Annotated in this window: 51 protein-coding genes and 1 tRNA gene (1 of these 52 running past the window's edge); 26 read left to right on the top strand and 26 right to left on the bottom strand. The window is 70.8% G+C overall.

Features of this window, described 5'->3' with window-relative positions:
• On the top strand, positions 1 to 71 hold the end of the coding sequence (locus tag QSJ97_RS11625; protein ID WP_285671933.1) for an HD domain-containing protein. It extends 547 nt beyond the left edge of the window; the window shows 71 of its 618 coding nt (coding positions 548-618); its start codon lies beyond the left edge, outside the window; its stop codon occupies positions 69 to 71.
• Positions 72 to 88: 17 nt separating this feature from the next.
• On the opposite strand, the gene QSJ97_RS11620 is transcribed toward QSJ97_RS11625, so the two are convergent.
• Entirely contained in the window at positions 89 to 1,243 is a 1,155-nt protein-coding gene (locus QSJ97_RS11620; protein ID WP_285671932.1) for a putative sulfate/molybdate transporter, read from the bottom strand.
• Between the two features lie 109 nt (positions 1,244 to 1,352).
• Here QSJ97_RS11620 and QSJ97_RS11615 point away from each other — a divergent pair, with 109 nt between their 5' ends.
• The 4 genes from QSJ97_RS11615 to QSJ97_RS11600 are packed head-to-tail and all read left to right on the top strand — an operon-like array spanning position 1,353 to position 4,989.
• A complete protein-coding gene (locus tag QSJ97_RS11615) occupies positions 1,353 to 2,168 on the top strand; it encodes a molybdate ABC transporter substrate-binding protein (protein WP_285671931.1) in 816 nt (271 codons plus the stop codon).
• Positions 2,169 to 2,171: 3 nt separating this feature from the next.
• A complete protein-coding gene (locus QSJ97_RS11610) occupies positions 2,172 to 3,203 on the top strand; it encodes an iron ABC transporter substrate-binding protein (RefSeq protein WP_285671930.1) in 1,032 nt (343 codons plus the stop codon).
• Entirely contained in the window at positions 3,200 to 4,195 is a 996-nt protein-coding gene (locus QSJ97_RS11605) for a FecCD family ABC transporter permease (protein ID WP_285671929.1), read from the top strand. The genes QSJ97_RS11610 and QSJ97_RS11605 overlap by 4 nt, the downstream gene beginning before the upstream one ends.
• Positions 4,192 to 4,989 carry an ABC transporter ATP-binding protein gene (locus QSJ97_RS11600; protein ID WP_285671928.1) on the top strand — a complete coding sequence of 266 codons (798 nt, stop codon included), beginning with the start codon at positions 4,192 to 4,194 and terminating at the stop codon, positions 4,987 to 4,989. The genes QSJ97_RS11605 and QSJ97_RS11600 overlap by 4 nt, the downstream gene beginning before the upstream one ends.
• On the opposite strand, the gene QSJ97_RS11595 is transcribed toward QSJ97_RS11600, so the two are convergent.
• Complete coding sequence (locus tag QSJ97_RS11595) at positions 4,986 to 5,807, bottom strand: amidohydrolase family protein (protein ID WP_285671927.1); 822 nt, start codon at positions 5,805 to 5,807, stop codon at positions 4,986 to 4,988. The two genes, QSJ97_RS11600 and QSJ97_RS11595, sit on opposite strands and share 4 nt — an antisense overlap.
• A gap of 89 nt (positions 5,808 to 5,896) precedes the next feature.
• Between QSJ97_RS11595 and QSJ97_RS11590 the strand changes: the two genes are divergently transcribed.
• Genes QSJ97_RS11590 through QSJ97_RS11575 form a run of 4 tightly spaced genes read left to right on the top strand, consistent with a single transcriptional unit; the run spans position 5,897 to position 9,462 of the window.
• Complete coding sequence (locus tag QSJ97_RS11590) at positions 5,897 to 6,640, top strand: GntR family transcriptional regulator (protein ID WP_285671926.1); 744 nt, start codon at positions 5,897 to 5,899, stop codon at positions 6,638 to 6,640.
• 33 nt (positions 6,641 to 6,673) lie between these two features.
• On the top strand, positions 6,674 to 7,636 hold the full coding sequence (locus tag QSJ97_RS11585; protein ID WP_285671925.1) for a TRAP transporter substrate-binding protein: 963 nt from the start codon (positions 6,674 to 6,676) through the stop codon (positions 7,634 to 7,636).
• Positions 7,636 to 8,199, top strand: coding sequence for a TRAP transporter small permease (locus QSJ97_RS11580; RefSeq protein WP_285671924.1), 564 nt, complete (start codon positions 7,636 to 7,638; stop codon positions 8,197 to 8,199). The genes QSJ97_RS11585 and QSJ97_RS11580 overlap by 1 nt, the downstream gene beginning before the upstream one ends.
• A 3-nt stretch (positions 8,200 to 8,202) precedes the next feature.
• Positions 8,203 to 9,462 (top strand): TRAP transporter large permease, encoded by a 1,260-nt coding sequence (locus QSJ97_RS11575; protein ID WP_285671923.1) that lies wholly within the window; start codon positions 8,203 to 8,205, stop codon positions 9,460 to 9,462.
• Between the two features lie 58 nt (positions 9,463 to 9,520).
• Here the strand turns inward: QSJ97_RS11575 and QSJ97_RS11570 are convergent, their stop codons facing one another.
• The 3 genes from QSJ97_RS11570 to QSJ97_RS11560 are packed head-to-tail and all read right to left on the bottom strand — an operon-like array spanning position 9,521 to position 11,219.
• Positions 9,521 to 9,730 (bottom strand): hypothetical protein, encoded by a 210-nt coding sequence (locus QSJ97_RS11570; RefSeq protein WP_285671922.1) that lies wholly within the window; start codon positions 9,728 to 9,730, stop codon positions 9,521 to 9,523.
• 50 nt (positions 9,731 to 9,780) lie between these two features.
• Positions 9,781 to 10,896 carry a WD40 repeat domain-containing protein gene (locus QSJ97_RS11565; protein ID WP_285671921.1) on the bottom strand — a complete coding sequence of 372 codons (1,116 nt, stop codon included), beginning with the start codon at positions 10,894 to 10,896 and terminating at the stop codon, positions 9,781 to 9,783.
• A 5-nt stretch (positions 10,897 to 10,901) separates the two neighbouring features.
• A complete protein-coding gene (locus tag QSJ97_RS11560; RefSeq protein WP_285671920.1) occupies positions 10,902 to 11,219 on the bottom strand; it encodes a hypothetical protein in 318 nt (105 codons plus the stop codon).
• 84 nt (positions 11,220 to 11,303) lie between these two features.
• On the opposite strand from QSJ97_RS11560, the gene QSJ97_RS11555 reads away from it, so the two are divergent.
• Positions 11,304 to 11,570 (top strand): hypothetical protein, encoded by a 267-nt coding sequence (locus tag QSJ97_RS11555; RefSeq protein WP_285671919.1) that lies wholly within the window; start codon positions 11,304 to 11,306, stop codon positions 11,568 to 11,570.
• A 16-nt stretch (positions 11,571 to 11,586) separates the two neighbouring features.
• Here QSJ97_RS11555 and QSJ97_RS11550 read toward each other — a convergent pair whose 3' ends face one another.
• The gene (locus tag QSJ97_RS11550; RefSeq protein ID WP_285671918.1) at positions 11,587 to 12,051 is read right to left on the bottom strand and encodes a hypothetical protein; all 465 of its coding nucleotides are present in this window, start codon (positions 12,049 to 12,051) and stop codon (positions 11,587 to 11,589) included.
• Positions 12,052 to 12,485: 434 nt separating this feature from the next.
• On the opposite strand from QSJ97_RS11550, the gene QSJ97_RS11545 reads away from it, so the two are divergent.
• The 9 genes from QSJ97_RS11545 to QSJ97_RS11505 all read left to right on the top strand — a co-directional run bounded on the left by QSJ97_RS11545 (position 12,486) and on the right by QSJ97_RS11505 (position 21,769).
• On the top strand, positions 12,486 to 12,719 hold the full coding sequence (locus QSJ97_RS11545) for a hypothetical protein (RefSeq protein WP_285671917.1): 234 nt from the start codon (positions 12,486 to 12,488) through the stop codon (positions 12,717 to 12,719).
• A gap of 1 nt (position 12,720) precedes the next feature.
• Positions 12,721 to 14,388, top strand: a complete 1,668-nt coding sequence (locus QSJ97_RS11540; protein WP_285671916.1) for an aromatic/alkene/methane monooxygenase hydroxylase/oxygenase subunit alpha — start codon at positions 12,721 to 12,723, stop codon at positions 14,386 to 14,388.
• Between the two features lie 96 nt (positions 14,389 to 14,484).
• Positions 14,485 to 15,546 carry a 2Fe-2S iron-sulfur cluster-binding protein gene (locus tag QSJ97_RS11535; protein WP_285671915.1) on the top strand — a complete coding sequence of 354 codons (1,062 nt, stop codon included), beginning with the start codon at positions 14,485 to 14,487 and terminating at the stop codon, positions 15,544 to 15,546.
• Positions 15,547 to 15,604: 58 nt separating this feature from the next.
• A complete protein-coding gene (locus QSJ97_RS11530; RefSeq protein ID WP_285671914.1) occupies positions 15,605 to 16,663 on the top strand; it encodes an aromatic/alkene monooxygenase hydroxylase subunit beta in 1,059 nt (352 codons plus the stop codon).
• Between the two features lie 17 nt (positions 16,664 to 16,680).
• Positions 16,681 to 17,049 (top strand): MmoB/DmpM family protein, encoded by a 369-nt coding sequence (locus QSJ97_RS11525; RefSeq protein ID WP_285671913.1) that lies wholly within the window; start codon positions 16,681 to 16,683, stop codon positions 17,047 to 17,049.
• A 113-nt stretch (positions 17,050 to 17,162) separates the two neighbouring features.
• Complete coding sequence (locus QSJ97_RS11520; protein ID WP_285671912.1) at positions 17,163 to 18,185, top strand: amidohydrolase family protein; 1,023 nt, start codon at positions 17,163 to 17,165, stop codon at positions 18,183 to 18,185.
• A 5-nt stretch (positions 18,186 to 18,190) separates the two neighbouring features.
• Positions 18,191 to 18,988 (top strand): iron-sulfur cluster assembly protein, encoded by a 798-nt coding sequence (locus QSJ97_RS11515; protein WP_285671911.1) that lies wholly within the window; start codon positions 18,191 to 18,193, stop codon positions 18,986 to 18,988.
• 67 nt (positions 18,989 to 19,055) lie between these two features.
• Positions 19,056 to 20,690, top strand: coding sequence for a molecular chaperone GroEL (locus QSJ97_RS11510; RefSeq protein WP_285671910.1), 1,635 nt, complete (start codon positions 19,056 to 19,058; stop codon positions 20,688 to 20,690).
• Between the two features lie 35 nt (positions 20,691 to 20,725).
• Positions 20,726 to 21,769 (top strand): NAD(P)-dependent alcohol dehydrogenase, encoded by a 1,044-nt coding sequence (locus QSJ97_RS11505; protein WP_285671909.1) that lies wholly within the window; start codon positions 20,726 to 20,728, stop codon positions 21,767 to 21,769.
• 42 nt (positions 21,770 to 21,811) lie between these two features.
• Here the strand turns inward: QSJ97_RS11505 and QSJ97_RS11500 are convergent, their stop codons facing one another.
• From QSJ97_RS11500 to QSJ97_RS11440, 13 genes are all read right to left on the bottom strand, one after another.
• Entirely contained in the window at positions 21,812 to 23,893 is a 2,082-nt protein-coding gene (locus tag QSJ97_RS11500; protein ID WP_285671908.1) for a sigma-54-dependent Fis family transcriptional regulator, read from the bottom strand.
• A 72-nt stretch (positions 23,894 to 23,965) separates the two neighbouring features.
• A complete protein-coding gene (locus QSJ97_RS11495; RefSeq protein WP_285671907.1) occupies positions 23,966 to 24,439 on the bottom strand; it encodes a hypothetical protein in 474 nt (157 codons plus the stop codon).
• 550 nt (positions 24,440 to 24,989) lie between these two features.
• Complete coding sequence (locus tag QSJ97_RS11490) at positions 24,990 to 25,694, bottom strand: ABC transporter ATP-binding protein (RefSeq protein ID WP_285671906.1); 705 nt, start codon at positions 25,692 to 25,694, stop codon at positions 24,990 to 24,992.
• 37 nt (positions 25,695 to 25,731) lie between these two features.
• Positions 25,732 to 26,499, bottom strand: a complete 768-nt coding sequence (locus QSJ97_RS11485) for an ABC transporter ATP-binding protein (RefSeq protein ID WP_285671905.1) — start codon at positions 26,497 to 26,499, stop codon at positions 25,732 to 25,734.
• 85 nt (positions 26,500 to 26,584) lie between these two features.
• Positions 26,585 to 27,568, bottom strand: a complete 984-nt coding sequence (locus QSJ97_RS11480; protein WP_285671904.1) for a branched-chain amino acid ABC transporter permease — start codon at positions 27,566 to 27,568, stop codon at positions 26,585 to 26,587.
• The gene (locus QSJ97_RS11475) at positions 27,565 to 28,434 is read right to left on the bottom strand and encodes a branched-chain amino acid ABC transporter permease (RefSeq protein ID WP_285671903.1); all 870 of its coding nucleotides are present in this window, start codon (positions 28,432 to 28,434) and stop codon (positions 27,565 to 27,567) included. The genes QSJ97_RS11480 and QSJ97_RS11475 overlap by 4 nt, the downstream gene beginning before the upstream one ends.
• 108 nt (positions 28,435 to 28,542) lie before the next feature.
• Positions 28,543 to 29,874 carry an ABC transporter substrate-binding protein gene (locus tag QSJ97_RS11470; RefSeq protein ID WP_285671902.1) on the bottom strand — a complete coding sequence of 444 codons (1,332 nt, stop codon included), beginning with the start codon at positions 29,872 to 29,874 and terminating at the stop codon, positions 28,543 to 28,545.
• Between the two features lie 243 nt (positions 29,875 to 30,117).
• Complete coding sequence (locus tag QSJ97_RS11465; protein ID WP_285671901.1) at positions 30,118 to 31,017, bottom strand: EamA family transporter; 900 nt, start codon at positions 31,015 to 31,017, stop codon at positions 30,118 to 30,120.
• The gene (wrbA, locus tag QSJ97_RS11460) at positions 31,014 to 31,658 is read right to left on the bottom strand and encodes an NAD(P)H:quinone oxidoreductase (RefSeq protein WP_285671900.1); all 645 of its coding nucleotides are present in this window, start codon (positions 31,656 to 31,658) and stop codon (positions 31,014 to 31,016) included. Before wrbA ends, QSJ97_RS11465 begins: the two co-directional genes overlap by 4 nt.
• A 93-nt stretch (positions 31,659 to 31,751) precedes the next feature.
• The gene (locus QSJ97_RS11455) at positions 31,752 to 32,651 is read right to left on the bottom strand and encodes a LysR family transcriptional regulator (RefSeq protein WP_285671899.1); all 900 of its coding nucleotides are present in this window, start codon (positions 32,649 to 32,651) and stop codon (positions 31,752 to 31,754) included.
• Between the two features lie 3 nt (positions 32,652 to 32,654).
• Entirely contained in the window at positions 32,655 to 34,499 is a 1,845-nt protein-coding gene (locus QSJ97_RS11450; protein ID WP_285671898.1) for a TRAP transporter permease, read from the bottom strand.
• Positions 34,486 to 35,880, bottom strand: coding sequence for a saccharopine dehydrogenase NADP-binding domain-containing protein (locus QSJ97_RS11445; protein ID WP_285671897.1), 1,395 nt, complete (start codon positions 35,878 to 35,880; stop codon positions 34,486 to 34,488). Before QSJ97_RS11445 ends, QSJ97_RS11450 begins: the two co-directional genes overlap by 14 nt.
• 142 nt (positions 35,881 to 36,022) lie before the next feature.
• Positions 36,023 to 36,982 (bottom strand): TAXI family TRAP transporter solute-binding subunit, encoded by a 960-nt coding sequence (locus QSJ97_RS11440; protein WP_285671896.1) that lies wholly within the window; start codon positions 36,980 to 36,982, stop codon positions 36,023 to 36,025.
• Positions 36,983 to 37,122: 140 nt separating this feature from the next.
• On the opposite strand from QSJ97_RS11440, the gene QSJ97_RS11435 reads away from it, so the two are divergent.
• The 6 genes from QSJ97_RS11435 to QSJ97_RS11410 all read left to right on the top strand — a co-directional run bounded on the left by QSJ97_RS11435 (position 37,123) and on the right by QSJ97_RS11410 (position 45,179).
• The gene (locus QSJ97_RS11435) at positions 37,123 to 37,731 is read left to right on the top strand and encodes a hypothetical protein (protein ID WP_285671895.1); all 609 of its coding nucleotides are present in this window, start codon (positions 37,123 to 37,125) and stop codon (positions 37,729 to 37,731) included.
• Positions 37,732 to 39,555: 1,824 nt separating this feature from the next.
• The gene (locus tag QSJ97_RS11430) at positions 39,556 to 40,002 is read left to right on the top strand and encodes a hypothetical protein (protein ID WP_285671894.1); all 447 of its coding nucleotides are present in this window, start codon (positions 39,556 to 39,558) and stop codon (positions 40,000 to 40,002) included.
• A 1,034-nt stretch (positions 40,003 to 41,036) separates the two neighbouring features.
• Positions 41,037 to 42,380, top strand: a complete 1,344-nt coding sequence (locus QSJ97_RS11425) for a lyase family protein (RefSeq protein WP_285671893.1) — start codon at positions 41,037 to 41,039, stop codon at positions 42,378 to 42,380.
• A gap of 64 nt (positions 42,381 to 42,444) precedes the next feature.
• The gene (locus QSJ97_RS11420) at positions 42,445 to 43,992 is read left to right on the top strand and encodes an ABC transporter substrate-binding protein (protein ID WP_285671892.1); all 1,548 of its coding nucleotides are present in this window, start codon (positions 42,445 to 42,447) and stop codon (positions 43,990 to 43,992) included.
• An 81-nt stretch (positions 43,993 to 44,073) separates the two neighbouring features.
• Positions 44,074 to 44,148, top strand: a tRNA-Gly gene (locus QSJ97_RS11415).
• A gap of 98 nt (positions 44,149 to 44,246) precedes the next feature.
• Entirely contained in the window at positions 44,247 to 45,179 is a 933-nt protein-coding gene (locus QSJ97_RS11410) for a CE1 family esterase (RefSeq protein ID WP_285671891.1), read from the top strand.
• Positions 45,180 to 45,248: 69 nt separating this feature from the next.
• On the opposite strand, the gene QSJ97_RS11405 is transcribed toward QSJ97_RS11410, so the two are convergent.
• The 7 genes from QSJ97_RS11405 to QSJ97_RS11375 all read right to left on the bottom strand — a co-directional run bounded on the left by QSJ97_RS11405 (position 45,249) and on the right by QSJ97_RS11375 (position 53,897).
• Positions 45,249 to 45,998, bottom strand: a complete 750-nt coding sequence (locus QSJ97_RS11405; protein ID WP_285671890.1) for an SDR family oxidoreductase — start codon at positions 45,996 to 45,998, stop codon at positions 45,249 to 45,251.
• Positions 45,999 to 46,040: 42 nt separating this feature from the next.
• On the bottom strand, positions 46,041 to 47,306 hold the full coding sequence (locus QSJ97_RS11400; RefSeq protein ID WP_285671889.1) for an aminotransferase class V-fold PLP-dependent enzyme: 1,266 nt from the start codon (positions 47,304 to 47,306) through the stop codon (positions 46,041 to 46,043).
• Between the two features lie 98 nt (positions 47,307 to 47,404).
• On the bottom strand, positions 47,405 to 48,232 hold the full coding sequence (locus QSJ97_RS11395) for a maleate cis-trans isomerase family protein (protein ID WP_285671888.1): 828 nt from the start codon (positions 48,230 to 48,232) through the stop codon (positions 47,405 to 47,407).
• Positions 48,233 to 48,383: 151 nt separating this feature from the next.
• Positions 48,384 to 49,076, bottom strand: a complete 693-nt coding sequence (locus QSJ97_RS11390) for a hypothetical protein (RefSeq protein WP_285671886.1) — start codon at positions 49,074 to 49,076, stop codon at positions 48,384 to 48,386.
• A gap of 238 nt (positions 49,077 to 49,314) precedes the next feature.
• A complete protein-coding gene (locus tag QSJ97_RS11385; RefSeq protein WP_285671885.1) occupies positions 49,315 to 51,792 on the bottom strand; it encodes an SdrD B-like domain-containing protein in 2,478 nt (825 codons plus the stop codon).
• A gap of 513 nt (positions 51,793 to 52,305) precedes the next feature.
• Entirely contained in the window at positions 52,306 to 53,067 is a 762-nt protein-coding gene (locus QSJ97_RS11380; protein WP_285671884.1) for an SDR family NAD(P)-dependent oxidoreductase, read from the bottom strand.
• Between the two features lie 20 nt (positions 53,068 to 53,087).
• Positions 53,088 to 53,897 (bottom strand): phosphodiesterase, encoded by an 810-nt coding sequence (locus tag QSJ97_RS11375; protein WP_285671883.1) that lies wholly within the window; start codon positions 53,895 to 53,897, stop codon positions 53,088 to 53,090.
• Between the two features lie 125 nt (positions 53,898 to 54,022).
• Between QSJ97_RS11375 and QSJ97_RS11370 the strand changes: the two genes are divergently transcribed.
• A partial coding sequence (locus tag QSJ97_RS11370) for a CocE/NonD family hydrolase (RefSeq protein ID WP_285671882.1) occupies positions 54,023 to 55,880 on the top strand: 1,858 nt, incomplete at its 3' end.

The following is a 55,880-nucleotide window of genomic DNA, read 5'->3' as shown; positions in this document are numbered from 1 at the left end:
TCGCGCGCAAGGCCTACGACCCGGCGGTGATCCGCGCCGGCGAGGTGCTGGGGCTGCCGCCCGCGGCCTGAGGCGCCTCTGCCGGGGCTCAGCCCTCGCGGCGGTGCAGCCGGCGCAGGAGCGCGACCCGTGCCGTCTCCGCCGCGAGCCCGGCGAGCAGCCCGAGGAAGGGGTCCTGCCAGAGCGTGACCAGCGCCGCCAGCGCGATCACCGGCCGGCAGGAGGGGCGGGCATCGGCGAGCCGACGGCCGAGCGCAAGCTGCCCCGCCGCCACCAGCAGCAGCGCGCCGAGCCCCGCCGCCGGCAGCAGGGCCAGCACCCGGGCGGCTTCGGCGGGCGCCAGCGCCAGCGCCAGCAGCCCGCTGCCGAGCAGCGCCGGCGCCAGCCCGCTCCGCGCGCCGAAGCGGTGATGCGCCGCCAGCCCGCCGGCGCCGTGGCACATCGGCAGCGCGCCGAGGGGGCAGAGCAGCAGGTTCGCCGCCCCGCTGGTCAGCAGCAGCCGCCGCGGGGTGACATGCGCCGCCCGCTCGCCGAAGAGATCGCCCGCCACCAGCGCCGTCAGCAGCACCGCATTGGTCAGCGTCATCGCGAGCTGGGGCAGGGCGAGCCCGGTCACCGCCAGTTCGATCTCCGCGCGGTCGGGCCAGCCGGGGAGCGCGAAGGCGGCGGGCGCAGGCGGCGCCTCGGCCGGCGGCCCCAGCAGCTGCCCGGCGATCGCCGCGACCGCCAGCGCCAGAACCGCCGCCGGCAGCGCCGGCGCGACGAAGGCCAGCAGCAGCACCGCCAGCGTCAGCCCCGCCACCGCCGGCGCCTCCGCCATCAGCCCGAGCGCCACCGCCCCCAGCGTCAGCCCGAGCCCGAGCTGCAGCCCCGCCAGCACCGATTGCGGCACCGCGCGCGCCAGCCGCTTCACCGCGCCGCCGGTGCCGAGCAGCAGCAGCACCGCGCCGAGCAGCACCCCGCTCGCCGCCAGCGCCGCCGGGCTCACCGCGCCGGTCACCACCAGCGCCGCCACCGCCTTCATCGGCTGCACCGGCACCGGCAGGCGATAGACCGCCGCGGTCATCAGATAGGCCAGGCCGAAGCCGGCCAGCACCGGCGCCGGCGCCAGCCCGCCCATGGCGATCGCGCCCAGCATCAGCGGCAGGAGCGTGCCGAGATCGCCGAGCGCGCCATTGGCCTCGCGCAGCCCGCGGCCGAGCCGCGCCGCATGTGTCGCCGGTGTGTTCATGGTGCACATCATGCCAGCCTCCGCGACGGATGGCGATTGCCTCGAACGAAACAACAAGGATTGCGTAATTTTGCATGAGAATGCATCAGAAGGTGCAGGTCGAGACAAGGGGAGGACCACCATGAGATCGCGCGCAATCGCCGGGGCCGTCGCCGCCGGAGCCATGCTGATGAGCCTCGGCGCCGCCGCCGAGCCGGTGACCCTGTTTGCCGCCGGCAGCCTCAAGACCGCCCTCGGCGCGGTGGCGGAGGCCTTTGCCGAGCGCCACGGCACGGCGGTGGAGACGCGGTTCGGCCCCTCGGGCCTGATGCGCGGGCGGATCGAGGCGGGCGAGACGGCGCATGTCTTCGCCTCGGCCAACATGCGCCATCCGCGCAGGCTGGAGGCGGCGGGCCGCGGCGGCCCGGTGGCGCTGTTCGCGCGCAACCGGCTCTGCGCGCTGACCCAGCCGGAGGCGACGGCGGAGAGCGACACGCTGCTCGCGGCGATGCTCGACGATGGCACCCGGCTCGGCACCTCGACGCCGAAGGCCGATCCCTCGGGCGACTATGCCTGGGCGCTCTTCGACAGGGCCGAGGCGCTCGTGCCCGGGGCCGCCGAGGCGCTCAAGGCGAAGGCGCTGCAGCTCACCGGCGGGCCGGACAGCGCCAGCGCCCCGGAGGGCCGCAACACCTATGGCTGGGTGATGGAGAACGACCGCGCCGACATCTTCCTGACCTATTGCACCAATGCCGTGCTGGCACGGGCCGAGGTGCCGGAGCTGCGCATCGTGGCGATCCCGGCGGCATTGTCGGTGGGCGCCGATTATGGCCTGATGGTGCTCGACGGCGCGCCCGAGGAGGCGTGGAAGCTGGCCGTCTACATCCTGTCGCCGGCGGGCCAGCGGGTGCTTGCGGAATACGGGTTCGAGAGCGGGGCGCTGCCCGCCGGGGAGTGAGGCATGACGCGGATCCTGGCCTGTCTGCTGCTGGTCGCGCTGGCCTGGCCGGCCTCGGCGCGGATGGTGACCGACAGCGCCGGGCGCCGCGTCGAGGTGCCCGAGACGATCGGCCGGGTCTTTGCCGCCGGGCCGCCGGCGGCGGTGTTCCTCTACGTGCTGGCGCCCGAGACGATGCTCGGCTGGCCGCGGGCGCTGCGGCCGGAGGAGCGCCCGTTCATCGCCGCGCCGTATCGCGACCTGCCGGAGCATGGCCGCCTCACCGGCCGCGGCGGCGAGGCCAATCTCGAGCGGGTGATCGCCGCGGCGCCCGACCTGATCCTCGATTTCGGCTCGGTGCGGGAGACCTATGTCGATCTCGCCGACCGGGTGCAGGCGCAGACCGGGATCCCCTATGTGCTGATCGACGGGCGCTTCGAGGCGACCGCCGAGGCGCTGCGGCTGATGGGCGCGATCCTCGGGGTCGAGGAACGCGCCGAGCGGCTGGCCCGCGATGTCGAGGGCACGCTGGCCCGGGTCGACGCGGTGCTCGCCGGGGTGCCGGAGGCGGCCCGCCCGCGGGTCTATCTGGCGCGCGGGCCGGCCGGGCTCGAGACCGGCACGCGCGGCTCGATCAATTCGGAGATCATCGAGCGCGCCGGCGGGGTGAACGTCGCCGAGGCGCCGGGGCGCGGGCGCATCGTGCAGGCCTCGATCGAGCAGGTGATCGTCGCCGATCCCGAGGTCATCGTGACCTGGGATGCGGGGTTCCATCGCCGGGTGCGGGCGGACCCGCTCTGGGCCGGGATCGCCGCGCTGCGCGCGGGGCGGGTGCTTCTCGCGCCCACCGCGCCCTTCGGCTGGATCGACCGGCCGCCCTCGATCAACCGGATGATGGGGCTGCGCTGGATGGCCGGGCGGCTCTGGCCGGAGCGCTGGGGGGGACGGCTGCGCGACGAGATCCGGGAGTTCTACGCGCTCTACTACCAGGTGGCGCTGACCGAGGCCGAGCTCGACACGCTCGAGGCCTGGGCCGGGGGGAGCCCGCCGCGGTGACCGCGGGCGGCGGCTGGCGGCTCGGCGCGGCGCTGCTCGCGGCGCTGCTCGTGCTGGCCGGCGCGGCGCTGCTGGTCGGCCCCTATGCGCTGACCCCCGGCGAGGTGGCGGCGGCGCTGCTCGGCCAGGGCGACCGCCAGGCCGGGATCGTGGTGCGCCAGGTGCGGCTGCCGCGGGTCGCGGCGGCCCTGCTGCTCGGGGCGGCGCTGGCCTCGGCCGGGGCGGCCTATCAGGCGCTGTTCCGCAACCCGCTGGTCTCGCCGGACATCCTCGGCGTTTCGGCCGGCGCCGGGCTCGGCGCGGTGCTCGGGATCTTCCTGTCGCTGCCGGTGCTCGGCATCCAGCTCGCGGCCTTTGCCGGCGGGCTCGGCGCGGTGGCGCTGGTCTGGGTGGTGGCGGCGGCGGTGCAGCGCGGCGATCCGACGCTGGTCCTGGTGCTCACCGGTGTCGTCGTCGGGGCGCTGGCCGGGGCCGCGACCTCGCTGGTGAAGGTGCTGGCCGACCCCTATGACCAGCTCCCCGCGATCACCTTCTGGCTGCTCGGCTCGCTCGCCGCGGTGACCCCGGCCGACATCGCCCCGGCGCTGCCGGCGGTGGTGCTGGGGCTGGTGGTGCTCGGGCTGCTGCGCTGGCGCATCAACGTGCTCGGCATGGGCGACGAGGAGGCCCGCGCGCTCGGCGTCGAGGCCGGGCGGCTGCGGCTCTGGACCGTGGTGGCGGCGACGCTGGTGACCGCGAGCGTCACCGCGGTGGCCGGCGTCGTCGGCTGGGTCGGGCTGGTGATCCCGCATGTCGGGCGGATGCTGGTGGGGCCGGGCTTCGGGCGGCTGCTGCCGGTCTCGGCGGCGGTGGGGGCGGGCTATCTCCTGGTGGTGGACACGCTGGCCCGCAGCATCGCCGCCACCGAGGTGCCGCTCGGCATCCTCACCGCGGCGATCGGCGCGCCCTTCTTCATCTGGCTGCTGGCGCGCGGGCGGCGGGGCTGGTCGTGAGGCTCGCGGCGCGCGACCTCGCCATCGGCCATGGCGGGCGGGCGATCGGGCGGGGGCTCTCGCTCGCGGTCGGCCCGGGGGAGATCCTCTGCCTGCTCGGGCCCAACGGCTGCGGCAAGACCACGCTGTTCCGCACGCTGCTCGGGCTGATCCCGGCGCTCGGCGGCACGGTCACGCTGGGCGAGGCGCCGCTGGCCCGGCTCGGGCGGGCCGCGGTGGCCCGGCGCATCGCCTATGTGCCGCAGGCCCATGCCCCGCCGTTTCCCTATGCCGCGCGCGAGATCGTGCTGATGGGGCGCACCGCGCGGCTCGGGCCCTTCGCCAGCCCCGGCGCGGCCGATCATGCGGCGGCGGCGGCGGCGCTGGACCGGCTCGGCATCGCCGGGCTCGGCGGGCAGGACTACACGCGCCTCTCCGGCGGCCAGCGCCAGCTCGTGCTGATCGCGCGGGCGCTGGCGCAGGGCGCGCCGCTGCTGGTGATGGACGAGCCCACCGCCAGCCTCGATTTCGGCAACCGGGCGCGGGTGCTGGCCGAGATCGCGGCGCTCGCCCGGGCCGGCGCGGCGGAGGGGCGGGGGGTGATCTTCTCGACCCATGACCCGGAGCAGGCCTTTGCCCTCGGCGCCGAGGTGCTGCTGATGCAGGGCGGCGCGATCCGCGCCCGCGGGCGGCCCGAGGCGGCGCTGACCGCGGCGCGGCTCTCGGAGGTCTACGGCGTGCCGATCACCGTGGAGCGCACCGAGAGCGGCCGGCTGGTCTGTGCCGCCCCGCTCGGGCTGCGCCGGGGCGGCTAGGCGCCCGAAGCGCCGGTCCAGCAGGCCTGCCAGCCGAGGCTGGCGGCATAGTCGTGCCGGCCCTCGAACTGCGTCCAGGGCCAGTCGCTGCCCCAGAGCAGCTGCTCCGGCCCGAGCGCGCCGGCGAGGCGGCCGAACACCGTCCGGCAAGCCCGCGCCGCCTCTGCCGAGGCGAGGCGCGGGAACACCCGGTAGGGCGCCGAGACCTTGACGAAGACCCGGCCCCTCGGCGCCGCCAGGATCGCGCGGTGGCCGGGGCAGGCGGCGCCGGCGGCGTCGGACGGCAGGCCGAAATGGTCCACCACCACGGTCTCGCAGCGGGTCAGCAGGGCCTCCAGCACCGGGGCGAGGCGGGCGCCCTCGCAATGCAGCTCGACATGCCAGCCGCGGGCCGAGACCGCCGCCAGGAGCGGCTCCCAGGGCGCCAGCGCGGCGGCATCGGCAGGCCGGCCGACAAGGTTGAGCCGCATCCCCACGACACCCGCCGCATCGGCCTCGGCCAGCGCCTGCGGCCAGCCCGGATCCGCCGGATCGAGCACGACGACGCCGCGCAGCGCGAGATCCTCCCAGGCCTCGGCCTCGCGCAGCGCGGCCAGCAGGAAGCTGTTGTCGGCGCCGAGAAAGCTCGGCTGCACCAGCAGCCCGCCGGCCAGCCCGTGCCCGCGCAGGAGCGCCGCGTAATCGGCCAGCGTCGCGTCCGCGGTGGGGGTGTAGCGCCGGCCCGGCGCCATCGGCAGCGCGTGGTGGAAGACATGGGCATGGCCGTCGATGGGCCCGGAGACCCCGCCCATCAGCCGGTTCGCGCCGGTCAGCAGCATGATGCATCACCTCTTGACATCTCTGGTTCTATAGAGAACTTAAGAACCAGAGTTTGTCCAGATGGAATCGCCCGAGGGGGAGCCGCCCGATGTCGCGCCACGACCCGGAACTCGCCGGAGACCGCCGCCTGCCGCTCTATCAGCGGCTGGCCGACGAGCTCCGCCGCGAGATCAATGCCGGGCGCTGGAAGCCGGGCGAGCGGGCGCCCTCGGAGACCTGGCTGGCCGAGCATTTCGAGATCGCCCCCGGCACCGCGCGCCAGGCCATCGCCATGCTGGTGGACGAGGGGCTGCTGGAGCGCTTCCGCGGCAAGGGCACCTTCGTGCGCCGCCCGCGCTTCGATCATTCGCTGTTCCGCTTCTTCCGCTTCCGCGACCGCTCCGGCGAGAACCGCATGCCCGAGGGGCGCATCCTGCACCGCGAGGTCGCGCCGATGCCGGACCATGTCGCCGAGGCGCTGGGCCTCGGGGCGGATGCGCTCGGGATCGCGATGTCGCGCCTGCGCCTGATCGGCGGCGAGCCGGTGCTGGCCGAGGAGATCTGGCTGCCGGCCGGGCCCTTCGCCGATTTCCTCGAGATCCCGGTCGGCGAGGTCGGGCCGCTGCTCTACCCCGTCTACGAGAGCGCCTGCGGGCAGCTCGTGGTCTCCGCCGACGAGGCGCTGCGGGCCGAGGCCGCGGGCCCCGAAACCGCCCGGTTGCTGCAGATCGACGCCGGCGCCCCGGTCATCGTGATCGACCGGCTGGCCCGCGGCATCGGCGGCGCGCCGCTCGAATGGCGCCGCTCGCGCGGGCGGGCCGACCAGTTCCACTACACCACCGAGATCCGCTGACAGGCGGACGCCCCCCCAAGGAAGGATACCCCCATGAAGCACCTGACCCTTGCCGCCGCCGGCCTCGCGCTCAGCGCCGGCCTCGCCCTCGCCGAGCCGCGCGAGGTGCGCATCGCCAGCCATGTCTCGGAATTCTCGCCGCTGCACGCGCAGTCGGTGCTGTTTGCCGAGGCGGTGGAGGCGCGCCTGCCCGGGCAGTTCGAGTTCAAGCTCTTCCCCTCCGGCCAGCTCGGCAAGGAGAAGGACCTGATGACCAACATCCAGGCCGGCTCGCTGGAGATGATCAACGTCGCTTCGGGCGTGATGAAGCTCGACAGGAAGCTCGGCGTCTTCGACCTGCCCTGGCTGTTTGCCGACCGCGACCATGTCCGCCGCGCCATGGCGGCCGGGCTCGAGGACGCGATCCGCGCGCGGATCGAGGAGGTCGGCAACATGAAGGTGATCGGGGTCTACGAGAACGGCTTCCGGCACGTGATCAACGCCGAGCGGGCGATCACCGAGCCCTTCGACCTCGAGGGCCTGAAGATCCGCATCTCCGGCGGCAAGTTCCGCCAGCAGGTGTTCCAGAACATGGGCGCGACGCCGCAGAAGGTGTCGTGGGGCGAGACCTTCACCGCGATGCAGACCGGCGTGGTCGATGGCGCCGAGGCCGCGACCTACGGCTTCTACGAGCAGAAGCACTTCGAGGTGGCGGGGTATCTCTCGCTCACCGGGCATGTCTACACGCCGTCGTTCCTGCTCGCCTCCAACGCCTTCTTCGACAGCCTGACGCCGAAGCAGCAGGCGGTCTTCGTCGAGGTCGGGCGCGAGATCACCGATGCGGCCTATGACTCCGCCGCCGCGCTCGAGGCGAAATACTTCGAGGAGATGAAGGCGCTCATCGAGATCAACGAGGTCGATCTGGCGGCGTTCAAGGCGGCCACCGCCGAGAGCTATGCCGACTACGAGGAGAGCCAGGGCGAGGAGTATCTCGCGATCATCCGCGGCGCGCAGTGATGCGATCCCTGCGGATCCTCGACCGGATTGTCGAGGCGGTGGCGGTGGCGATCTTCGCCGCCTCCTGCCTCTTCATCCTGCTGAACGTGCTCAACCGCTATCTCGTGCTCGGCCTGATGCGCGACCTGGCGAAGGACTGGGAGGGCATGCGCCCGGTCTATTTCGCGCTGCGCGACCTGCTCGGCTCGATCGTGGTGACCGCCGACGAGGTGCCGGGCTTCCTGCTGGTCTGGATCGCCTTCCTCGGCGCCTATCTGGCGATGCGGCGCGAGGGGCACATCGCCTTCGACCTGCTGGCCGAGGCGCTGCCGCGGCGCCCGCGCCGGCTGCTCGCCTGCGTCAATGCCGGGCTGATCGCGGGGTTCCTCGCGATGCTGCTCTGGCAGTCGGTGCGGATGATCCGGGTCTCCGGCAGCACCGAGATCGAGACCGCGGAGATCGCCCAGGGCTGGTTCATGCTGATCCTGCCGCTGGCGGCGGTGCTGCTGCTGGTGGCGGTGGCGGCGCGGCTGCGCGCGGCGCTCTCCGACGCCCCCGGCGAACAACCCCAAGAGGAGGGCTGAGCGATGGCCTGGCTGGTGATCGGCCTCCTGCTCCTGATGATCGCCATGGGCATGCCCATCGGCTTCGCGCTGATGATCGCCGCGACGATCTCGATGGCGGTGTCCGGGATCGACCTGATCATGGCGCCGATCCAGATGTTCTCGGGCGTCAACAAGGTGGTGCTGCTGGCGATCCCGCTGTTCATCTTCATGGGCGAGCTGATGGGGGCGACCTCGATCTCCGACCGCATCATCGCGCTGGCGCGGGCGCTGGTCGGCTGGATGCGCGGGGGGCTGGCGCATGTCAACGTGGTGACCTCGATGTTCATGGCCGAGATGTCGGGCTCGGCGGTGGCGGATGCCGCGGTGATGAGCAAGATCTTCGTCCCCTCGATGGCGAAGCAGGGCTATCCCAAGCCCTTCGCCGCGGCGGTGACGGCGACCAGCGCCACCCTCGGCATCATCATCCCGCCCTCGATCCCCATGGTGCTCTATGGCGTGACGACGAACACCTCGATCAAGGACCTGTTCATCGCCGGCATCGTGCCGGGGATCCTGCTCGGCGGCGCCTTCATGATCACCAGCTACATCTTCGCCCGGCGCGAGGGGCACCCGGTGGACGCCGCCTTCGAGCTGCCGCGGCTCGGGCGGGCCTTCAAGGCGGCGCTGGTGCCGCTGATGATCCCGGTGCTGGTGGTCGGCGGGCTGATCGGCGGCTTCGTCACGCCCACCGAGGCGGCGGCGCTCGGCGCGGTGGCGGCGCTGGTCTTCGGCTGGGTGATGCGGCGCGATCTCGACACCCGCATCGTCTACGGCCTCGCCGTGGCCACGGTGCGCCAGACCTCGGTGGTGATGATGATCATCGCCGGCTCGGCGGTGCTCGGGCAGTTCCTCGCCAACGAGCAGATCCCGCAGAAGATCGCCGAGGGGCTCGGCGGGCTGACCGAGAGCTACGTGCTGCGGCTGCTGCTGATCAACGTCTTCCTGCTGTTCCTCGGCATGTTCCTGCATGCCTCGGCGGCGATCATCGTGGTGGTGCCGATGCTGCTGCCGCTGAGCCAGCAGATGGGCATCGACCCGGTGCATTTCGGGGTGATCGTCTGCCTCAATCTCGGCATCGGGCAGCAGACCCCGCCGGTGGCCTCGGTGCTGCTGACGGTGTGCTCGGCCACCGGGCTGAAGATCGAGGAGGTGATGGGCTACTGCAAGTGGTTCATCCTGGCGATGTTCGCCACGCTCCTGGTGGTGAGCTTCCTGCCCGTCACCGCGACCTGGTTCCTCTGAACCGGGCCGGAGCCGCAACGCGCGCCGCGCCGGATCTCCCCGGCGCGGCGCGATTCGCTCAGTTGGCGCGGCCCGAGCTGCCGAGCCGGTTCTCCGCGATCCAGCGGGCGGCGAGCACCAGCGTGCCCATCGCGAACTCCTTGCCGTGCGCGGCCACCATCTCCTCGGCGAGCATCGCCGCGCGCTGGAAGAAGGCGTCCTTGCTCTCCTCCTCGGGGGTGAGCCGGGCCGGGGCGGCGGTGTCGGCGGCTGTGGTCTGGTCGGTCATGGGTCGTCTCCCTTGCTTGGTTGTATCGGTCGTGCGGTCCGTCGTCGGGCTCACTTGAACATCTGCGGCGGGAACTCGGCGATCGCGGCCTGGCCGGCGGAATCGCCGAGCGCCAGGCGGTCGCCATCCGGCGACCAGGCGAGCACGGTCACCGCGCCGCCGGTATCGGGGCGCAGCATCAGCTCGTCGCGCTGGCCGAGCTGGGCGATCACCGTCAGCCCGCTGTCATAGCCCGCGGCCACCAGATCCCGCCCGGGATGGGCGGTGACCGCGGCCACCGGCACGAGGCCGGGGCGCCCGGTGGCCAGCGCGCCCGACATGTCGCCGTCGAGCGGCGGCGGGTCCATCGTCCAGGCCGAGACGCGGAACGCGCCGGAGGTCACCAGCGCCCCCGCCGCGCCGCTCCAGACGGTGTCGCGCACCGGCGCGGGGAAGCGCGCGATATGGGCCGTCCTGCCGTCCTCCGGGCGGGTGAGCTGCACCCCGCCGGCGCCGAGCGGGGCGGCGAGCCAGGTGCCGTCCGGGCTCCAGGCCAGCGCCGTCGGCCCGCCGGGAAAGCCGATCTCGCGGCGTTCGGCGCTGCCGTCCAGCCGGTGCAGCGTGATCCCGGCCATGTGCCCGCAGGCGAGCCAGCCGCCGCAGGGCGAGAGCGCCGCCGCGCCGAGCGCGTGTTCATGGGCGAGGCGCAGCGGCTCGGCCTCCCCGGCCAGCACCAGCGCGGTGGCCTCCGCCGCCGCCGCGAGCAGCCCGGCCCGGCCGTCGAGCGCGACCACCTCGCCCGGCAGCGCCGGCGCCAGCCGCACCGCCTGGCCCCGCGGCGTCACGCGGTAGAGCTGGCCATCGGCGGTGCCGGCGGCGATCTCGCGTGCGCCGAAGGGGGCGATCGCGGTCACCGCCCCGGCGATCCCGTCGGCCGGGGCCGGCGGGGCGGGGGGCCTGGCCCGCGGGCGGATCGTCGTGCGGGCGGTCTCGATGTCGATGCGCATCCGCTTCGCCGCCGGCTCCGGGTCGGCCGCCGGGGCCAGCACCAGCCCGCCATCGGCGTCGAGGAACGCAACCGTCCCGCCATCGGCGGCGAAGACCGCCGCGGCGATGCGCGCGGGGCGCTGCCAGGCGCGTCCGAGCAGGTCGAAGAGGCTCGGCGGCGCGAGGGTTTCCTGATCCATGCCTGTCATCCTTTCATGTTGGCGGCGGCGGCGATCTCGCGGTCGATCAGGTCGATCTCCGCCTCGGTCTCGGCAATCCGCCGCTCGCAGTCGTCGAGGTCGCGCCGGGCGGCTTCGCCCCGCGCCATGTCGTCCGCCGCCGCCGCGGCGTCGGCCTCCGTCTCCGGATCGGCGGCGTCGCGGGCGTGGCGGGCGAGGTCGATCTCGGTGCCGCCGGCCACCTGGCAGAGGCGCAGATGCCGGGCGTTGAGCTCCGAGATGCGGGCCACGAGGGCCATGCGCTCGGTCATCAGATCGGGGATCGGACGGGGATGATCGGTCATTGTGTTCTCCCGAAACGGGGGCCATGATCCGCGCCGCGCCGGGGAGGCCCCCCGGCGGCAGGGGGCGCGGGAGGTGCGGCGGACATGCTGAACGGGGCGGGACAGACCTTCTTTGCGGCGCTGGCGGCGGTCTCGGCCGAGCGGCTCGGCGCGGACCATGCCGTCGCCCGGGCCGCGCGCGCGGCCGCCGGGGCGCCGGACCCCGGGCGCATGGCCGCGGCGCAGGCGGCGCTCGGCGCGCTCGACGAGGCCGAGCGGACGGCGCTGCTCGGCGCGGTGCACAAGGCGATGCGCGAGGACATGGGCGCGATCCTCGGGCTCTGGGGCGGCACCGGCAGGCCGGACGCCTGAGAGACGGCGCCGCGGCTCATCGCTCGCCCTCGCCGCGGCCGGCGCGGGCCTCGATCCCGGCGAGCAGCCGCGGCAGGTCCTCCGCCTCGGTGCGGAACTTGCGCTCGGCCATCTCGATATGCCCGCGCAGCGCATCCCAGAGATCGACCCGCATCACGTTGCCGGTGTCGCCGGTCAGCACCTCGATCTCGCGGATCGGGAACTGGCGCGACAGCGAGACCCCGGTGAAGACGAAGTCGCGCAGCTCCGCCGCGTGCACGTCGATGAAGTATTGCAGCAGCGGGTGGGTGTCGTGGCTGGCGCCGCGGCTGCCGAGCTCCTCCGTTATGTAGTCCTTGAAGTGGCGCTGCAGCAGGAGCTGGCTCTCGCCGAGAAAGCGCATGACGAAGACCACGTCCTGCGGCGCCCGTGCGACGAGGCTGCCGGCGACCTCGCCGGGGCCGCCCTCGCCCTCTCCTGACAGTCCGTCCCTGCTCGGCATGCTCCGCTCCGTCTGCTTGCGTGGCTGGAGGGGGCCGCATTCAAGAAGCGGGCCACGGCCGCGGGCGCGGCCAGGCGGCGGGTTCGCCGGGCTGCGCCGGGCCGGCTGCGGCGGCGGGATGTTACAGCCGTAACGCATGGCGTCACGCCGTGTAACGCCTGTGTCTTCGACCCTTCATGTAAACCAATGTAGTGTTCGCACTTGCACAATGATTTGTGTGCAAATGACCAAATACAATCCGTAACGATTCCGGATTACAGATGTAAACAAACGCAACGTCCGCGGTGTCCGTTTGCAGGTGTTCGGTGGACACTTCTGCACACGAAAGGAAATTTCGCGGAAATTACGGTGTTGGCACGGCGCTTGCTCTTGATCCCCGCAGAAGAAGCCCACCCCGGCAAAGGGGTGTCACAAGAACGAAGGGGGAGACGGCCATGGAGCGGACAGAGATGACAGCGCGTGCTCTGCGCGGCGGGCAGGGCGCCCGGTCATCCGCCGGCCCGGGCACGCGATCCGGAACCTTTGCCTCGATCCACTCGACTGGCCGCTGCCATGCCGCGCCCGTGCTGCGCGAGACGGGCGGTCATTCGGAACTCACGCCGACGGTTCAGCACGCCGTCAATCCGCTGCCGGCAGTGGCCGGCGCAGAAATGAGTGGAGGCTCATGACATGACGTCTTTGACGCTCAACAAGATCACGTCGCAGCGCGGAATTTCCGTGGGCGAGGCGACGAAGAAGATCTCCGACCTGGGCTGGAACCCCTCCTATGTGCAGGAGGCCAGCACCTTCCCCACGGACTACAAGATCACCAAGGCGCCGCGGGACCCGATGAAGCAGGTGCTGCGCTCCTACTTCCCGATGGAGGAGGAGAAGGACAACCGCGTCTACGGTGCGCTCGACGCCGCGCTGCGCGGCGACATGTTCCGCAATGTCGAGCCGCGCTGGATCGAGTGGATGAAGCTGTTCCTGGCGATCATCCCGTTCCCGGAGATCTCGGCGGCGCGCTCGATGGCCATGGTCGCCCGGCTGTCGCCGGGTGAGGACCTGCGCACCGGCTTCACCATGCAGATGGTCGACGAGTTCCGCCATTCCACGATTCAGATGAACCTGAAGAAGTGGTACATGGAGAACTACATCGACCCGGCCGGCTTCGACATCACCGAGGAAGCCTTCGGCAAGTGCTATGCCACCACCATCGGCCGGCAGTTCGGCGAGGGCTTCATCACCGGCGACACCATGACCGCCGCCTGCATGTACCTCACCGTGGTGGCCGAGACCGCCTTCACCAACACGCTCTTCGTGGCGATGCCCTCGGAGGCCGCGCGCAACGGCGACTATGCCCTGCCGACGGTGTTCCTCTCGGTGCAGTCCGACGAGAGCCGGCATATCGGCAACGGCCACTCGCTGCTGATGGCGGCGCTGAAGGAGCCCGAGAACCACCTGCTGCTCGAGCGCGACCTGCGCTATGCCTTCTGGCAGAACCACGCCATCGTCGACGCCGCGATCGGCACCTTCATCGAGTACGGCACCACCAACCGCGACAAGGAGAAGGAATCCTACGCGGAGATGTGGCACCGCTGGATCTTCGAGGACTACTACCGGACCTACATGCTGCCGCTCGAGAAATACGGCATCAAGGTCCATCACGACGACGTCCAGGAGGCCTGGAAGCGGATCACCGAGAAGCGCTACGTGCACAAGGTGGCGCAGTTCTTCGCGGTCGGCTGGCCGGTGAACTTCTGGCGCATCGAGGCCCAGACCGAGAAGGACTTCGAGTGGTTCGAGCACAAGTACCCGGGCTGGTACGCCGAGTTCGGCGACTTCTGGAAGTGGTACGCCAAGCTCTCGAAGCCGGGCCAGAAGGTCATCACCTTCAACGAGGAGACCGGCTACGTCTATCCGCACCGCTGCTGGAGCTGCCTGGTGCCCTGCCTCATCCGCGAGGACACCGTCACCGACGAGATCGACGGCAAGGTGCACACCTTCGCCCACGAGCTCGACCGCTGGACCGCGGTGGAAGCCTTCTCCGATGAGTACCAGGGCCGCCCGACGCCCGCGATGGGCCGGTTCTCCGGCAAGCGCGAGTGGGAGACGCTGTATCACGGCTGGGATCTGGCCGACGCGATCAAGGACCTCAACTTCGTCCGCGACGACGGCAAGACCCTGACCCCGCAGCCGCATCTGCGCTTCGACGACAAGGACATGTGGACCCTCGACGACGTGCGCGGCCACACCCTGCTGTCGCCGCTCACCCTGCTCCAGGAGATGGGGCCGGAGGAGCGCGAGAAGCACATGGCCGAGTATCGGGCGGGCTTCACGATCAACCCCTGCAACTGAGCGGGATCCATCGGAGGGGCCGCACGCGGTCCCTCCCCACAATACCGGCGCGGCAACCGCTGCGCCGGACGGGAGAGAATTGGGAGGCCGCAGATCATGAGCGAGACGTACACGGTACGCCTGGAGCCGGTCGGGGTCGAATTCGAGGTCGAGGAGGAGGAGACCATTCTCGACGCCGCGTTCCGACAGGGCATCGCGCTGCCGCATGGCTGCAAGGAGGGCCAGTGCTCGGCCTGCAAATGCGTGCTGCTCGACGGCGAGGTCGAGCTGACCCGCTATTCGACCTTTGCCCTGAGCGACGGCGAGCGGGAATCCGGCCACATCCTGATGTGCCGGTCGCAGGCCCTGGAAGACCTCGAGATCGAGCTTCTGAACTTCGATGAGGAGGTTCTGTCGAAATCCATCCCCGTGAAGGACTTCGACGGCCGCATCACCGGTTTCGAGCGCCTGACGCACGATATCCGCGGTGTGGAGATCGAGCTCGATGGCGAAATGAAATTCTGGGCCGGTCAGTATGTCGACATCACGGTCACCACGGAAGAAGGGGAGACGATTACGCGCTCGTTTTCCATGGCAAATCCGCCGAGCGAAACCAAAAAACTCTCCTTCATCATCAAGAAGTACCCGGACGGAAAGTTCTCCAACCAGCTCGACAGCGGAGGAATCCGCATCGGAGCCGACGTCCGGGTCCGGGGCCCCTACGGGATGTGCTTCCGACGGGAAGAGCGGGAAGGACCGCTGATCCTCGTCGGCGCCGGCTCGGGGATGTCTCCGGTCTGGTCGATCCTGCACGACCACCTCGCCAGCGGGGAGGACCGGCCGGTCTACTTCTTCTACGGCGCGCGTACCCGTGACGACCTCTTCTACACCGACCGCCTGGCGGCGATCTCCGAGGCCAATCCGAGCGTCCAGTTCGTTCCGGTGCTGTCCCATGCCAATGGCGACACCGACTGGGCCGGCGCGCGCGGCTTCGTCCACGAGACCGTCGACGAGCGGCTGAAGGAACTCGGCATCGCAGGCGAGGGCGACGTCTATGCCTGCGGTCCGCCACCGATGATCGATGCGCTGACGCCTGTGCTCTTCATGCAGGACTTCGACACCGATCGCATCTTCTTCGACAAGTTCACCACGACAACCGGCGAAAGCGGCGGGCACTGAGCCCGTATTCGCCGGGTGTGAAACCCACAGAAGACCCAGATACAAGGGAGAAAACACAATGCCAGCAACTTCCAGTTCGGTCGGATCGGGCGCGGCGGGGGCCGCGAACTTCGCCGGCTCGAAAAGCCGCCGCTACAACTACTTCGAGCCGCGGGGCAAGCGGGCGACCCATTACGAGGACGTCACGGTCGATGTGCAGCCCGATCCGGAGCGCTACCTGATCCAGGACTGGATCATCTCCTTCAACAACGGCCAGGGCGCCTATGTGAAGGACAACACCCGGGCGCAGAGCTCCAACTGGCACGCCTTCCGCGCGCCCGACCAGGAGTGGGAGCGCACCCACTACCAGCGCCAGTCGAAGATCGAGACGATGGTGCAGAGCGTCATCGCCAACGCCCGGAAATCCGGCGCGCCGCGGTCGTTCGACAAGGTGTGGTGCCGCATCCTGCAGACCCATCTGGGCGCCTGGAAGCACGCCGAGTTCGGCCTCGCGACCTCGCTGATGCAGGCGCAGCGCTACGGCTACACCCAGATGATCAACAACGCCACGCTGACCAACTCGTCCTACAAGATGCGCCTGACCCAGGACATCACCCTCTACCTCGCCGAGATCGGCCTGGACATCGAGGGCTGGAACGATGACCTCGGCAAGCAGGCCTGGCTCGAGGACCCGATCTGGCAGCCGACCCGCGAGGCGATCGAGACCATCATGGGCACGGCCGACTATCTCGAGCAGTACTTCGCGATCAACATCGTGTTCGAGCCGCTGGTGGGCGAGCTGTTCCGCTCCGGCTTCCTGATGCAGGCGGCGGCGGCCAACAACGACTTCATCACCCCGCCGGTGATCTCGGCGGCCGAGGCCGATTACGAGCGCAACCTCGCGAACACGATCGACCTGATGTACCTGCTCGCCAACGACGAGAAGCACGGCGCCGAGAACCGCGCCCTGTTCCAGACCTGGCTCCGGCTGCACGGCGAGCTCGCCGACAAGGCCGCCGCCTCGCTGCAGCCGATCTGGTCGCAGCCCCATTCCAAGCCGATCTCGTTCGAGGATGCCCGCGCCGTCTCGCAGGAGCGTATCGGTCACATCGTCGGCGAGCTCGGCCTCAGCCGCTGAAACAGGGAGTACAGGACATGTCGAGCACGGCACGCGATTCCTCGAACAAGAACATCTTCAAGTCGATGAAGGACATCACCTTCGAGCAGACGATCTCGCACCAGTGCGGGGTCACCATGAACGACAGCGTCGAGGCCCGCGCCATCGCCGAGTTCATGGCCCAGGACCCGAAGGTGACGGTCACCTACAACCCTGCGCTGATCCGTATCGATGGCGAGGGCAAGCTGATCTTCAAGATGGACGAGATCAGCGAGTTCCTCGGCAAGGACATGACGGCCGAGATCTTCGAGGTGAACACCTCGACGCATTACGGCCGCATGGTGCGCGTCGATGACAACACCGTGATCCTGTTCGGAAACATGGACGAGGTGTTCGAGTACATCTGACGCGCGCGGGCGGGGGGCTCCCCCCTGTCGCCCCCCGCCCCATCCCACCCGGAACGCACCAGCCAGTAACGCCGCGCGAACGGCCAGCCGAGGCGCATTCAAGGAGTCCAACGATGTACAAGACACCGGACGGCAAGGAGATCTTCGTGATCGACGGGCACATCCACTTCTGGGATGGCAGCCCGGAGAACCAGCGCAACGTGCATGGCAAGCAGTTCATCGACTGCTTCTATGCCTACCACACCGCCCTCAGCCCCAAGGAACAGCTCTGGGAGAAGGCCAAGTTCGAGAAGTATTCCGAGGACGATCTCTACCGCGATCTCTTCGTCGACGGCCCGGACGACATGGCGATCGTGCAGTCGACCTATCTCAAGGATTTCTACAAGAACGGCTTCAACACGCTCGAGCGCAACGCCGCGGTGGCGGAGCGGTTCCCCGACCGCTTCATCGTCAACGGCTCCTTCGACCCGCGCGACGGCGAGAAGGCGCTGGAATACATCCATTTCATGAAGGAGACCTACGACATCAAGGGCGTGAAGATGTACACGGCCGAGTGGAACGGGTCTTCCAAGGGCTGGCGTCTCGACGACCCGGATGCCTATCGCTGCTTCGAGCTCTGCGAGAAGCTCGGCATCAGGAACATCCATGTCCACAAGGGCCCGACCATCCTGCCGCTCAACAAGGACGCCTTCGACGTCCATGATGTCGACAATGCCGCGACCGACTTCCAGGGCCTGAACTGGATCGTCGAGCATTGCGGCCTGCCGCGCCTCGACGATTTCTGCTGGATCGCGGTGCAGGAGACCAATGTCTATGGCGGGCTGGCGGTGGCGCTGCCCTTCATCCACTCGCGCCCGCGCTATTTCGCCGAGGTGATCTCGGAGCTGCTGTTCTGGGTCGGCGAGGACAACCTGCTGTTCGGCTCCGACTACGCGATCTGGACGCCGCAATGGCTGGTCGAGAAGTTCTGGGCCTTCGAGCTGCCGGAGGACATCCGCGAGGAGCGCGGCGTCGACCTGACCCCGGCGGTCAAGGAGAAGATCCTCGGCCTCAACGCGGCGCGGATCTACGACGTCGACGTCGAGGCCAAGCGCAGCGCCCTCGCCTCGACCCCCGTCACCCTCGCCGCGGAGTGAGGGCGATGGAGAGGCTCACCGCAACCGAGGAGCGGAGGCGCGCCGTCTGGCGCGCCCTCGACCGGGTCACCGATCCCGAGCTCGACGACCCGATCACCGACATGGGTTTCGTCGACGGCATCGAGATCGCCGGCGGCAGCGTCGAGGTGGCCTTCCGCCTGCCGACCTACTGGTGCTCGCCCAACTTCGCCTACCTGATGGCCGAGGACATCCGCCGCGAGGTCGAGGCGCTGCCCTGGGTCGAGCAGGCCCGGGTCTGCCTGCAGGATCACATGTTCGCCGACAAGGTGAACGAGGGGGTCAACGACGGCACCGGCTTCGATGCCAGCTTCGGCGACATGGCGAGCGGAGACGATCTCTCGGCGCTGCGCGCGAAGTTCGAGGTCAAGGCCTTCCAGCGCCGGCAGGAGAGCGTGCTGCTGCATCTGCGCGCCGCCGGCTGCACCGACGCGGAGATCGCCGCGATGACGCTGGCCGCCTTCGATCTCGCCGATTTCGGCGAGGGCGAGGCGGCGGCGCAGAAGCCGCGCTATCGCGAGATGCTGCTGGCGAAGGGCCTCGCGCGCGAGGGCGCCGACCTCGCCTTCCGCACCTGGGAGGGGGCGCCGCTCACGCCCGCCGGCATGGCGGACTATCTCGGCACGCTGCGCCAGGTCCGCATCAACATGGAGTTCAACGGCGCGCTCTGCCGCCGGCTGAAATCCACCCGCTACAAGGAGGCCGAGCTGGGCGAGGACGGCCCCGGCCTCGTGGACTTCATGCTGGGCCGCGTTCCGGGACAGACCCCGCCGGCCTGCATCTGACACCGGCGCCGCATCCGGCGCCCCGACAAACGACAGCAATTGTCCCTCGGGACGATGGGAGGAAGTCATGCCCAAACTTATGCTCCACAACTCCGCCGCCCGCCGTGCGCTCGCCCGCGGGGTGCAGCGGCTCTCCGCCGCCGTCGAGCCGACGCTCGGGCCGAAGGGTCTGAACGCGATGATCGACCGGCCGGTCGGCACGCCGCTGATCACCCGCGACGGCGTCAGCATCGCCTCCGAGATCGAGCTGCCGGACCGTTTCGAGAACATGGGCGCCCAGGTCGCCCGCGAGGTCTCGACCCAGACCAACGACGTGGCCGGCGACGGCACCACCACCGCCATCGTGCTCGCCGGCGCGATGATCCAGCAGGGCGTCGATGCCACCGAGCGCGGCACCAAGGCGGTGGATTTCTGCGCCGGCATCCAGCTCGCCGTGAACCGCGTGGTGGAAACCCTGAAGGCCAGCGCCAAGCCCGCCCGCGACGACCAGAAGACCCTCGCCGCGGTGGCCACCATCGCCGCCACCGATCCCAAGCTCGGCGCGCTGGTGGCCGAGGCCTACATGCGCGTCGGCGCCGACGGGGTGATCTCCACCGACTACGGCGTGACCACCGAGACCACGCTCGACGTCGTCGAGGGCATGTCCTTCGACCGCGGCTACCTCTCGCACCACATGGTGACCGACCAGGAGAAGATGGAGGCGGTGCTCGAGCGCCCGCTGGTGCTGCTCACCGACCAGAAGATCCTCTCGCCCGAGGCGCTCGCCCCGGCCCGCGAGATCGCCGCCAAGGAAGGCCGCTCGCTGCTGGTGATCGCCGAGGAGACCGCGCCCAACGTCGTGGTCACGCTGCTCGGCGAGGGCGCCCCCGGCCGGTATCTCGTGGTGCATCCGCCCGAGTACGGCCACTGGCGCAAGGCGATGCTCGACGATCTGGCGATCCTCACCGGCGGCAAGGTGATCGCGCGCGATCTCGGCGGCCGGCTCGAGGACATCACCCGCGAGCAGCTCGGCGCCGCCGAGCAGGTGCGCACCACCGCCTCGCACACCACCATCCTGCGCGGCGCCGGCGACCCGCAGGCGATCGCCGCGCGGCGCGCCCAGGTGCAGCGCCAGTATGACGTGGCGCCGCCGAACATCGAGCAGGACAAGCTGCGCGAGCGGCTGGCCAAGCTCTCGGGCGGCACCGCGGTGATCTATGCCGGCGGCGTCACCCCGGTGGAGCAGAAGCGCACGATCCAGCTCATCGAGGACTCGCTGCACGCGATGCGGGCGGCGGCCGAGGAGGGCGTGGTGGCCGGCGGCGGCGCGGCGCTGGCGCAGTCCACCCCGGCGCTCGACGCGCTGCTCGAGGAGGTCGAGGGCGACGTCGCCGAGGGCGTGCGGCTGGTGCGCTCGGTGCTCTCGCGGCCGCTGGCGCGGATCGCCGCCAATGCCGGCGCCGAGCCGAACGCGGTGGTCGCCGAGGTGACCGGCGGCGCGCCGGGCCACGGCTTCGACGCCTCGCGCGGCGAGTTCCGCGACATGTTCGAGGCCGGCATCGTCGACCCGGTGCGCGTGACCACCAGCGCGCTGGCCAACGCCGCCTCGGTGGCGACGCTGATCCTCACCACCGAGACGCTGATCGGCGATCTCGAGGAGGACGAGGACCCGACCGAAGGCCCGGCACTCGGCGGCGGCGCCGAGCTGCTCGGCCGGCAGTGACCCCGGCAGCTGCGAAATCCTGAAAGGAACAGACCATGAAGGCTGCGAGACTCTACGAGTACGACCCCGCGATGAATGTCGAGCTGAAGATCGAGGACGTCGCGGCGCCCACGATCACGGCGCCGGACCAGGTGGTGGTGAAGGTGGGTGCGGCGGGGCTCTGCCGCACCGACCTGCACATCATCGAGGGGGTCTGGAAGGACATCATGGATGTCGAGGGCAACCTGCTGCCCTATGTGATGGGCCACGAGAATGCCGGCTGGGTCGAGGATGTGGGCAGCAATGTCACCTCGGTGAAGCCCGGCGATGCGGTGATCTGCCATCCCCTGCGCACCTGCGGCATCTGCCTGAGCTGCCGCTATGGCGACGACATGTACTGCCAGCACGGGGCATTCCCCGGGCTCGGGCTCGACGGCGGCTTCGCGGAGTATTTCCTCACCAACGAGCGCTCGCTGATCAAGCTCAACCCCAATGTCACGCCGCTCGACGTGGCGCCGATGGCCGATGCCGGGATCACCGCCTATCGCGCGGCGAAGAAGGCGGCGCGGCTGCTGCGCCCCGGCTCCTGGTGCGTGCTGCTCGGCATCGGCGGGCTCGGGCACATCGCGCTGCAGAGCCTCAACGAGCTCAGCGGCGGGCGGGTGATCGCCATCGACCGCGAGCCGGCGGCGCAGAAGCTGGCCAAGGATCTCGGCGCGCATGTGGTGCTCGACGGCGGCCCTGACGTGATCGAGCAGGTCAAGGAGATCACCGGCGGCGGCGCCCATGTGGTGATCGACTTCGTCGGCGAGCTCGGCGCCGAGAACCTCTGCTGGAAGCTGCTGCGCCAGGGCGGCGAGCTGATCGTCGTCGGATATGGCGGCAAGATCGAGGTGCCCACCGTCGAGCTGGTGGTCAACGAGATCAAGATCGGCGGCAGCCTCGTCGGCGAATACACCGAGCTGGTGGAGCTGATGGAGCTGAATGCCGATGGCAAGGTGAAGATGCACTACAGCGAGTACAAGCTGGACGACATCAACACCGCGATCGACGACTTCAAGAACCGGCGCTTCGCCGGGCGCGGGGTGATCGTGCCCTGAGCCGCGGGCGCCGCCCCTTCGCCGGGGCGGCGCCGTTCCCGGCTATTCGTAGACGCGGCGGATGCCGTGCAGGCGCATCTTGCGGTAGAGCGTCGGCCGCGAGATCCCGAGGGTCCGCGCCGCCTGGGTCATGTTGCCCTTCGATTCCTCGATCACCCGCTTGATGGTCAGCCGCTCGTTCTCCTCGAGGCTGCCGGGCGCATGGGCGTCCGGCGCCGGGGCGGCGGGCGCGGTGCCGGGCGGCTGCGCGCCGGCCGGCTTCGGCGCGGCGGATGGGCTGACCTCGAGAAATTCCGGCGGCAGGTCCTGCGGATGCACCTCCGGCTGGCGCGCGAGCAGGTGCAGCCGTTCGACCACGTTGCGCAGTTCGCGCACATTGCCCGGCCAGTGCCAGGCGTTCAGCCGCTCCATCGCGGCATCGGTGAAGCGCAGCGGGCTGGTGCCCATGGCATCCACCGCGCGGCGGTTGAAATGGTCGATCAGCAGCTCGACATCGCCCCGGCGCGCGCGCAGCGGCGGCACGTGGATGGTGACCGCACCGATGCGGTAATAGAGATCCTGCCGGAAGCGCCCGGCCTCGGATTCCGCCCGCAGGTCCCGGTTGGTCATCGCCACCAGGCGCACATCCACCGGACGGCGCTTGTTGTCGCCGATGCGGTAGACCGCGCGCTGCTCCAGCACCCGCAGCAGGTAGGGCTGCAGGTCGAGCGGCATCTCGCCGATCTCGTCGAGGCAGAGCACGCCGCCGTCGGCCAGCTCGAACTTGCCGGGCTTGCCTTCGCGCGAGGCGCCGGTATAGGCCCCCGCGACATGGCCGAAGAGCTCGGCGCCGAACAGCTCCTTGGAGACCGCGCCGCAGTTTACCGGGATGAAGGGCCCGCGCGCCGCGCCGCAGGACTCGCTGTGGATCAGCCGCGCGAAGAGCTCCTTGCCGACGCCGGTCTCGCCCTCCACCAGCACCGAGACATTGGCCCGCGCCACCCGCCGGGTCAGCTCCACCGCCTCCAGCAGCGCGTCCGAGCGGCCGACGATGGCGATGCCGTCATCGGGGATGTCGGGCCGCGCGGCGAGCCTCACCGCATGGTCCTTCGCGGCGCGCCTGCGGCCCGAGCGCCGCAGCACCAGCGCCGCGCCGCCGAACTCGCCGTCGAGGCTGAGCGGCACCGCGTTCTCCGGCCGCAGCCCCTCGGGCAGCGCGGCGGCGATGTCGGCATCGGTCATGCCCTCGGAGAGCGGCAGCAGCCGCCGGCCCACCGCGAGGCCGCTCCGCACCGCCTCGCCGACGCCGTCGATATTGCTGAAATGGATGATCCGCCCCTGCCGGTCGAGCAGCAGGGTGGCATCGTCCGATCGCAGCGCCGGGGTGGCGCCGTGGAACAGCGAGAGCAGCCGCTTGCGCTCCTCCTTCTGCAGCCGCGCCAGCGTCGCCTGGATCGCGCGCGCCGCCGAGGCCACCAGCGCCGAGTTGTGGCGCTGGAAGATCTGCGTCGGGCCCGAGAGATCGACCGCGCCGAGCAGGCTCTGGTCGAGCGGGTCGAGGATCGGCGCGGCGGCGCAGGTCCAGGCCTTGATGCCGAGGCAGAAATGCTCCGCCGCATGCACGAAGACCGGCCGGCGCGTGCTGAGCGCGGTGCCGATGCCGTTGGTGCCGATCACCGTCTCGCTCCAGACCCCGCCGACCTCGAGATGGATCTTGCGGCCGTTGCGCAGGGTCTCCTCGTCGCCCATCGCCTTGCAGATCGTGCCCTCGTGGTCGGTGAGGATCAGCATCGCGTTGGAATCGTGCAGCAGCGGGCCGATCTGGTCGAAGGTGTCCTGCGCCGCCCGCAGCAGGCGGGCGTTCTCCCGCTCGATCCGCTCGATCTGGTCCTCCTCGCCTGCGATGGGCGCGCGCGAGGTGTCTGCGTCGATCCCGAGCGAGGCGCTGCGGCTCCACGAATCATGGATCAGCGAGCGCACGCTGGTCTCGAGCCGCGGCCGGCTCGCCACGCCGCCTACGAAGGCCTCCCAGGCCTTCATCACCTGGCGCTCGTCGTACTGGACGTGACGGTTCATCTGCGCCGAGTCCTCCTGCTCGCGCTCGGCAGTCTGCTCCTTGTCGGAGTTTTCGGGACGGCCGGACATGCGCATTCTCTCATCGGTTGGAGCTTCATTGCTCGGCTGCACCGGGTAGCTGACGGTGCAGGACGGTTCACGTCAAGCAATGCCGAGCCGCGCGCCGATCTCCGCGGCCAGGGTCTCGGCGGTGAACTCCGCGTTGATCGCGGCGCCCTCGAGGTCGGCCAGCGCCTCGGCGAGCGGCTCGTCGAGGGGCGTTATGAAACCGTTCGCCGCGGTCGCCAGCGCCAGCCGCCGCACGCCGTCGCGGCGGCGGATCTCGCCGAGCATGTGCATCTGCCGGTTGGTCTCGAGATCCACCATCACCACCCGGTCGTTGGGACTGACGCGGATATAGGGCTGCGGTTCGCTGGTGCCACTGCCGCGGCCGAGATCGTGCAGCATCAGCCCGCTGGGCTTCGGCTTCTCCGGCTTGGCATTGCGCGAGGCCGAATAGGCGCCGTTGCTGAACTGGTCGGCGAGGCGGGTGATCGCCTTCTGGTTGTCCCTGATCAGCCGCTTTGCCTCGACATCCTCGCGGCGCGGCCCATCCTTCTTGGAAATGATATCCATTGCACGTCCTCCCTTGTCATTCCGGCGGTTCTTGAGCCGCCTGGCGAAGCCTGAAAATCGAGAAATCCAATGGCGTATCCGGCGCGTCGCCTGCGCCCGGGGCGCGTCCGGCCCCGAACCGGCCGGTGGCGGGGGCTGGCCGGTTCGCCGCGTGTGATGATGCGGTTCAGACCTCCCTTCGCCTCCCGCGCGAATCGCGCGGGGTTCCGACTATACCCTCCGAACGCCGCAAGCCGCGTCCGTTCGATGGTCTGCGCCACCCGTCACAGCGGATGCAGCGCCTGAATCTGGCGGAGATGGTCAGCGTGCACGTGCTCCGTCCTGGCGTCCTGCCCACCTTGTCTTGTCTGGCGGGTTCTGTCCGGCGTTCCTCGAAAGGTAACTGCACGCAAGTTGTGTGCCAATCTCTGTCGGCCGATTCTATGGCAGAAATATTTGCCGGGCGGCAGGCTGGCGTTACAGATGTTTACGATTGTAACGAAACTTTACATGTGTATTGCGCCGCGCGGAGGCGCCATGACTTCGGGTCTCCGCGCGCGCAGGCCCCGGCTCAGACGCCGAGATAGGTCTCGCGAATCTTCGGGTCGTCGCGCAGATCCTCGGCGAGGCCGTGGAAGGCGATGCTGCCGGTCTCCATGACATAGGCATGCTTGGCCAGAAGCAGTGCCAGCCGCGCGTTCTGCTCCACCAGCACGATGGTCCGCCCGGCCTGGTGCAGCGCCTTGATGATCTTGGCGATCTGCTGGCTCATGATCGGCGAGAGGCCGAGCGAGGGCTCGTCGAGCAGCAGCAGCCGCGGGCCCGACATCAGCGCCCGCGCCATTGCCACCATCTGCTGCTGGCCGCCGCTCATGGTGCCGGCGAGCTGCTTCTGGCGTTCCTCGAGGATCGGGAAGTAGCCGAAGATCTCCTCGATGTCGCGCTTCATCCCCGCGGTGTCGGAGCGCAGATAGGCGCCCATCTCGAGGTTCTCCATCACCGTCATCTGCGGGAACACCCGGCGGCCCTCCGGCACCATGGCGATGCCGAGGGCGTTGATCTTCTCCGGGTCGAGCCGGTCGATGCGCTCGCCGCAGAAGCGGACCTCGCCGCTGGTCGGGTGATGCAGCCCGGTGATGGTGCGCATCGTCGTGGTCTTGCCGGCGCCGTTGGCACCGATCAGGGTGACGATCTCGTTCTCCTCCACCTCGAGCGAGATGCCCTTGACGGCGGCGACCGGGCCGTAGTGCACCCAGATATCGTTCAAGCTCAGCATTGCTGCGGGTCCTGTCCTGGCATGGCGCGCGGGGCGGTCAGATGTCGATCTCCTCGGAGCCGAGATAGGCCTCGATCACCTCGGGGTTCTGCGAGACCTCCTTCGGCGTGCCCTCCATCAGCTTGCTGCCGAAGTTGATCACCGTGATGTATTCGCAGATCTCCATCACCGTGCGCATGTCGTGCTCGACGAGGATCACCGTCATGTTCCACTCGTCGCGCAGGCGGCGGATATGGTCGGTGACCATGGCGGTCTCGGTGGGGTTCATGCCGGCCACCGGCTCGTCGAGCATGATCAGCCTGGGCTCCACCGCCAGCGCGTTGGCGATGCCGAGCAGGCGCTGGTGGCCATGCGCGAGGTTCTCGGCCTGCTCGTTGGCATAGATGTCGAGCTCGAGGAATTCGAGGATCTCGCGGGCGCGCGCCCGGTTGCGCTCCTCCTCCTCGCGGTCGGTGCCGAAGATCGCCTTGAACAGCGTCTCCTCGATCTGCGTGTGCCGCGACAGCAGCACGTTCTCGAGCACGGTGTAGTTGGGGAACATCGCGTTGCGCTGGAAGGTGCGCACGAGCCCCGCCTTGGCGATGTGGCTGGGCTTGCGCCCGCTGATCACCTCGCCGTTGAAGGTGATGGTGCCGGAGGACAGCCGCAGCGCCCCGCTCACCAGGTTGAAGAGGGTGGTCTTGCCGGCGCCGTTCGGGCCGATGATGCCGCGGATCTCGCCCGCCTCGACATCGAGATCCACGTTGTTGACGGCGACCAGGCCGCCGAAGCGCTTGACCAGCGCGCGGGCTTCGAGAAGTGCCATCAGCGCCGTCCCCCGGCCAGGCTCTGCGACGGGCGGCCCGCGCGGCCCTCGGGCCGGCGCACCGCGGTCATGCTGTTGCGCGGGATCATTCGCCGGCCTCCTTCGCGGCGGCCTCCGCCGGCCGGCGCTTCGGCACCAGCCTGTCGCGGATCGTGGAGAGCAGCCCCTCGAGCCCGCCGGGCAGCGCCACCAGGAAGAAGATCAGGATGCCGCCGAACAGCAGCGGGCGCCATTCCAGCAGCGGGCGCGACCATTCGAAGGCGAAGGTCATCACCACCAGCCCGATGATCGGCCCCCAGAAGGTCGCCGCGCCGCCGACCACGATCCAGATGATCAGGTAGACCATGGTGTTGACGTCGAAGGCCTTGGGGTCGATCGCGCCGAGCCGGTGCGCCAGCAGCGAGCCCGCGACGCCGGCGAAGAAGGTGCCGGTGACGAAGGCCAGGGCGCGGTAATGCGGCACGTCGATGCCGATGCTCTCGGCCAGGCCCTCGTCGGTGTAGATCGCCTTGAAGGTCTTGCCGATGCGCGAGCGGTCGAGCCGGTACATCACGAAGAGGCAGATCAGCGCGACCGTCAGCACGAAGAAGTAGTAGGGCAGGGGGTCGAAGAAGTCGATCGAGCCGAGCTCGCCCGAGGGGATGCCGATCATGCCGCGCGGCCCGCCGAAGGGCTCGCGGAACTTCACCCAGACCAGCCGCACGAACTCGCCGAGCGCGAAGGAGGCGATGAAGAAGCCGAAGCCGCGGGTGCGGATCAGCGGGATCACCATCAGCAGCCCGACCAGCGCCGCGATGCAGGCCGAAAGCGGCACCGTGAGCAGGATCGAGAGCCCGAGATGCTTGGTCAGCATCGCCGTCGCATAGGCGCCGACCCCCATCATCACCACATGCGAGAGCGACCAGTCGCCGGTGGTGGTCAGGATCCGGTAGCTGCAGACGAGGATGAGGTTGATCATGAAGAGGATCAGCACCTCGCTCGTGTAGTAGCCCACGAAGAAGGGCGCGGCCACCGCGGCGGGGAGCACGCAGATGGCGACGACGATGAGCGTCCAGTCGAGCCGTTTCATGCCTTCACCCGCCCCAGCAGGCCCTGCGGCCGCACCACCAGCACCAGCGCCATGCAGGCGACGCCGACCATCTGCGCCGTCACCGCGTCCGAGACCGTGGTCACGAAGGTATGCACGAAGCCGAGCAGCATGGCGGCCAGCACCGCGCCGGCGATGCTCTCCATGCCGCCCATCACCACCACGATGAAGGCGGTGAGGATCACCGCATGGCCCATATAGGGCGTCACCGGCTGGATCGGCGCCATCAGCGCCCCGGCGAGCCCGGCCGAGGCGCCGGAGATCGCCATCGCCAGCATCGTCATGCTGTTGATGTTGATGCCCTGGAGGCGCGCGGTCTCGGGGTCCTGCGCGCAGGCCCGGAGCGCCTTGCCGGCCTTCACCTTGTAGAGGAAGAACCAGAGCGCCGTGAGCATCGCGATGGCCGAGGGGATCACCAGCACCCGCTGCCAGCCGACCCGGGTGCCGGCGAGGTCCATCGCCCCCATATACGGCGTCGGCACCGAGCGCATCAGCCCGACGCCCCAGGTCTGGCCGACCAGCACCTGCAGCATGAAGGCGAGGCCGGCGGTGGCCATGAAGCCTGCCAGCACGTTGTTCCGGGTTGGCCAGAAGATCAGCCGCTCGGTCGCCACGCCCATCGCGCCGACGATCGGGATCGCCATCAGCACCGCCGCGGGAAACGGCCAGCCGAGGAGGCCATAGAAGACATAGACGACATAGGCGCCGGCCATGAAGAACTCGCCATGGGCGAAGTTCGCCATCTTCATGACCCCGAAGGCCATCGCGAGGCCGACGGCGATCACCGCATAGACAGAGCCGGCGACCACCGAGTTTGCGATCGTCTGGATCAGGGTTGGCAGATCCATGGGGTTCGCGTCTCCAGGTGTCGGATCATCGGAAGGTCGAAATTCGGGTCAAGGCGGCCGGCCCCGGGCCACCGGCCCGGAGCTCCGCCCTGCGATCCCTGCCGCGCCTCAGCGCTGGTCGAACATCTGCCCCTTGTCGCGCACGACCTTGATGATCTGCTCCTTGCGCGTCTCGAACCAGTCCTCGAAGCGGATCTGCGCCTGCACCCGCTTGGTGCCGCTGCGCACCTCGTTGATCGGGATCGGCGGGGAGATCATGTTGTCGATGCCCCACATGTCCTTGCCGCGCATGGTTGCCGGGCCGAGGATCGAGGGGATCGAGTCCTGCTTGCGCATCGTCTCCAGCACGGCATCCGGATCGACGGTGCCGGCCAGCGTCACGCCCTCGGCCCAGACCTTCAGCGTGATCACGTGGTCCCAGTCGATGCCGGTGATCTGGCGATGCACGTCCTCCGGCGCGCCGGGGCCGTAGCGGGCGTTCCATTCGGTGATGAAGTTCTCCTGCCAGGAGGGCGAGCCCCACCACGGGTCGTCGAACAGCGGGAAGCTGTCGGTCGCGCCCTCGAGATACTCCACCGGCACCTTCTGCAGGATCGACTCGGTGTCGAGATAGTTGGCCGAGATCAGGCCCTTGTAGCCCTGCAGGTAGAGCTGCTCGATGATCTGCACCACGAAGGTGGGATAGGAGAGGTTGAGGCTCACCACATCCGGCTTGGTCGCCAGCACCGCGGTGACGACGGGGGCGAAATCGGTGGTCTCGATGGCGTAGTGCTCGTCATAGACCACGTCCCAGCCATCCGAGAGCGCCGAGCCGACCTCCCAGGCCTGCGAGGTGAGGCCGATCGTGTCGTCCTGCGAGATCACCGCCCAGCGATGCAGGTTGGGGTTGACGAAGCGGTGGTAGAACGGCCGCAGCATGTCGATGCGCGGGGTCACGTCGCCGCCGGCGATCAGATAGGGCCGGTCCGGCTTGATGTCGGTGGAGATCAGGCTGGCATAGACCACCTTCATCTTGCTGAGGAAGGGGTGCGTCGCATCCGCCGGGTTGCCGCCGATGGCGCTGATGAACTTGACGTCGTTCTCCAGCACGAGCTGCTTGGCGCCCTGCAGCGCCTTGCTGCCGGTGGCCTCGTCGTCGAAGGCGAACATCTTGAGGGGGTGGCGCTTGTCGCCGACCTTGAGCCCGCCCTCGGCATTGACCCGGTCGATGAAGATCTGGTTGCCGGTCAGCCCCGGCAGGCCCCAGCCGGCATCCGGCCCCGAGAGCGCCGCGAGAAAGCCGATATGGATCGGGTCGCCGGTCGCCTCGGTGGCGGCATGGGCGCTGCCGATCAGGCTCGGGACCTCGAAGGACCGCCCGGCGCTCGCCGCCGCTGCCGCGGCAACGGCGATGGAGGAGGCCGTGAAGAAGTCCCGTCGGCTCAGCTTGCGAAAATTCATGATTCCCTCTCTGCTGGCTGTGCGCCTTGTCACCTGCGTGCATGCAGGCCTGCGCTTCTCTTGATTCCGTGAATCAGGCTAAGCGAAACCTGCACCATAAGGAAGCCAATCCTGCGCCATGATTCGGAAATTGGTCCGAATGGGGCGGGATTGGCTCGTTATTGGTCCGAAATACGGCGCCCATGCTCAATGATCGGTCGGGACCGGAGCGGCGCATTTCGGCCGTTTGGTCCGAAACTGGTCTTATCCAGCCAGCCGGCGGAGCGATGGAACCGGGGCGCGGGGGGACGGCCGGGGCCGCCGCGCCGCGCGCTGCCCGGCCCAGGTCGCGCCGAGCACGACGGCCGCTCCCAGCGTCTGCAGCGGGCTCAGCCCCTGGCCGAGCAGCGCCCAGCCAAGCAGCACCGCCGTCAGCGGGCTCATCATGCCGAGCATCGCCACCGCGGAGGGCTCGATCCGGGCGACCCCGCGGAACCAGAGCGCGTAGGTCGCCGCCGCGCCGATCAGCCCGAGATAGAGGATGCCGCCGAGATTGGCGCCGGAGAGCGGCGGCAGCGGCGGCTCGACGATGAGCGCCGCCGGCAGCAGCAGCAGCCCGCCCGCGGTGAGCTGCCAGGCGGTGAAGGTGAGCGGCGGCACCGGCGGCTGCCATTTCCGGCTGAGCACGGTGCCCGCCGCCATCGAGACCGCGCCGCCGAGCCCGGCCGCGAGCCCGGCCGGATCGAGCGCCGCCGCCGGCCCCAGCACCATCAGCGCAACGCCGCCGACGCCGCCCGCCGCCGCCAGCACCGCCGCGGCGCGCACCGGCGTGCCGAGCAGCCCCCGCGCCAGCAGGATCACCACGAGCGCCTGGGTCGCCCCCAGCGTTGCCGCGACGCCGCCGGGCAGGCGATAGGCCGCGACGAAGAGCAGCGCCCAGAAGATCGCGAAGTTGAAGGCGCCGAGCAGGGCCACCCGCCCGAGCCAGGCGCGCTCCGGCAGCCGCCGCACCAGCGCCAGCAGCAGCAGCCCCGCCGGCAGCGCCCGCAGCACCGCGAGGGTGAGCGGATGGCCCTGCGGCAGGAACTCGGTGGTGACATAGTAGGTGCTGCCCCAGATCGCCGGGGCCAGCGCGGTCAGCAGGATGTCGGCCGTGCGGGTCATGCCGCGGCCTCCTCATGCGCAGGTTGCCGCCGTGCCGCGCCCGCCGCCAGCCGCGCCGCGAGCCCGGCGACATGCCGGCCCTGGAAGCGCGCGCCGGCCAGGTCCGCCGCGGAGGGCTGCCGGCTGCCATCGGGGCCGGCGACGGTCCCGGCGCCATAGGGCGAGCCGCCGAGGATCTCCTCCATGCCGAGCTGCCCGGCGAAGCTGTAGGGCAGGCCCACCACCATCATCCCGAAATGCAGGAGCGGGATCTGGGTCGAGAGCAGCGCCGCCTCGTGGCCGCCATGCTGCGAGCCGGTCGAGGTGAACACCGCGCCGATCTTGCCGACGAGCGCGTTCCTCGCCCAGAGCCCGCCGGCCTGGTCGAGGAAGCTCTTCATCTGCGCCGCCATGTTGCCGAAGCGCGTCGGGGTGCCGAGGATGATGGCGTCATAGCCCGGCAGATCGGCGACGCGGGCCTCCGGCGTCGGGTCCGCCCGGTAGCCGGCGGCGGCGCGGACATCCTCCGGCACGGTTTCGGGCACCCGGCGCAGATCGACGGCGGTGCCGGCGACGCTGCGGGCGCCCTCGGCCTCGGCCTCGGCCATCGCGCGGACATGGCCATAGCTCGAATAGTAGAGAACGAGGATCTTCGTGGTCATCGGCGGGGTCTCCTGCTGGACAATGGTTGCTGGCAGGAGGATGGGGGCGGCGCCGGGGCGGAATAACCGGCCGCGGATCAAGGCATTATTTACTCAGGCTGAAGAATGCCCGCGGAGCGCCTCGGTCAGATGGTCGATGAAGGCGAGCGTGCGCGCATCCGCCCCGAGCCGCGAGGCGGTGACGGCGAAGACCTGGCGCTCGGGCAGTTCCCAGCCCGGCAGCACGCGGACAAGGCGGCCCTCGGCCTCGGCGCCATCGGAGAGGAAATCCGGCAAGGTGCCGATGCCCTCGCCGGCGATCAGCATGTCGCGCAGCACCAGGCTGCTGCCGAGGCGGAGCCGCGGCGCGATCGCCACGGTCTCGCTGCCGCCGGGGCCGGAGAGCTGCCAGGCGCCGGCGGCCTCGGAATGCTCGTAGGCGAGCGCCGCATGCTGCGCCAGATCGGCCGGCGCCCCGGGGGTGCCACGCCGCTCCAGATAGGCCGGCGCCGCGAAGAGCCGCTGGCGCACCGGCGCGATGCGGCGCGCGACGAGGCCGGAATCCGGCAGGCCGGGGCGGATCCGGATCGAGAGGTCGTAGCCGCCCTCCACCATGTCGATCACGTGATCGTCGAAGGACAGCGTCAGTTCGAGCTCCGGGTGGCGCGCGAGGAAGCCCGGCAGCAGCGGCGAGAGCACCTCGGTGCCGAAGGAATGCGGCGCGTTCACCCGCAGCATGCCCTGCACCCGGCCCGCCCCGGCGCGCATCCGCGCCTCCACCCGCTCGACATCCGCGAGGATGCGCAGCGCCTCCTCGTAGTAGATCCGGCCATGCCCGGTGAGCGACATGGTCCGCGTGGTGCGCGCGATCAGGGTGCATCCGAGGCTGGCCTCGAGGAGCTTGAGCTCGCGGCTCAGCAGCGCCGGCGAGACGCCGAGATCCTCCGCCGCGCGGGCCATGTTCCGGCGCTCCACGATCCGGCAGAAGGCCCTCATCGCGGCGAGCCGGTCCATGCCTCAGCCTCCGATCGGCACCAGGATGCAGGCCACGCCGGCCGCCACCATGGCGGCCCTGACCGGCAGCCGCGCCGCGCCGATCAGCCCGTAGGAGATGCCGGCGAGGCCGAACGCGATCTTGGCCGCGGCCAGGAGCGCCGGCAGCGCGCCGTCGGCGAGGCGGATCACGTCCGGATTGGCCACCATGGCGAGCGGGATCACATAGAGCCCGACGCCGAGCGCCATGGCGTGCCCCGCCACCTTCAGCCAGTTCTCCCCGACCATGCCGGCGGCGATGAACACCGCGCCGCAGACCGGCGGCGTGATGGTGCTGAGCAGCGCGAACCAGAAGACGAAGAGATGCGCCTGCAGCGGCTCGAGCCCGAGGCTGGTGAGCGCCGGCCCGGCCACCGAGACGCAGATCACATAGGCCGCCGTGGTCGGCACCTCCATGCCGAGCACGAGGCAGGCCAGCGCGGTCAGCAGCAGCGAGGGCCAGAGCATCCCGCCCGAGCCGGAGAGGATCAGCGAGGTGATCTTGACGCCGAGCCCGGTGATGCCGAGCACGCCGATCACGATGGAGGCGCAGAGGATGATCGCGGCGATCATCGCCACCTGGCGGCCCGCCGTGAGGCAGGCGTTCTCCAGCCGCGCCGCGGTGCGCGCCAGGTCGAGGCTCAGCCTCGCGTCCACCGGCAGCAGCAGCGCACCGGCCAGGATCGCCAGGCAGGCGGCATATTGCGGCGTGACCCCGGCGCCCAGCATCGCCCACATCAGCACCGTGAAGGGGATCAGGAAGAAGGCCGAGGTGATGGCGACGTCGCGCCCGCTCGGCTTGTCCTCGGCCGCGATGGGCGGCAGGTCGTAGCGGCTGGCGAAGGCGTTGATGCCGATCCAGACGGCGAAGAAATAGAGCAGCGCCGGCAGCAGCGCCGCCGCCATCACGCCGGTATAGGGCACGCCGGTCAGCTCGACCATCACGAAGGCCCCGGCGCCCATCAGCGGCGGCATGATCTGCCCGCCCGAGGAGGCCACCGCCTCGACCGCGCCGGCCAGCGGGCGCGGATAGCCGAGCCGGGTCATCGCCGGCAGGGTGATCGCGCCGGTGGAGGCGACATTGGCCGAGGCCGAGCCGGAGATCGAGCCGAACAGCGCCGAGGACAGCACCGAGACCTTGGCCGCGCCGCCCTTCAGCCGCCCGGCCGCGGCGGCGGCGATGTTCATGAAGCCCTGTCCGGCCTCGCCGGCATTCAGCACCGCGCCGAAGATCACGAAGATCGCCACCACGCTCACCGAGACGCCGGTGAGGCTGCCCCAGAGCCCGCCCTCGGCGATCACCAGCGTGCCGAGGAAGGAGCCGAGCGGCGTGCCGGAATGCCCGAACTCGCCGGGGATGTGATGCCCCCAGAGCCCGTAGGCCAGCGCCAGCGCGGCGATCAGCGGCAGCGGCCAGCCGATCGCCCGGCGCGCCGCCTCCAGCACCACCAGCAGCAGCACCGCCGCCAGCGCGATCTGGAAATCGCTCTCGAGGAAGCCGTACTGGTCGGCCAGCATCCCGTGATGCCAGGCGATCCAGAGGCAGCCGCCGATGCCGAGGGCGGCGAGCGCGGCGCCCGAGCCGCGGCCGAGCGGGGTCCGGGCCGCGAAGACCAGCACCCAGGGCAGCGCCAGCGCCATGTGCAGCGGGCGCGCCACCAGGTTGGGCACCAGGCCCCAGAAGATCAGGCCGAGATGGAACACGATCACCGCCAGCCCGAGGGCGGCGAGGGCGAGACGGCCGGCGCTCGGCGAGAGGCCGGGGCGGAGCGGGGCGGCCGGGGCGGGGTCGCCGCGGCGGCCCGGCTCGGCGGGGCTAGTTGGGTGCATGTGTCTCCGGGACGAGAAGTTCGCGCATGTTCCAGGTTTCCGGCGCCTCGTGCCAGTGCCCCTCGACGCCGCGCAGCTCGCCCAGATAGGGGCGCGCGATCTCGAGGACGCGGCGGTGGTCGGCATGTTCCGCCGAGACGAGGCCCCGGCGCGGGTTCTCCAGCAGCCAGACGAGGCCGCCGATCACGCCGGCCGCCACCTGCAGGCTGGTGGCGTTGGCGAAATCGACCCGGTCGCGCGCCGCGTCGACATCGAGGGTGGAGCCATACCAGTAGACCCGCTTCGAGCCGCGTCGCAGCAGCAGGACGCCGAGCTCGTCGACGCCGCGGGCGATCTCGTCGATCATCACCTTGTGCCGGGTGCGCGCGCCGCGGCGGGCACAGTGCAGCCCCTCCCATGCGGCATCGCAGGGGCGGTAGGCGAAGATCACGGTCGGCTGGTAGCGGGCGCCGAAGGCATCGCCCCCATCGCCATCCGCCGCCTCGTGGGTGAAGAGCTCGGCGATGCTGAAGGTCTCCTCGTGCGGGATCACGGCACCGAAGAATTCCCCGAAGCTCGGCAGCCAGCTGCGGACCATACAGTCGCGCGCCCGGCCCGGCAATTGGCCCACCACCGAGACCGCCTCCTCGCGCACCTCGGCGCCGCGGAGCGGCCGCTCGCGGCTGCCCCAGGCGAAGCAGGGATTGCTGTCGCTCTCCTCGATCATGCCCTCGACCGACCAGGTGTTGAAGAACTCCGAGCGCCGCGGCGCCACCTTCGGCTCCTGGGTGTCGCGCTCGGAGATGTGGATCGCCTTGATGCCGAGCTCGCGCGCCATCAGGCCCCAGTTCCAGCGGCTGCGCGGCAGGTCCGGCAGCAGGCCGCGGGCGCGCGCCATGTTCTCCACCGCCTGCTTGGCGAAATGGCTGACGATGCCGGGATTGGCGCCGTGGCTGACGAGCGCGGTGGCGTCCTGGGGCAGGCGGTCGCGCTCGCCGATCAGCCGGCACCAGTGCTGCGCGAAATCGTCCGCGTCGTCGTCGGCCGCGCCGTGCTCCCAGCGCTCGTTGCTGGTGTCGAGATAGTGGATGCCCTGTGCGAGGCAGAAGCGCACGAGATCCAGCGAGGAGATCCCGCCGGTGAGGTTGAGCAGCAGGTCTCCCGGCTCGAGCAGTGCGCCCAGGATCTCCCGGTAGTTTCCGGGGGTGAGCCGGCGCACCTCGTGGCGGATGCCCTGCGTCTCCCGGATATCCGCATAGCGCTCGTCGGTGGAGATGATGAGCATGCGGTCAGGCTCGATGGCGATGTGGCGCTGCAGCAGTGGAAGGATGGAAGCGGCGATGCTGCCGAAGCCCAGCACGAGCAATCTCTTGCCTTCAAACCTGATCCGGGCGTCAGTCATGGGTTTCTCCTCGACATGCATGTTCATTGAAAATCAACAGGCATTATCCCGCATCGCGGCGGATTGGCCAAGGATTGTTCAGTTTTCGTGAAGGAACCGTGGCAGGCCGGCGCCGCAGCGCCAGCCCGCGGGAGCGCCCGGATCAGCGCTGCGCGTCGGTCAGCGCGATGCCGGCCTCGTCGTAGTAGCGCGCGGCGCCGGGGTGGATCTTGCCGGTGATGTTCTGCAGCAGCCCGGCATCGACCCCGTTCCACCAGGCGGAGTCCTCGCCCATGGCGGCCTTCTGCTCCCAGTAGGTCCTGGTGAGCTGATAGGCGGTCTCGTCGTCCATCGCGGTGGTGGTGTAGGCGACGACCGGCAGCGAGGTGGTGACGATGTCCGCCTCCTGCCCGGCATAGGTGCCGGCAGGGATCACCAGCCGGGTGCGCTTGGTCTCGGCGATCTGATCGTCGGAGAGCGAGAGCACCGTGACCCCGGTCGAGGCGGCGGCCTCGATCACGTTGGGCGCGGGGAAGCTGCCGGCGGTGACGAAACCGTCGATCTGGCCGTTCTTCAGCGCGGCGACGGCGTTGGAGAGCTCGACATCGACCAGCTCCACCTTGCCCTCGAGGCCGAAGAGCTCGAGGTATTTCGCACCCTCGCGCGCGCCGAAGGAGCCCTTGCCGATCAGGATCTTCTTGCCCTCGAGCCCGGCGAAATCCTCGATCCCGGCATCGTCGCGCACGACGAAATGCATGGTCAGCGAGGGGATCGGGAAGAGCGCGCGGATCTCGTCGAATTTCGGGCTGCCCTTGCCCTCGAACATCGCCTTGCCGCCCTGCGCGAGCTTCACCAGCACCGGGGGCGTGGTGAAGACATAATCGCCGCCGCGGGCGCGCGTCTCCATCACGTTCTGCACCGAGCCCTGGGACTCCTCGACGGTGACGATGATCTCGCCGCCGGAGCCCTGCTTCATCGCCTCGGCGATCTGCACCGCCATCTGGTAGTAGGACGAGGCGGTCTTGGCGGACTTGTAGGTGATCCGCGTCTCGGCCATGGCCGAGCCGGCGCCGATTGCGGCAACCATCGCCCCCGCGACCAGCGCCCTGAAAAACTGCGTCATCTCCCGAATCCTCCCTCGGTGTGGCGTTTTTCCCCGCGGCCTCTGGACGAGGCCGTCACGGCTGCGCCTTATGCCCCATCCCCCGCGGTCTGACAAACCTCAAACCGACGCGCGGGGCATGCCGCGGAAGGGAAACGGCCATGACGGGCAGGCAGGCGCCGCATCTCCTCACCCTCGGGCCGGAGGGCACCAACCACGCGCTGGTGGCACGGCGCTATCTCGCCTTTCACGGGGCCGGGCGCGCGCGGCTGGGCCTGGTCGACGACTTCTTCGCGGCGCTTGCCCGGATCGCGGCCGGAGAGGCGGATCTCCTGCTGATGGCGGCGGTGCATGCCGATTGCGCGGCGGTGGTGGCGGAGGCGCATTTCAGCCACGGCATCCATGTGGTCGACACCTTCATCTCGTCGAGCCGGGCGCTCGCGATCCTCACCCGGGCCGGGATCGCGCGCCCGCGCAGCATCGCGCTGCAGCCCGCGACCCGCGGCTATGCCGATCTTTCCGCCTGGGCGGAGCAGATCGAGGCGCCCTCCACCATGGCGGTGGCCGAGGGGCTGCTGGCCGGGCGCTTCGAGAGCGGGCTGACGGTGCGCGATCTGGCCGATGCGCATCCCGGGCGGTTCCGGGTGGATCGCGAGATCGGCTCCGTGGACGATCCTTGGATCCTGCTCGGCCGCGCCCGCGTGGCGGGGCAGGGGCTGGTCGCCTGGCCGGACGGTCCCGGCGCGCGGCTGCTGCGCGGCGAAGGCTGACGGCAAGACGCGCCCCGGGAGCCACCCGGGCCGTGGCATCGCGCGGCCCGGATCGCCGCCAGCACCCCGCCGCCGGGCGCCATGGCAACCGGTTTCCTCACCCCGGAAGTGCTTGCCACCGCGCCGCCACGACCGGCGCCGGCATCGCCCCGCGGCACGAAGCGACCGAGCGCGGCACGGTGGGCCCGGCGCCGCAGGTTCCCGAAGCGCCGCCCGATCGAGATCGCCCGCCTGGTAACCGGGCTGCGCGGGAACAGCGCCGCGTGGCGGTCTGCACCGGCCGTCGCGGTGCCGCCATCGCAGTCCATGCCATCCACCATCCGTACGTGGCACGGCGACCAGTTTCGCCACCCCGGCGATGCATGCCGCCGCACTGCCATGGCCGGCCCCGGCATCGCCCCGCGGCACGAAGCGGCCGAGCGCGGCGCAGCCAGCCTCCGAAGCGCCGCCCGACCGCGATCGCCCGCCGGGTAGCCGGGCTGCGCGGGACCAGCGCCGCGTGGCGGCCAGCACCGGCCGCCGCGGTGCCGCCCTCGCAGCCCATGCAGTCCACCACATGCACGTGGCACGGCGACCGGTTTCGCCACCCTGGCGATGCTTGCCGCGGCGCTCCCATGGCCGGCGCCGCCATCGCCCGGCGGCACCAACCGGCCGGGTGCGGCGCGGCCAGCCTCTGAAGCGCTGCCAAATCGCGATCGCCCTCCTGGTAGCCGGGCAGCGCTGGAACAGCGCCTCGAGGCGGCCGGCAGTGGCCGCCATGGTGCCGCCCTCGGAGCCCATGCCGCCCACCACCTGCACAAGGCGCCCACCGCGCCGCCTCTCGCCGGTGTCCCTGCCGATGGCCGAGCCCGCATGGGTCGGCGAGGGCCGCATCCAGGTGGAGAGATGGACCGCCACTCCCCAGCGAGGAGACGAGGCAGGGCACCATCAGCGCCCAAGGCAAACCCCCGCGGATCGGCACCGCCACCGCATCGCCCGCGATCAACATGGCATCGGCAAGTCGCCGGCCGTCGATGCCGACGGCGAGGTTCACCGCGCGGCCCTGCCCACCGCTGCCCGCGCGAAGCTGCGAGAGATGGGCATCGGCCGGGTGCCCCCGCGCCGAGCGGCGCGATGGCGAGGCCCTTGCCCTCGCTGGCGCCCATGACATCCTTGCCTGCGCGGTCTGCACTGGCTCCCGAGGCGCCGCCGACCCGCACCGGGCCGGGCCTGGAGACCGCGCTGGCGGCATGCAGCCGCGCCGCCCGGCGATGGCAGTCCTCGCGCACCGGCTTCACGGCGGACGCGACCCGGGCCACCCCGAGGGCCGGCATCGGGTGCGCATGGAGCAGAGACGTTGCCACTTCAGCCATCCGACGCGGGAGGCCGCGCAGCATGGAGGCAGCTGCCATCGATCTCCCCGCCGCGAAGGCCCGCGGCGAGATCTAGAGGGCACGCGCCGAGCACGACCTCCGCCAGCAGCCGAACTCCGGGCGCAATGCAGATCTTGAGGTTACCTCTGCGCTTCGGCCCGTACGGATTTGGCACTTCTGGCCCGCCGGTTTCCGTTCGCCATCGCCGCCGCCACCGCGGCTGCCATCGTTGATGCGCAGGTCGCCGGGACGATCGCGCTGCCGGCGGCGGATCACTCCGTCCTGCCCGGCGCCGCTGTGCAGGCCGGGTGCGCCATGCGAAAGAGCCGGAGGCGCGGCACCACTGCCATCACAAGTGCCCAGATCGCCGCGCAGAAACTGCTGACCGTTGCGCATCCACGTGCCATCGTCTCGCCCGGGATGCTCTCCGTGCCGCCCTGGCTCGCCGGCTGCGGCCCTGGAGCCGGGGGGGGTGCGCGCGCCGCTGGCCGGCATCAGCGCCGTGCAGGCGCTCGTGGAACGTGGCGGCAGGCTGGCGATCGGCGGCATGATTGGCGCCGAGGCGGTTGGCCTTCATCGGGTCGCCTGCAATGCCGGGATCGGCCTCGCCAGTATGGTCGGCCACGCCAATTCGCTGGAGCTGTCCCGCATCTCTGCCGCGCCGCCGAGCCGCGCGCCGGGCTCGGACAGGCGCTGCGCACCGTGCCGATCTGCCTCGTGCCGCCGTGGGCGCTGCAGGAAACGCTGGCGCCCGATCATGTGCCGCCGAACTCCGGCGCGGGCCGGGGCGGGGGCGGCGGACATCGCCGCGATCCGCGGCCAGATGCCGTTCCCCGACCGTGTCTCGGCCGGCGGCGCGCAGGCGCCCCGTGCAGAGAGCCGCAGAGGGCTCGCGTTCGCCCCCCCCGCGCCGCGCTGATCGCCGACCGCGCCTTCGCCGCACCGGAGGGGCTGGCGACGGTGTTCTGCATATTGCTCGTGCACACTGCTGCCATCCGGTTCACAGCACCTTGGCCCGCCATCGTCGCCGCCCTCGCGGTCTCCATCGCGTATTCTCGAAGCTTCGGCCCATGCCTGCAGCCCTCTTCGCCACCGTCGTGACCTGCTGCACCGCTGAAGCTTTGGTCGATGCATCGTCGGCGTCAACGGATAGGGCTCCTCCGTGCGGGGATTTATAAGCGCCGGGGGCGGCTCCACCATCGGCATCGTCTGCCGTCGGTTGGTTCGCGCCATGGCGTACTTGCCCTTTGCCGCCACGGAGCTGCCATCGGCAGCAGGTCTGTACAGTCATCCGGATCCGGCGCACCGCGTCGGCACCGAAATCTCCCGTTGCAGCGGCCCTTCTAGCCGACGCAGCCTGACGGCGAGCCCGCTGGGCCTGTCCTGCGTCCCGGCCGTTCTGCGATCTGCCCGCTGCCGGACGACCCCTCCCGGCGGGGGACCGCGTTGCCGGGCAATCGAGCGCCTGCAGCCGATATGGCGGATCGGCAGATCCCGCGCTGCGGGCAGGGGGGCCGGATCGTCGATATGGTCTGCGGCGCAGGCCGAGGTTGCCATCGGCTTGCGCCCCGAGAGGCGATGGCGCTGGCGGACGGTTGCCGGGTTCTTGGCGCGCTCCTGCGCGGACGCTCGCGGAGGAACCGCGATGCGATCGGTGCGACCCGGCCCGGGTCCGGCGACTCGCCCAGGTTCCCGGTGGCCGTGAGCGCCTAGCCTTGCCTTGGTCGGGAAGGGGGGATGCGACGACAGGTTGCGCGGCGTTTCGGCTGGCCGCCGCCATCCCCGCCTGGCGGAGACCCTGGCGCCGCCCCGGCGGTTGCCGCAGGCGCCGGACCGCGAAATTCCACCGTGAACGGCGCGCAAGCCCGCCGGAACGGTTTCGGGATGGCGGCGGCGGCGCTAGGAGTCGGGCGTGCCGGGCGCCCGGTCCGCGCCGATCCGCAGGAGGCAGAGATGAGCACGAGCCTTTCCGACAGCCCGGTCTATGCCGGCCTCTTCGGCGACCCGGAGATCGCCGCCCACCTCACGCCGCAGGCCGAGATCGCCGCGATGATCCGCTACGAGGCGGCGCTGGCGGAGGTCGAGGCGCGGCTCGGGCTGATCCCGGCGGCGGCGGGCCCGGCGATCGCGGCGGCGCTCGACGGGCTCACCGTGGCGCCGGAGGAGCTGGCCGCCGGCACCCGCTCGGCGGGCGTTCCGGTGCCGGCGCTGGTGGCGCGGCTGCGCGCGGCGGCGGGGCCGCATGGCAGCCATGTGCACTGGGGCGCCACCTCGCAGGACGTGCTGGACGGCGCGCTGCTGCTGCGCCTGCGGCCGGTGCTGGAGATCCTCGAGCGGCGGCTCCGGCGGCTGACCCTCGCGCTGCTGGCGGCGGCCGAGGCCCATGCCACGCTGGCGATGGCCGGGCGCACCCGCTCCCAGATCGCGGCGCCGACCACGCTGGGCCTGCGCATCGCCGCCTGGGCGGCGCCGCTCGGGCGCTGCCTCGACCGGCTGGCGGAGCTGCGCCCGCGGCTGCTCGTGGTGCCCTTCGGCGGCGCGGTGGGCAATCTCTCGGTGCTGGGGGAGGCCGGCCCGGCGGCGATGGATGCGCTGGCCGACGCGCTCGGCCTCGCCCCGGCGGCGAAGCCCTGGGGCACCGAGCGGGACGGCGTGGTGGAGCTGGCCAACTGGCTCGCCATGGTCTCCGGCCTGCTGGCGCGCATCGGCGCGGATCTCATGCTGATGGGCCGCTCCGAGATCGGGGAGATGACCGCGGGCGAGGGCGGCGGGTCCTCCACCATGCCGCAGAAGGCCAATCCGGTGCTCGCCGAGACGCTGGTGGCGCTCGGGCGGCAGAATGCCGGCGCGGCGGCGACCATGGCGGGCGCGCTGCTGCACACCGAGGAACGCGACGCCGCCGCCTGGAGCCTCGAATGGCCGGTGCTGCCGCAGATGCTGCTGGCGACCGGCGCGGGGCTGCTGCACGCCGGCGACCTGGCGGGCAGCCTCGCGCCGCGGCCGGCGCGCATGGCGGCGATGCTGGAGGCGGGCGGCGGCGCGGCGCGGGCCGAGGCGCTGGCCTTCGCGCTGGCCCGCGAGATGCCGCTCGGCGAGGCGCAGGGGCTGCTGAAGCAGGCGGCGCGGGCGCTGGCGGCGGAGGGCGGGCGCCTCGCCGACCATCTCGCGCCGCTCTGCGCCGCGCGGGGCGTTGCGGTGCCGGAGGTGGACGATGCGCCGATGCTGGCCAATGCGGCGGCCTTCATCGCCCGGCTGCGCGCGGCCTTCGCTCACCTGACGGAACCCGGCTCCGCGTGACAGGGCGCGCCCGAGCGGCTAGGTCTCGCCTCCCGCATTGCAGCAACCATCCGGGAGACTGCCCATGTCCGCCTTCCACACCACCACCCGCCGGGGCTTCATCGAAGGGGCCGGCGCGCTGGCCCTTGGCGCCGCCTTCGCCGCGCCGGCGCGCGCCACCGGGCCGAAGCCGGGCGGGCGGCTGCGCGTGGCGATCGCCGAGGGCTCGACCTCCGACACGCTCGACCCGCAGGGCTATGCCGACAACTACATGATCGCGGTGGGCTTCGCGACGCATTCCACGCTGACCGAGATCGCCCCCTCGGGCGAACTGGTGGGCGATGCCGCCGAGAGCTGGGAGAGCACGCCCGACGCCGCCACCTGGACCTTCCGCCTGCGCCGGGACGTGACCTTCTCCGACGGGCGCAGGCTCACCGCGGCGGATGTCGCCGCCTCGATCGACCACCACCGGGGCGAGGGCTCGACCTCCGCCGCGCGCGACGTGGTGGCCGGGATCGCCCGCATCGAGGCGCCGGAGGACGGCATCCTGCGCTTCGTGCTCGACGGGCCGAATGCCGATTTCCCCTATCTGATGGCCGACTACCACCTGCTGCTTATGCCCGCCGAGGGCGGCAGGGCGAACTGGCGCGACTATGTCGGCACCGGCGGCTACGTGCTGGAGAGCTTCGAGCCCGGGGTGCGCACCGTGCTGCGCCGCCGCGACGACCACTGGAAGGCGGGCCGCGCGCATTTCGACGAGGTCGAGATCCTCTTTGTCGGCGATGCCGCGGCGCGGGCGGCGGCGCTGGCCACGGGCAAGGTCGACCTGATGAACCGGGTGGATCTCAAGACCGCCGACCTGCTCGGCCGGCGCCCCGGGCTGCGGATCGAGGAATCCACCGGCTTCCTGCACTACACCACCCCGATGCGCACCGACATGGTGCCCTTCGACAACAACGACCTGCGGCTGGCGATCAAGCATGCGGTCGATCGCGAGGCGCTGATGGCGCGGGTGCTCAGGGGGCACGGCACGCTCGGCAACGATCATCCGATCGCGCCCTCGGTGCCCTTCCACGCCGATCTGCCCCAGCGGGTGCAGGATCTCGACCGCGCGCGGCATCACCTGAAGAAGGCCGGCTATGGCGGCGAGGAACTGGTGCTCGCGGCCTCCGACGCCGCCTATGCCGGGGCGACCGATGCGGCGGTGCTGATGCAGGGCCAGCTCGCGAAGGCCGGCATCAACATGCGCGTCGAGCGGGTGCCGGCGGATGGCTACTGGTCGAACATCTGGCTGAAGCGCCCCTGGTGCGCCGCCTATTGGGGCGGGCGGCCGACCTGCGACTGGATGTTCGCGCAGGGCTATGCCTCCGGCGCCAACTGGAACGACACGCATTTCTCGCATGAGCGCTTCGACCAGCTCCTCGCCATGGGCCGGGCCGAGACCGACAGCGCGCTCCGCGCCGAGATCTACGGCGAGATGCAGGGCATCCTGCGCGACTTGGGCGGCGCGCTGGTCTGGGGCTTCGCGAATTTCGTCGATGCGATGTCGGACCGTATCGCCCACGGGCCGGAGGTGTCGTCGAACTATGCGCTCGACGGCGGGCGCTTCATCGAGCGCTGGTGGTTCGCCTGAGCCAGGCGGTGACGGCTGGCGCACGGGCAGGCGCGCCAGCCGCTTGACGGCAAAACCGCGCCGTCGTAGGTAGCGCTGAGCGCGGGCGTAGTTCAGTGGTAGAACGTCAGCTTCCCAAGCTGAATGTCGTCGGTTCGATCCCGATCGCCCGCTCCATCCCCTCCCGGCGTCCCCAGGCAGCGGCTCCCCCCTCGACATCGCGCGCCGCCGACCCCAGTTTCGTTGGTGTCTGCAACGCCGGATGGAGCCGCCTCATGCCGCATCTGCCTCTCGCGCCCGTCGCCCTGCTGGCGCTGCTCGCCGCACTGTTCGCGGGGCCCGGCGGCGCCGTCGAGACCCGGCGCGTCACCCTGGTGCATGAGGGGGTGGCGCGCGAGGCGCTGATGGATGCGCCGCGCAACGTGCGCAACGCGCCGGTGCTGGTGGCGCTGCATGGCGGGCTGGCCGGGCCGCGCACCGTGCGCCGCAAGGCCCGGGTCGGCCTCGCGCGCGAGGGCTGGGTGGTGCTCTGGCCCGCCGCCCGCGCCGAGGGAGACTGGAACGACGGGCGCACCGACCATGCCGGGCGGCCCTACGACACCGCCGACGATATCGGCTTCCTGCGCGCGCTGATCGGGCGGCTTGCCGCGGCCGGGCGGATCGACCCGTCGCGGGTCTATTTCGCCGGCCCGTCGATCGGCGGCATGATGGTGCTGCGGCTGCTCTGCGAGGCGCCGGACCTGGTGGCCGGCGCCGCGGTCGCCATCGCCAGCTTCCCCTGGAGCTATGCCTGCCCCGACGGGCCGCCGCGGCCGGTGCTGGTGATCCACGGCACCGACGACACCATCGTGCCGCCGGAGGGCGGGCGCATCGGCGGCTGGAACCCGCTGATCCGCGACCGCGGCTGGGTGCGCCCGATCGCCGAGAGCCTCGAGCGGCTGGCCGCGCGCAACCGCTGCGCCGGCTACGACGTGCGCCCGCTGCCGGACCGCGACCCGGCCGATGGCTCGACGGTGGAGCTGCGCACCTACCGCGCCTGCGCCGCGCCGCTGCTGCACTATGTGGTGGAGGGCGGCGGGCATACCTGGCCCGGCGCGCGGCCCTCGCGGCTCGGCACCCGCATCGTCGGGCAGACCAACCGGGATTTCTCCGCGACCGAGGCGGTGGAGCGCTTCTTCCGCACGCTCGCGGCGCGCCAGGGCGGCTGACGGCGGGCGGGCGCGGCCGGCCATCGCCGCCAGCGCCGGGCTGCCGGGGCGCCGCCCCGCCGCGCCGCGTCAGATGGTGCGGCCGCCATCCACCTCCAGCACCACGCCGGTGACGAGATCGGCCTCGTCGGAGCAGAGATAGAGCGCGGCATTGGCAATGTCCGCCGGGGTCGAGAGCCGCCCGAGCGGGATCGTGGCGAGGAAGCGCTTGCGGTTCTCCGGCGTGTCCGGCACGCCCATGAAGGTCTCGAGCAGCGCCGTCTCGCCCATCACCGGGGCGATCGCGTTCACCCGCACCCGGTCCGGCGCCAGCTCCACCGCCAGCGAGCGGGTCATCAGGTTCACCGCGCCCTTCGAGGAGTTGTACCAGGTGAGGCCGGGGCGCGGGCGGATGCCGGCGGTCGAGCCGATGTTGAGCATCACGCCGCCGCCCGCCTCGCGCCAGTGCGGCACCGCGGCATGGGTCATGTGGAAGATCGAGTCGACATTCACCGCATAGACCTTGCGGAAGGTCGCGTAGTCGACATCGAGGAGCGGCCCGTTGGGGTGGCTCCAGCCGGCATTGTTCACCACGATCTCGACCCGCCCGAAGGCATCGGCGACCTGCGCGAAGGCGCCGGCCACCGCCGCGCCGTCGGTGACGTCGCAGGTCACCGCCAGCGCGTTGCCGCCGATCTCGCCGGCGACCTCGGCCGCGCCCGCGCCATTGAGATCCAGCACCGCGACGCGCGCGCCCTCCGCCGCGAAGCGCCGGGCGATCTCGCGCCCGAAGCCCGAGGCCGCGCCGGTGACGAGCGCCGTCCTGTCCTGCAACCGCATGGGTCTCCCTCCCTGTCTGTGGTGTTGCCCCTTGCCCGCGCCTCAGCCCCCGGCGATCTCGCGCATCGCCTCGAGGAAGCGCGCCACCTCCGCCGTGGTGTTGTAGTGGCAGAGCGAGACGCGCACGCAGTCCGGCTGGCCGAGCGGCACGAGGACGTTGCCGGAATAGTGGTCGTCCTTGCGGGTATGGGTGCGGATGCCGCGCGCGTTCAGCGCCGCGACGATCTCCGGCGAGGGCCGCCCCTCGATCCAGAACGAGACGAGCCCCTCGCGCGCCGGGTTCTCGACCCCGCCGAGGATCCGCACGCCCTCGATCCCGGCCAGCCCGCCATGATTGCCGGTGCCATGCAGCATCGCCTCGGTCAGCCGGTGCTCATGCGCGTGGATCGCCGCCGCTGCCGCCTCGAGCCGCGCCCGCGGCTCGGTCTCGTCGGAGACCGCGCCGCCGAGCCAGTCGAGATAGCGGATCACCTCGGCGAAGGTGGCATAGGCGCCGGTGTCGCGGGTGCCGAGCTCCCAGTTCTCCGCCGGCCCGCCGTCGAGTGCGTTGCGGGGCAGGGCAGTCAGCCGGTCCGAGGCCCAGGCGATGCCGTAGCCGTGCCGCGAGAACACCTTGTAGGGCGAGATCGCGTAGCCGTCGATATCCGCGGCCGCGAGGTCGATCCCGCCATGGGCGGCGTGCTGGATGCCGTCGACGATGATCAGGCAGTCCGGCGCGGCGGCCCGGATCTCCCGCGCGATGGCGGCGATGTCGACCCCCATGCCGGTCACCGGCGAGGTGTGGATGATGGTGGCGACGCGCAGGTCCGGCCCGAGATGCGGGCGGTAGTGCTCCGCCGTCACGGTTCCGGTGGCATCGTCATGCGCCGCCAGCACATGCGCCATGCCGGCGGCCTCCGACCAGCGGTGCGCGGCGCTGCGCGAGGCCGGGTGCTCCAGCGTCGAGCTCAGCACGCGCCCGCCCGGGCGCCCGGGGCCGACACCCATGCAGGCGGTGGAGATCAGGCGGAAGAGCAGCTCGGTGCCGCTCTCGCCGACGAAGATCTGCCCGGCCTCCACGTTGAAGAAGCGCTTGGTCAGCATGCGCGCCTCGGCGATGGTCGCCATCAGCGCCTTCGCGGCCGGGTTGTCGCGGCCCTGGTTGTCCGGGATCGCGGCATAGTGGGCGCTGCGCTCGACGACGGATTTCAGCGTCAGCGCGCCACCGGCATTCTCGAAGAAGATGCGCGGGCCGGTGAACGGGCAGCTCTCGACATGGGCGAAGCGGTCGCGGATTTCATCGATCAGGCCGGGTTTGTCCTCGAGCACGTCTGCAGGTCCTTTCGGGCTGGGCTTGCCGCGGCTGCGGCGGGAAAGATCGTTGGCACCGGCTTACCGCGTCCCGCGGCGGGGCGGAAGATGGCGGTTCAGGCGTCGTCGCGGAAGCGGGCGGGGCGGGCGGCATCGGGGCGGAAGGCGGGGCCGGCCATCAGCCGTCCGAGCCCGGTCAGCGGGCCGAGCCCGGCATGTCCGCGCAGCGCCCAGGCGAGCGCGGCGTTGGAGGCGATCACCGGCTTGCCGAGCGCCGCTTCCGCCTCGGCGATCACCCCCAACGTCTGGAGATTGGTGCAGGAGACGAAGACCCCGTCCACCGCGCCGGCGCCGGTGGCGACGAGGGCATCGCGGATCGAGGCCGGGGCGATGCGGGCCACCGTCGGATCGTCGCCCTGCTCGAAGGAGGCGAGCCGGACGACCGCGATGCCGGCTGCCTCGAGCCGCTCCACGATGCGCGCCGAGACCTCCGGCAGATAGGGCGTGACGAGGGCGAGCCGGGCGATCCCGTGCCGGTGGCAGGCCGAGATCACCGCCTCGATGGGCGTTGCCGTGGCCGCCGTCCGGGCGCCCTCGTGCAGCAGCGCCGCCACCCGCTCCGGCCCGATCACCGTGGCGCCCGAGGTGCAGCCATAGCCGACCGCCGCGAAGCGCCGCGCCGGCAGGAGCCCGGCGCTCGCCGCCAGCGCGCCCTGCATCGCGGCGAGGCTCGCGAGATCGACGCCGGCCGCCATGGGCACCCGCGAGACATGCAGCGCCACGTCCGGCTCCGGCAGCAGGCGGCGAAACTCGGCCTCGATGGTCTCGTCGGTCTGCAGCACGACAAGCCCCAGCGCGGCCCTTGCGCCCGCCGGCGCGCCGAGGCGGCAGGGCAGGGGCCCCGTTTCGGGGATCACGGCCGCCGCCGCCCGGTCATCCTCCATGGCGCTGCCTCCGTCTGCGCGCTGCCGTTGGAACATTTGTCCCTGCACGGGCGGCGCTGTCGACGGAAAAGCTGCGGGAACATGAAAAAGGCCGCCCTTGCGAGCGGCCTTGCACTGCCTCCGGCGGGGGTGGGCTCCGGCGGGGGCGGGCTCAGGCGGTGCCGGACGCCCTGCGCCGGTATCCGAGGAAGCCGAGCAGCCCCATCGCGCCGAGCAGCATCGGCAGCGCCGGCGGGATCGGCAGGACGAAGACGCCCTGGTGATCGACCGTCGCGGTCCCGCTCGAGAACGGGTTGTCGAAATTGCCGGGGAAACCGGTGCTGACATACTGCCCGATCATGTAGTTGTCGAGCAGCGGGTCGCCCTCGGTGGTGAAGTTCCCCGCGAACTCTCCGGCCAGCGTGCCGCCGGTGATCTCCCAGAGGATCTGCAGGGTCGGGCTGCCCGAGCCGGGGATGAAGCCGACGCCGACCGCATCGGCCACGAGCAGGGTCTCCTGCGTGCTGCCATCGAACAGGCAGTCGATCGGGGTGTGCGTGCTCTGATTGCAGCCCGTGAGGACCAGCCCGGCATTGTCGGCATCCAACGGGTCCAGAAGAACCCCGCTGTTGGTCACGGTGGTGCCGTCGAAGCCGAAGCCGATCATCAGGTTCTGGCGGCTGTAGGTCGCCGAGGTATCAACCGCGTCGGAGTCGATGCCGTCCTGATAGGCGCCCGAAGCCACTCCGCCCGCGAAGCCGACCTGGGTGTTGGTCGTTGCCGTGAAGGCCGACCCGTTCCAGCTGAAGTTGAAGGAGCCGGTGCCGAGATCCGGCACGTTCTGGCCTTCGACAAGCTGCCCCATGAAAGTGATCGGCGCAGCCACCGCGGGCAAACCCAGCCCCAGAACGGCAACCGCCCCGATGGCAATGGCCCTGGTAACACCCTGCAAGCCCATGGTCGGATACCTCATAACACACTGGTTTCGAAGGATACCGGGTTTTCCGTGTCGCCGCAACCGCTTGTCGCTGGCGCCACTGTCCCGGTCCGTTACGTTCCGGCCCGAAACGAGGCGGGCGATCGCCCGCCCGCCTCGCGAAGGTTCAGACACAGACGCAGTCGATGTCGACATCGCCGATCACCGCCTTGGCCTCGCCGGCGAAATCGACCTGGAAGCTGTCGTCGAAGCTCGAGGCCTCGCTCGACCAGCCCATGCCGATGATCGCGTCGAACTTGGGCGCCAGCGTGCCGCCGGTGACCTCCACCAGAACATCGTAGTTGTCGATGTCGTTCACCGTCGGGGTCTGGCCGGTGGGCGTGTCGGTGGAGTTCTCCGCGCCGAGCGCCAGCACGTCGCCCGCGAGGATGATCGTGTCGATGCTGTCGTCGAAGCTGCCGTTGTCGTCGGCATCCTCCCAGACCAAGAAGCCGGTGAAGCCGGTCGTCGAGGTGCTCGAGGCGCCGTCGACCAGATCGCCGTTGCCGTCCACCTCGATGTTGAGCTCGACGCGGATCCCGTGGAGGCCGGAGCCGGTCAGCGCAGGCAGGCCGTCGGCCATGGTGTAGATCTGCGAGGCCGCGGCCGACATGGTGAAGGTGTCGGTGATGGCGTCGTAGGCGGTGGTGCCCTGGTTGTCGATCGCGTCGAGCCGGGCCCCGCCGGAGGCCGAGATCAGGCTGGTCGCCCCGATCCGCCCGTCTGCCGGCACCTCGAAGCAGGCGGTGCCGGCATCGATGTCGGTCACGTCCTCGCCCGCGGCGACCGTGATCGCCCCGGTCATGCCGCTGCCGTCGACATCCGAGTCGATGTCGTCGGAGGCGTTGCCGTCGACGTCCTGCGTCACGTAGCGCTCGCCGTCGATCATCACCGCATACTCGCCCGCGTCGAGATCGCCGAAGCTGTAGCCGCCGGTATCGTCGGTGCTGGTGGTGGCCTCGATCACGTCGTCGCCGGTGCCGAAGACGCCGTCGAGGCCGGCGGTGAGCAGCTTGACCTCGCGGCCCGCCACGCCCGGCTCGTCATCGTCGAGGCTGTTGCCGTTCTTGTCGCAGAAGTAGCGGCCCGAGATCGAGCCGAGCGTCGGCGCGTCATCGGGCGTGAAGCAGAACTTGTCGATCGCGCCGGAGCTCTTGAAGTTGAACACCACCGTCTTGACGCCCTCGGTATCGCCGAGACCGACCACCTGGCGGCCGCCATCGGTGATCTGCGGCACCGGGAAGGAGGCGAGCAGCACGCCGTTCTCGTCGAACAGGTCGATGGTCGCGCCGTTCTTCGTCTCGGTGTCGAGCACCATGACCTCGTGCACCGTGGAGGGCACGTCGAGCTCGGCGACGATCTGGCCGCCGATCGCATTGTCGTCCGGGTCGCTGCTGTCGCCGTCCTCGGAGATGATCAGGATGTTGCCGAGATCGTTGTGCGCCAGGTCCCAGTCGCCGCCGGTCGGGTTGCCGCTGTCGAAGATCATCGCGTCGTTGTAGAGGCCGTCGCCGCCGTTGGAGGCCATGTCCTGCGCGCGGATCGCGGTGAAGGTGACGCCGGACATCGCCAGCACGCCGCCATCGCCGGCCTTGAGCTGGGTGCCGTCGGCGGTCTGGTCGAAGAGCTCGCAATCCGGCGCGGTGCCCGGCGGGGGCGGCGGCGGCGGCGGCGGGGTGTCGCCCTCCTCGGCGCAGATCTTGACGTTGTCGATCCAGATGATCTCGGTGCAATAGGAGATGTCGGACTCGAAGCGCACGCTGGCCGAGGTGATGCCCTCGGGCAGGTCGTAGGTCAGGGTGTCGAGCGAGGTGTCGAGGCGCTGGCCGGTGATCGAGCCGATCAGCACGTTGCCGTTGCCGCGGAACACGTCGAGCAGGATCTCCTCGCCGGTCTCGGTGACGATATAGACGGCGAACTCGTCGGCGCCGCTGCCCGAGGCCTCGAAGCCGCCGTTGAGCACCACCGCCTGGAAGGTCAGCTTGGCATTGGTGAAGCCGTCGAGGCTGACCGCCTTCAGCTCCAGCGCGCCGTCGCGGCCGCCATAGGTCTTGACCCCGCCATAGTAGTGCTTGAAGTCGTTCTCGACATAGCCGTGGCTGTCGTTGAACTTCTCGTGCAGCAGGCAGACCTCGCCGCCGCCGTCACCGCCGTCGCCGCCATCGCTGCCGCTGTCGTCGGAGGTGGGAATGTCGCCGGTGCGCTTGAGCTCGATCTTGTCGATGCGGACATACTCGCCGCCGTCGCAGCGCGCCTCGATCTCGATCTTGGCGCCGTTCGGGATCTCGATCCCGTTGAGGCTGTGCGAGGTGAAGTAGCCGTTGTCGGAGCCGCCGCCGTTGTTGTCCTTGTCGAGGGTGATGGTGCCGACCACCTCGCCGTCGATCTTGATCCGCAGGGTGCTCTGCCCGTCGTTCTCGTCCTGGACCTTGATCTTGAATTCATAGGTGCCGGACTGGCCGTCGAAGGTCTTCCAGAGCTTGCCCTCGTGGCCGCTGAGCTTGACGAACTTGTCGTTCGACGCGTTCCGCCCCCAGGTCGTCTTGAACCCGTAGTCGGACATGTGCTCGGCCTGGATGTAGTAGGTATTGCTCGATCCGGTCACGCTGAACCCTCCGCTCCATCGCACACGGCCCGCACCGGATGGCGACGGGCCATCGGCAGCTGCCTTGGCGGGGTCAAGCCCCGGGCCTACGACGAAGTCTGATGAGTTCGATTGCGCTGGGAGTCTCCCAACTCTTCAGCGCGCAGTCGACCACACAAACACTCTACTCTTTGGCCAGACACACTACCGACTGGGGAAGCTCTCGCCCACCTGAGAGCCGATCCCCTTGATCCTTGATGGGGAAAATCTACAGGAAATCCTGCATGCAAAAAACACCGCCGTTGATCCCGGGCCGAAAATTCGTGCAGCGGGACAACCTACGCGTGTTCCGGGTCATCGCTGATATATGAGCGCGCGAGCCGCTTTGCAGAAAGCAATGCGGCCCGCAACAATAAGGCAGGCTTGCCATGATCCTGCCTCGATTGGCCCTTGTAAACGCTTCGAAAGATTGTCGAATTGATCCGAATCAAAACCTACCCGGCGATCGTGACAGGGCGGTCCGGCCGACTCGAATCAGATGAGACCGACTCGCTTGCGGATGTCCGGTTCGCGGAGCGAAACGTCCTCCCCGGCGAATTCGGCCGCATCCGCGGTGCAGAGCCAGGCCACCGCCCGGCCCGCCCAGTCGGCCGGGATATGCGCCTCCCAGTCGATCTGGCTGACCGGGTTGATCCCCGAGGCCCTGATCTGGCGCTGCATCCCGGTGGCCACGGTGCCCGGGCTCAGCCCCACCGTGCGGATCCCGAGGGGGCCGTATTCCTTCTGCGCGCAGCGGGTCAGCGAGAGCACCGCGGCCTTGGTCGCGCAGTAGTGGCTCCAGCCCTCGAGCGCGCTCACCGCGGCGCCGGAGCTGATGTTGACGATCACCCCGCCGCCGGCAGCCTCCATCGCCGGGATCGCCGCGCGCAGCCCGTGATAGACCCCCTTGAGATTGACATCGACGACCTGCCCCCAGCCCGCCGGATCGCTGTCGGCAAGGCGCGCGATCGGGTCGATCAGCCCGGCATTGTTCACCAGGATGTCGAGCCGGCCGAACGCCGCCTGGGCGCGCGCCACCGCGGCCGCGACCTGCGCATAATCCGCCACGTCGCAGGCCACCGCCTCGGCATGGCCGCCCGCCGCGCGGATCTCTGCCGCCACCGCCTCGGACTGTCCGAGGCTCCGCGCCGCCAGCACGACCCCTGCACCGGCCGCTGCCAGCGCGCGCGCCGCCGCCGCTCCGATGCCCCGGCTCGCGCCCGTGACCAGCGCCGCCTTGCCCGCAAGTTCCTGCATCTCCGCCTCCCGTGCCTGCCTCAGCTGTTCTGCTCTGCCGCATCCGGCACCACCGGCTGCGGGCCGCCATAGTCGTCGACATAGACCGTATGCGTCACCAGGCCGCCGTTCACGCTCCAGCGATGCAGCAGCAGGGCCGGCGGCTCGAGGATCCAGTGCGGCAGCGCGGCATCGGCGAAGCCGAGCGCCACCTGATGCGCCACCGAGGGCGCGATCAGGCCCAGCGTGCCGGCCCATCGGGCCTGGATCGGCCGGTGCGCATGCCCCGAGATCACCCGCTCGACATGGGCGTGGCGGCCGATCACCGCGGCCAGCGCATCGCCATTGCGGCAGCCGATCCGGTCCATCGCCGGGATGCCGATGGCGAAGGGCGGATGGTGCACGGCCACAATGGTCGGCCGCGGGTCCTCCGCCAGCCGCGCCTCGAGCCAGGCCAGGCTCTCCGGCGCGACCTCGCCATGCGGCATGCCCGGCACCAGGCTGTCGAGCCCGATCAGCCGCAGCGGGCCGAGATCGGCAACCCAGTCGAGCGGACCGGTCGGCGGCAGCGCGCAGCGCCCGGCGAAGGCGGCGCGCAGCCCCTCCCGGTCGTCGTGATTGCCGGGGATCACGAAGAGCGGCATCGCGAGCGGGGCCAGCGCCTCGCGCAGCATCGCGTATTCCTCCGCGGTGCCGGTGTCGGCCAGGTCGCCCGTGATCACCACGGCATCCGGCGCGAGCGCCGCGACCGCCGCGATCGCCGCCTCGGTGAAGGGCCGGGTCTGCACCGCGCCGGAAAGCGGCCGGTCGTCGCGCCGCATGTGCAGGTCGGAAATCTGTGCAAGCAGCATAGTGGTCTCCCCGGCGCACCGCGGCCCCCATTCCGCCTGCGCCATCGTTTGGCGTACAGAGCCAGCCGGCGCTTGCCAATCCCCTCCACCCGCCTCAGGCTTCCGGTTGGCCAGGGGAGGCGCGCATGGCGGACAGGATCCGGATCGTAGACCATCTCTGGGTGCCGCTGCCGGATGGCCGGCGCCTCGCCGCCCGGGCCTGGCGGCCCGCCGGGCAGGGGCCCTGGCCGGGGATCCTCGAATACCTCCCCTATCGCAAGCGCGACGGCACGGCGCCCCGCGATGCCGGCACCCATCCGGTCTTCGCCGCGCATGGCTTCGCCTGCCTGCGGGTCGACATCGCCGGAACCGGCGACAGCGACGGGGCCTTCGACGACGAGTATTCCCAGCAGGAGCTCTCCGACGGCGAGGCGGTGCTCGACTGGATGGCGGAGCAGCCCTGGTGCACCGGGCGGGTCGGCATCGTCGGCATCTCCTGGGGCGGTTTCAACGGGTTGCAGCTGGCGGCGCGGCGCCCGCCGGCGCTCGGCGCGGTGGTCACCGTCTGCTCGACGGTGGACCGCTTCGCCGACGACATCCACTACATGGGCGGTTGCCTGCTGACCGACAACTTCAACTGGGGCGCGCAGATGACCGCCTACAACACGCGCCCGCCGGATCCCGCGCTGCGCGAGGACTGGCGCGCGCGCTGGCTCGAGCGGCTGGAGGGCACGCCCTTCCTCGCGGCCGAATGGCTGCGCCACCCGGCGCGGGATGCCTACTGGCGGCGCGGCTCGGTCTGCGAGGACTGGTCGGCGATCGAGGTCCCGGTGCTGGCGATCGGCGGCTGGGCGGATGCCTATCTCAACGCCCCGCTGGCCCTCGTGGAGAACCTCCCGGTGCCGGCCCGCGCGCTGATCGGGCCGTGGGATCACAAGTATCCGCATATTGCGCGGGTCGGCCCGGCCGCGGATTTCCCCGGCGAGGCGGTCCGCTGGTTCGGCCACTGGCTCGACGGGCGCCCGACCGGGGCGGAGCGGCTGCCCGCGGTCCGCGCCTATCTGCAGGAGCACGACGCACCGTCGCCGCGGCTCAAGCCCCGCCGGGGCGCCTGGGTGGCCGAGGCGGCGTGGCCGTCGCCGGCGCTTGCCGGGGAGGTGCTGCATCTGCACGAGGGCGCGCTGGCGCCGGGGCCCGGTGCCGGCACCGCGGAGGTCGACACGCCGCTCACCCTCGGCGCGGCGGCCGCCTATTTCTGCCCGGGGATGCGGATCGACCACGAGCTGGCCGGCGACCAGGCGGCGGACGACGCGCTGTCGCTCTGCTTCGACACCGCGCCGCTCGCGGCGCCGCTCGCGCTGCTCGGCCGCCCGGTGCTGGAGCTCGCCTTCAGCGTCGACCGCCCGGTGGCCCAGCTCTGCGCGCGGCTCTGCGACGTGGCGCCGGACGGTGTCTCGCAGCGGATCAGCTACCGCCCGCGCAACCTCTGCGCCCATGCCGGCTTCGCCGCGCCGGAGAGGCTGGTGCCCGGCCGGCTCTATCGCACCGAGATCCCGCTCAACGCCTGCGGCCATGCCCTTGCTCCGGGCCACCGGCTGCGGCTGGCACTGTCCACGAGCTACTGGCCGGTGCTCTGGCCGGCGCCGGAACGGGCGCGGGTGCGGCTCGATCTCGCGGGCTGCCGGCTGCACCTGCCGGTGCGCCGCGGCGCGGCGGGGCAGGGCGCGGCGGGGCAGGGCGCGGCGGGGCAGGGCGCGCCCGATCCGGTGCGCCCCGCGCCGCCGCCGGATGTCACGGAATTCGGCACGTCGCGGGCCGAGAGCCGCCGTTTCGTCGACGAGACCGGCAGGCTGGTGCTGGAGACCGCCGACGATTTCGGCGGCTGGCGCGGCGCCCACGGGCTCGGCATCGCCAACAGCGTGGCGCAGCGTTTCGAGATCCGCCCCGACGACCCGCTGAGCGCGGTGCACCGGGCAGAATGGGACTACCGGCTTGATCGGGATG

Origin of the sequence: Paralimibaculum aggregatum (genome assembly GCF_030270585.1) — a bacterium.
GTDB classification, from domain to species: Bacteria; Pseudomonadota; Alphaproteobacteria; order Rhodobacterales; family Rhodobacteraceae; genus Thermohalobaculum; species Thermohalobaculum aggregatum.
This window is presented reverse-complemented; position numbering and strand designations above follow the sequence as displayed.

Bases quoted from the DNA above. Each gene is read 5' to 3' on its own strand.
- QSJ97_RS11620 (WP_285671932.1), bottom strand. From the start codon at position 1,243: ATGATGTGCACCATGAACACACCGGCGACACATGCGGCGCGGCTCGGC.
- QSJ97_RS11615 (WP_285671931.1), top strand. From the start codon at position 1,353: ATGAGATCGCGCGCAATCGCCGGGGCCGTCGCCGCCGGAGCCATGCTG.
- QSJ97_RS11610 (WP_285671930.1), top strand. From the start codon at position 2,172: ATGACGCGGATCCTGGCCTGTCTGCTGCTGGTCGCGCTGGCCTGGCCG.
- QSJ97_RS11595 (WP_285671927.1), bottom strand. From the start codon at position 5,807: ATGCTGCTGACCGGCGCGAACCGGCTGATGGGCGGGGTCTCCGGGCCC.
- QSJ97_RS11590 (WP_285671926.1), top strand. From the start codon at position 5,897: ATGTCGCGCCACGACCCGGAACTCGCCGGAGACCGCCGCCTGCCGCTC.
- QSJ97_RS11585 (WP_285671925.1), top strand. From the start codon at position 6,674: ATGAAGCACCTGACCCTTGCCGCCGCCGGCCTCGCGCTCAGCGCCGGC.
- QSJ97_RS11580 (WP_285671924.1), top strand. From the start codon at position 7,636: ATGCGATCCCTGCGGATCCTCGACCGGATTGTCGAGGCGGTGGCGGTG.
- QSJ97_RS11575 (WP_285671923.1), top strand. From the start codon at position 8,203: ATGGCCTGGCTGGTGATCGGCCTCCTGCTCCTGATGATCGCCATGGGC.
- QSJ97_RS11570 (WP_285671922.1), bottom strand. From the start codon at position 9,730: ATGACCGACCAGACCACAGCCGCCGACACCGCCGCCCCGGCCCGGCTC.
- QSJ97_RS11565 (WP_285671921.1), bottom strand. From the start codon at position 10,896: ATGGATCAGGAAACCCTCGCGCCGCCGAGCCTCTTCGACCTGCTCGGA.
- QSJ97_RS11560 (WP_285671920.1), bottom strand. From the start codon at position 11,219: ATGACCGATCATCCCCGTCCGATCCCCGATCTGATGACCGAGCGCATG.
- QSJ97_RS11555 (WP_285671919.1), top strand. From the start codon at position 11,304: ATGCTGAACGGGGCGGGACAGACCTTCTTTGCGGCGCTGGCGGCGGTC.
- QSJ97_RS11550 (WP_285671918.1), bottom strand. From the start codon at position 12,051: ATGCCGAGCAGGGACGGACTGTCAGGAGAGGGCGAGGGCGGCCCCGGC.
- QSJ97_RS11545 (WP_285671917.1), top strand. From the start codon at position 12,486: ATGGAGCGGACAGAGATGACAGCGCGTGCTCTGCGCGGCGGGCAGGGC.
- QSJ97_RS11540 (WP_285671916.1), top strand. From the start codon at position 12,721: ATGACGTCTTTGACGCTCAACAAGATCACGTCGCAGCGCGGAATTTCC.
- QSJ97_RS11535 (WP_285671915.1), top strand. From the start codon at position 14,485: ATGAGCGAGACGTACACGGTACGCCTGGAGCCGGTCGGGGTCGAATTC.
- QSJ97_RS11530 (WP_285671914.1), top strand. From the start codon at position 15,605: ATGCCAGCAACTTCCAGTTCGGTCGGATCGGGCGCGGCGGGGGCCGCG.
- QSJ97_RS11525 (WP_285671913.1), top strand. From the start codon at position 16,681: ATGTCGAGCACGGCACGCGATTCCTCGAACAAGAACATCTTCAAGTCG.
- QSJ97_RS11520 (WP_285671912.1), top strand. From the start codon at position 17,163: ATGTACAAGACACCGGACGGCAAGGAGATCTTCGTGATCGACGGGCAC.
- QSJ97_RS11515 (WP_285671911.1), top strand. From the start codon at position 18,191: ATGGAGAGGCTCACCGCAACCGAGGAGCGGAGGCGCGCCGTCTGGCGC.
- QSJ97_RS11510 (WP_285671910.1), top strand. From the start codon at position 19,056: ATGCCCAAACTTATGCTCCACAACTCCGCCGCCCGCCGTGCGCTCGCC.
- QSJ97_RS11505 (WP_285671909.1), top strand. From the start codon at position 20,726: ATGAAGGCTGCGAGACTCTACGAGTACGACCCCGCGATGAATGTCGAG.
- QSJ97_RS11500 (WP_285671908.1), bottom strand. From the start codon at position 23,893: ATGTCCGGCCGTCCCGAAAACTCCGACAAGGAGCAGACTGCCGAGCGC.
- QSJ97_RS11495 (WP_285671907.1), bottom strand. From the start codon at position 24,439: ATGGATATCATTTCCAAGAAGGATGGGCCGCGCCGCGAGGATGTCGAG.
- QSJ97_RS11490 (WP_285671906.1), bottom strand. From the start codon at position 25,694: ATGCTGAGCTTGAACGATATCTGGGTGCACTACGGCCCGGTCGCCGCC.
- QSJ97_RS11485 (WP_285671905.1), bottom strand. From the start codon at position 26,499: ATGGCACTTCTCGAAGCCCGCGCGCTGGTCAAGCGCTTCGGCGGCCTG.
- QSJ97_RS11480 (WP_285671904.1), bottom strand. From the start codon at position 27,568: ATGAAACGGCTCGACTGGACGCTCATCGTCGTCGCCATCTGCGTGCTC.
- QSJ97_RS11475 (WP_285671903.1), bottom strand. From the start codon at position 28,434: ATGGATCTGCCAACCCTGATCCAGACGATCGCAAACTCGGTGGTCGCC.
- QSJ97_RS11470 (WP_285671902.1), bottom strand. From the start codon at position 29,874: ATGAATTTTCGCAAGCTGAGCCGACGGGACTTCTTCACGGCCTCCTCC.
- QSJ97_RS11465 (WP_285671901.1), bottom strand. From the start codon at position 31,017: ATGACCCGCACGGCCGACATCCTGCTGACCGCGCTGGCCCCGGCGATC.
- wrbA (WP_285671900.1), bottom strand. From the start codon at position 31,658: ATGACCACGAAGATCCTCGTTCTCTACTATTCGAGCTATGGCCATGTC.
- QSJ97_RS11455 (WP_285671899.1), bottom strand. From the start codon at position 32,651: ATGGACCGGCTCGCCGCGATGAGGGCCTTCTGCCGGATCGTGGAGCGC.
- QSJ97_RS11450 (WP_285671898.1), bottom strand. From the start codon at position 34,499: ATGCACCCAACTAGCCCCGCCGAGCCGGGCCGCCGCGGCGACCCCGCC.
- QSJ97_RS11445 (WP_285671897.1), bottom strand. From the start codon at position 35,880: ATGACTGACGCCCGGATCAGGTTTGAAGGCAAGAGATTGCTCGTGCTG.
- QSJ97_RS11440 (WP_285671896.1), bottom strand. From the start codon at position 36,982: ATGACGCAGTTTTTCAGGGCGCTGGTCGCGGGGGCGATGGTTGCCGCA.
- QSJ97_RS11435 (WP_285671895.1), top strand. From the start codon at position 37,123: ATGACGGGCAGGCAGGCGCCGCATCTCCTCACCCTCGGGCCGGAGGGC.
- QSJ97_RS11425 (WP_285671893.1), top strand. From the start codon at position 41,037: ATGAGCACGAGCCTTTCCGACAGCCCGGTCTATGCCGGCCTCTTCGGC.
- QSJ97_RS11420 (WP_285671892.1), top strand. From the start codon at position 42,445: ATGTCCGCCTTCCACACCACCACCCGCCGGGGCTTCATCGAAGGGGCC.
- QSJ97_RS11410 (WP_285671891.1), top strand. From the start codon at position 44,247: ATGCCGCATCTGCCTCTCGCGCCCGTCGCCCTGCTGGCGCTGCTCGCC.
- QSJ97_RS11405 (WP_285671890.1), bottom strand. From the start codon at position 45,998: ATGCGGTTGCAGGACAGGACGGCGCTCGTCACCGGCGCGGCCTCGGGC.
- QSJ97_RS11395 (WP_285671888.1), bottom strand. From the start codon at position 48,232: ATGGAGGATGACCGGGCGGCGGCGGCCGTGATCCCCGAAACGGGGCCC.
- QSJ97_RS11390 (WP_285671886.1), bottom strand. From the start codon at position 49,076: ATGGGGCAGCTTGTCGAAGGCCAGAACGTGCCGGATCTCGGCACCGGC.
- QSJ97_RS11380 (WP_285671884.1), bottom strand. From the start codon at position 53,067: ATGCAGGAACTTGCGGGCAAGGCGGCGCTGGTCACGGGCGCGAGCCGG.
- QSJ97_RS11375 (WP_285671883.1), bottom strand. From the start codon at position 53,897: ATGCTGCTTGCACAGATTTCCGACCTGCACATGCGGCGCGACGACCGG.